General features: G+C 43.7%; 51 protein-coding genes (1 of these 51 cut by a window edge). 47 read left to right on the top strand and 4 right to left on the bottom strand.

Translation table 11 applies throughout. From position 1 onward, the window contains the following. From ribF to recA, 28 genes are all read left to right on the top strand, one after another. A protein-coding gene (gene ribF, locus OKX00_RS13060; protein WP_265407651.1) for a bifunctional riboflavin kinase/FAD synthetase crosses the window boundary here: on the top strand, window positions 1–638 show its 3' portion. The gene continues 301 nt to the left of window position 1, outside the view; only the last 638 of its 939 coding nucleotides appear in the window; its start codon lies off the left edge, out of view; its stop codon occupies window positions 636–638. A gap of 142 nt (window positions 639–780) precedes the next feature. Further along, on the top strand, window positions 781–1,050 hold the full coding sequence (gene rpsO / locus OKX00_RS13055) for a 30S ribosomal protein S15 (protein ID WP_053354452.1): 270 nt from the start codon (window positions 781–783) through the stop codon (window positions 1,048–1,050). Window positions 1,051–1,222: 172 nt separating this feature from the next. Next, window positions 1,223–3,343, top strand: a complete 2,121-nt coding sequence (gene pnp / locus OKX00_RS13050; RefSeq protein ID WP_265407650.1) for a polyribonucleotide nucleotidyltransferase — start codon at window positions 1,223–1,225, stop codon at window positions 3,341–3,343. Window positions 3,344–3,442: 99 nt separating this feature from the next. Further along, window positions 3,443–4,426 (top strand): polysaccharide deacetylase family protein, encoded by a 984-nt coding sequence (locus OKX00_RS13045; protein WP_265407649.1) that lies wholly within the window; start codon window positions 3,443–3,445, stop codon window positions 4,424–4,426. Window positions 4,427–4,512: 86 nt separating this feature from the next. Next, window positions 4,513–5,751 carry a M16 family metallopeptidase gene (locus OKX00_RS13040; RefSeq protein WP_265407648.1) on the top strand — a complete coding sequence of 413 codons (1,239 nt, stop codon included), beginning with the start codon at window positions 4,513–4,515 and terminating at the stop codon, window positions 5,749–5,751. Window positions 5,752–6,039: 288 nt separating this feature from the next. Beyond that, the gene (gene dpaA / locus OKX00_RS13035) at window positions 6,040–6,939 is read left to right on the top strand and encodes a dipicolinic acid synthetase subunit A (protein ID WP_265407647.1); all 900 of its coding nucleotides are present in this window, start codon (window positions 6,040–6,042) and stop codon (window positions 6,937–6,939) included. After that, window positions 6,939–7,526 carry a dipicolinate synthase subunit B gene (dpaB, locus tag OKX00_RS13030; RefSeq protein ID WP_265407646.1) on the top strand — a complete coding sequence of 196 codons (588 nt, stop codon included), beginning with the start codon at window positions 6,939–6,941 and terminating at the stop codon, window positions 7,524–7,526. Before dpaA ends, dpaB begins: the two co-directional genes overlap by 1 nt. A 195-nt stretch (window positions 7,527–7,721) precedes the next feature. After that, on the top strand, window positions 7,722–8,768 hold the full coding sequence (asd, locus tag OKX00_RS13025; protein ID WP_265407645.1) for an aspartate-semialdehyde dehydrogenase: 1,047 nt from the start codon (window positions 7,722–7,724) through the stop codon (window positions 8,766–8,768). Between the two features lie 20 nt (window positions 8,769–8,788). Next, the gene (gene dapG, locus OKX00_RS13020) at window positions 8,789–10,039 is read left to right on the top strand and encodes an aspartate kinase (protein WP_265407644.1); all 1,251 of its coding nucleotides are present in this window, start codon (window positions 8,789–8,791) and stop codon (window positions 10,037–10,039) included. Between the two features lie 47 nt (window positions 10,040–10,086). After that, window positions 10,087–10,959: a 4-hydroxy-tetrahydrodipicolinate synthase gene (dapA, locus tag OKX00_RS13015; protein WP_265407643.1), complete on the top strand. Its 873-nt coding sequence runs from the start codon at window positions 10,087–10,089 to the stop codon at window positions 10,957–10,959. Between the two features lie 222 nt (window positions 10,960–11,181). After that, window positions 11,182–12,855 carry a ribonuclease J gene (locus OKX00_RS13010; RefSeq protein ID WP_062231820.1) on the top strand — a complete coding sequence of 558 codons (1,674 nt, stop codon included), beginning with the start codon at window positions 11,182–11,184 and terminating at the stop codon, window positions 12,853–12,855. Between the two features lie 97 nt (window positions 12,856–12,952). Continuing rightward, window positions 12,953–13,696 (top strand): ClpP family protease, encoded by a 744-nt coding sequence (locus OKX00_RS13005; protein ID WP_265407642.1) that lies wholly within the window; start codon window positions 12,953–12,955, stop codon window positions 13,694–13,696. Continuing rightward, window positions 13,693–13,923, top strand: coding sequence for a YlzJ-like family protein (locus OKX00_RS13000; RefSeq protein ID WP_265407641.1), 231 nt, complete (start codon window positions 13,693–13,695; stop codon window positions 13,921–13,923). Before OKX00_RS13005 ends, OKX00_RS13000 begins: the two co-directional genes overlap by 4 nt. Before the next feature lie 94 nt (window positions 13,924–14,017). After that, window positions 14,018–16,372: an FtsK/SpoIIIE family DNA translocase gene (locus OKX00_RS12995; RefSeq protein WP_265407640.1), complete on the top strand. Its 2,355-nt coding sequence runs from the start codon at window positions 14,018–14,020 to the stop codon at window positions 16,370–16,372. A 213-nt stretch (window positions 16,373–16,585) separates the two neighbouring features. Then, window positions 16,586–17,311 carry a GntR family transcriptional regulator gene (locus OKX00_RS12990; protein ID WP_265407639.1) on the top strand — a complete coding sequence of 242 codons (726 nt, stop codon included), beginning with the start codon at window positions 16,586–16,588 and terminating at the stop codon, window positions 17,309–17,311. A gap of 89 nt (window positions 17,312–17,400) precedes the next feature. Continuing rightward, window positions 17,401–18,471: a BMP family lipoprotein gene (locus tag OKX00_RS12985; protein ID WP_062231830.1), complete on the top strand. Its 1,071-nt coding sequence runs from the start codon at window positions 17,401–17,403 to the stop codon at window positions 18,469–18,471. Between the two features lie 133 nt (window positions 18,472–18,604). Next, entirely contained in the window at window positions 18,605–20,134 is a 1,530-nt protein-coding gene (locus OKX00_RS12980; RefSeq protein WP_265407638.1) for an ABC transporter ATP-binding protein, read from the top strand. Beyond that, on the top strand, window positions 20,131–21,186 hold the full coding sequence (locus OKX00_RS12975; protein WP_053354436.1) for an ABC transporter permease: 1,056 nt from the start codon (window positions 20,131–20,133) through the stop codon (window positions 21,184–21,186). The genes OKX00_RS12980 and OKX00_RS12975 overlap by 4 nt, the downstream gene beginning before the upstream one ends. Then, window positions 21,186–22,148, top strand: coding sequence for an ABC transporter permease (locus OKX00_RS12970; protein ID WP_053354435.1), 963 nt, complete (start codon window positions 21,186–21,188; stop codon window positions 22,146–22,148). The genes OKX00_RS12975 and OKX00_RS12970 overlap by 1 nt, the downstream gene beginning before the upstream one ends. A gap of 128 nt (window positions 22,149–22,276) precedes the next feature. Then, window positions 22,277–23,560: an EF-P 5-aminopentanol modification-associated protein YfmF gene (gene yfmF, locus OKX00_RS12965; RefSeq protein ID WP_053354434.1), complete on the top strand. Its 1,284-nt coding sequence runs from the start codon at window positions 22,277–22,279 to the stop codon at window positions 23,558–23,560. Window position 23,561: 1 nt separating this feature from the next. Further along, window positions 23,562–24,851 (top strand): EF-P 5-aminopentanol modification-associated protein YfmH, encoded by a 1,290-nt coding sequence (gene yfmH / locus OKX00_RS12960; RefSeq protein ID WP_265410537.1) that lies wholly within the window; start codon window positions 23,562–23,564, stop codon window positions 24,849–24,851. A 60-nt stretch (window positions 24,852–24,911) separates the two neighbouring features. Then, window positions 24,912–25,637: an elongation factor P 5-aminopentanone reductase gene (ymfI, locus tag OKX00_RS12955; protein WP_091005505.1), complete on the top strand. Its 726-nt coding sequence runs from the start codon at window positions 24,912–24,914 to the stop codon at window positions 25,635–25,637. A 98-nt stretch (window positions 25,638–25,735) separates the two neighbouring features. Continuing rightward, window positions 25,736–25,993 (top strand): DUF3243 domain-containing protein, encoded by a 258-nt coding sequence (locus OKX00_RS12950; protein ID WP_053354432.1) that lies wholly within the window; start codon window positions 25,736–25,738, stop codon window positions 25,991–25,993. 157 nt (window positions 25,994–26,150) lie between these two features. Continuing rightward, on the top strand, window positions 26,151–26,924 hold the full coding sequence (locus OKX00_RS12945; protein ID WP_053354431.1) for a DUF3388 domain-containing protein: 774 nt from the start codon (window positions 26,151–26,153) through the stop codon (window positions 26,922–26,924). Between the two features lie 25 nt (window positions 26,925–26,949). Continuing rightward, window positions 26,950–27,834: a helix-turn-helix domain-containing protein gene (locus OKX00_RS12940; protein WP_062231838.1), complete on the top strand. Its 885-nt coding sequence runs from the start codon at window positions 26,950–26,952 to the stop codon at window positions 27,832–27,834. A 48-nt stretch (window positions 27,835–27,882) separates the two neighbouring features. Then, a complete protein-coding gene (pgsA, locus tag OKX00_RS12935) occupies window positions 27,883–28,461 on the top strand; it encodes a CDP-diacylglycerol--glycerol-3-phosphate 3-phosphatidyltransferase (RefSeq protein ID WP_053354429.1) in 579 nt (192 codons plus the stop codon). An 84-nt stretch (window positions 28,462–28,545) separates the two neighbouring features. Beyond that, window positions 28,546–29,787 carry a competence/damage-inducible protein A gene (locus tag OKX00_RS12930; protein WP_265407637.1) on the top strand — a complete coding sequence of 414 codons (1,242 nt, stop codon included), beginning with the start codon at window positions 28,546–28,548 and terminating at the stop codon, window positions 29,785–29,787. 124 nt (window positions 29,788–29,911) lie between these two features. Then, the gene (recA, locus tag OKX00_RS12925; protein WP_265407636.1) at window positions 29,912–30,961 is read left to right on the top strand and encodes a recombinase RecA; all 1,050 of its coding nucleotides are present in this window, start codon (window positions 29,912–29,914) and stop codon (window positions 30,959–30,961) included. Window positions 30,962–31,041: 80 nt separating this feature from the next. On the opposite strand, the gene OKX00_RS12920 is transcribed toward recA, so the two are convergent. Continuing rightward, on the bottom strand, window positions 31,042–31,269 hold the full coding sequence (locus tag OKX00_RS12920; RefSeq protein ID WP_265407635.1) for a hypothetical protein: 228 nt from the start codon (window positions 31,267–31,269) through the stop codon (window positions 31,042–31,044). A 410-nt stretch (window positions 31,270–31,679) separates the two neighbouring features. Here OKX00_RS12920 and rny point away from each other — a divergent pair, with 410 nt between their 5' ends. The 5 genes from rny to OKX00_RS12895 all read left to right on the top strand — a co-directional run bounded on the left by rny (window position 31,680) and on the right by OKX00_RS12895 (window position 37,411). Next, window positions 31,680–33,245: a ribonuclease Y gene (rny, locus tag OKX00_RS12915; protein WP_053354426.1), complete on the top strand. Its 1,566-nt coding sequence runs from the start codon at window positions 31,680–31,682 to the stop codon at window positions 33,243–33,245. A gap of 57 nt (window positions 33,246–33,302) precedes the next feature. Then, a complete protein-coding gene (locus OKX00_RS12910; protein ID WP_053354425.1) occupies window positions 33,303–34,097 on the top strand; it encodes a TIGR00282 family metallophosphoesterase in 795 nt (264 codons plus the stop codon). 129 nt (window positions 34,098–34,226) lie between these two features. Continuing rightward, window positions 34,227–34,487, top strand: a complete 261-nt coding sequence (gene spoVS, locus OKX00_RS12905; protein WP_053354424.1) for a stage V sporulation protein SpoVS — start codon at window positions 34,227–34,229, stop codon at window positions 34,485–34,487. 320 nt (window positions 34,488–34,807) lie between these two features. Next, window positions 34,808–36,544, top strand: a complete 1,737-nt coding sequence (locus OKX00_RS12900) for a 2-oxoacid:acceptor oxidoreductase subunit alpha (protein WP_053354423.1) — start codon at window positions 34,808–34,810, stop codon at window positions 36,542–36,544. Continuing rightward, window positions 36,545–37,411 carry a 2-oxoacid:ferredoxin oxidoreductase subunit beta gene (locus OKX00_RS12895; protein WP_265407634.1) on the top strand — a complete coding sequence of 289 codons (867 nt, stop codon included), beginning with the start codon at window positions 36,545–36,547 and terminating at the stop codon, window positions 37,409–37,411. Window positions 37,412–37,441: 30 nt separating this feature from the next. On the opposite strand, the gene OKX00_RS12890 is transcribed toward OKX00_RS12895, so the two are convergent. Next, window positions 37,442–38,635 (bottom strand): MFS transporter, encoded by a 1,194-nt coding sequence (locus tag OKX00_RS12890; protein ID WP_091005517.1) that lies wholly within the window; start codon window positions 38,633–38,635, stop codon window positions 37,442–37,444. A gap of 212 nt (window positions 38,636–38,847) precedes the next feature. Between OKX00_RS12890 and miaB the strand changes: the two genes are divergently transcribed. The 7 genes from miaB (at window position 38,848) to hfq (ending at window position 47,571) form a co-directional block, all read left to right on the top strand. Further along, the gene (miaB, locus tag OKX00_RS12885) at window positions 38,848–40,371 is read left to right on the top strand and encodes a tRNA (N6-isopentenyl adenosine(37)-C2)-methylthiotransferase MiaB (protein ID WP_062231848.1); all 1,524 of its coding nucleotides are present in this window, start codon (window positions 38,848–38,850) and stop codon (window positions 40,369–40,371) included. Beyond that, window positions 40,368–40,799: a YlbF/YmcA family competence regulator gene (locus OKX00_RS12880; RefSeq protein ID WP_053354419.1), complete on the top strand. Its 432-nt coding sequence runs from the start codon at window positions 40,368–40,370 to the stop codon at window positions 40,797–40,799. Before miaB ends, OKX00_RS12880 begins: the two co-directional genes overlap by 4 nt. A gap of 256 nt (window positions 40,800–41,055) precedes the next feature. Then, window positions 41,056–41,628 carry an outer spore coat protein CotE gene (gene cotE, locus OKX00_RS12875; RefSeq protein WP_053354418.1) on the top strand — a complete coding sequence of 191 codons (573 nt, stop codon included), beginning with the start codon at window positions 41,056–41,058 and terminating at the stop codon, window positions 41,626–41,628. A gap of 129 nt (window positions 41,629–41,757) precedes the next feature. Beyond that, window positions 41,758–44,331: a DNA mismatch repair protein MutS gene (gene mutS / locus OKX00_RS12870; protein ID WP_265407633.1), complete on the top strand. Its 2,574-nt coding sequence runs from the start codon at window positions 41,758–41,760 to the stop codon at window positions 44,329–44,331. A 13-nt stretch (window positions 44,332–44,344) separates the two neighbouring features. Beyond that, complete coding sequence (gene mutL, locus OKX00_RS12865; protein WP_265407632.1) at window positions 44,345–46,234, top strand: DNA mismatch repair endonuclease MutL; 1,890 nt, start codon at window positions 44,345–44,347, stop codon at window positions 46,232–46,234. Between the two features lie 129 nt (window positions 46,235–46,363). Next, window positions 46,364–47,326: a tRNA (adenosine(37)-N6)-dimethylallyltransferase MiaA gene (miaA, locus tag OKX00_RS12860; protein WP_265407631.1), complete on the top strand. Its 963-nt coding sequence runs from the start codon at window positions 46,364–46,366 to the stop codon at window positions 47,324–47,326. 17 nt (window positions 47,327–47,343) lie between these two features. After that, window positions 47,344–47,571 (top strand): RNA chaperone Hfq, encoded by a 228-nt coding sequence (gene hfq, locus OKX00_RS12855; protein WP_053354414.1) that lies wholly within the window; start codon window positions 47,344–47,346, stop codon window positions 47,569–47,571. Between the two features lie 42 nt (window positions 47,572–47,613). On the opposite strand, the gene OKX00_RS12850 is transcribed toward hfq, so the two are convergent. Then, window positions 47,614–48,615: a tyrosine-type recombinase/integrase gene (locus tag OKX00_RS12850; protein ID WP_265407630.1), complete on the bottom strand. Its 1,002-nt coding sequence runs from the start codon at window positions 48,613–48,615 to the stop codon at window positions 47,614–47,616. A gap of 136 nt (window positions 48,616–48,751) precedes the next feature. On the opposite strand from OKX00_RS12850, the gene OKX00_RS12845 reads away from it, so the two are divergent. Further along, window positions 48,752–49,327 (top strand): YhcN/YlaJ family sporulation lipoprotein, encoded by a 576-nt coding sequence (locus OKX00_RS12845; protein ID WP_062231858.1) that lies wholly within the window; start codon window positions 48,752–48,754, stop codon window positions 49,325–49,327. A gap of 125 nt (window positions 49,328–49,452) precedes the next feature. On the opposite strand, the gene OKX00_RS12840 is transcribed toward OKX00_RS12845, so the two are convergent. Next, window positions 49,453–50,064, bottom strand: a complete 612-nt coding sequence (locus OKX00_RS12840; RefSeq protein ID WP_265407629.1) for a YitT family protein — start codon at window positions 50,062–50,064, stop codon at window positions 49,453–49,455. Window positions 50,065–50,383: 319 nt separating this feature from the next. On the opposite strand from OKX00_RS12840, the gene spoVK reads away from it, so the two are divergent. From spoVK to OKX00_RS12810, 6 genes are all read left to right on the top strand, one after another. Next, on the top strand, window positions 50,384–51,322 hold the full coding sequence (spoVK, locus tag OKX00_RS12835) for a stage V sporulation protein K (protein WP_062232540.1): 939 nt from the start codon (window positions 50,384–50,386) through the stop codon (window positions 51,320–51,322). A 40-nt stretch (window positions 51,323–51,362) separates the two neighbouring features. Next, window positions 51,363–52,598 (top strand): GTPase HflX, encoded by a 1,236-nt coding sequence (gene hflX / locus OKX00_RS12830; protein ID WP_265407628.1) that lies wholly within the window; start codon window positions 51,363–51,365, stop codon window positions 52,596–52,598. Window positions 52,599–52,610: 12 nt separating this feature from the next. Further along, a complete protein-coding gene (locus OKX00_RS12825; RefSeq protein ID WP_265407627.1) occupies window positions 52,611–53,873 on the top strand; it encodes a methionine gamma-lyase family protein in 1,263 nt (420 codons plus the stop codon). Window positions 53,874–53,999: 126 nt separating this feature from the next. Further along, on the top strand, window positions 54,000–54,392 hold the full coding sequence (locus OKX00_RS12820; RefSeq protein WP_053358269.1) for a MerR family transcriptional regulator: 393 nt from the start codon (window positions 54,000–54,002) through the stop codon (window positions 54,390–54,392). A gap of 45 nt (window positions 54,393–54,437) precedes the next feature. Further along, window positions 54,438–55,772, top strand: coding sequence for a type I glutamate--ammonia ligase (glnA, locus tag OKX00_RS12815; protein WP_265407626.1), 1,335 nt, complete (start codon window positions 54,438–54,440; stop codon window positions 55,770–55,772). A 1,439-nt stretch (window positions 55,773–57,211) separates the two neighbouring features. Beyond that, the gene (locus tag OKX00_RS12810; protein ID WP_265407625.1) at window positions 57,212–57,655 is read left to right on the top strand and encodes a JAB domain-containing protein; all 444 of its coding nucleotides are present in this window, start codon (window positions 57,212–57,214) and stop codon (window positions 57,653–57,655) included. Window positions 57,656–57,671 lie beyond the last annotated feature (16 nt).

Genomic DNA, 57,671 nt, shown 5'->3' with positions numbered 1-57,671 from the left:
AATTTGCTTCACTCGCACCGCTGACGTTCATACAGGAATACTTGATCGGCCTTAATGTCAGCCATGTAGTCGCGGGCTTCGATTATACGTACGGAAAGTTCGGAAAAGGAGATATGGCCAAGATGGCGGAGTATGCCAACGGCCAATTTTCACAGACAGTCATTGGAAAAATGCAGATCAATGGCCAGAAAATAAGTTCGACCTTGATTCGAAACCTTCTAAAGGAAGGTACGGTTGATCAGATCCCTGAATATCTTGGCAGGCCTTATTCCATCACAGGTATGGTAATCCACGGTGAGAGCAGGGGGACTTCCATCGGATTTCCCACTGCGAACATCAGCAGCAGCGCAGATTTCCTCATTCCTGCGAATGGAGTATATATTGTGCAGGTCAAGATCGGAGATACGGTTTTTAACGGAGTGGCGAACATTGGCAAGAAGCCGACTTTCCATGAAGACCGTGAAGCGTCGATTGAAGTTCATCTGTTTGATTTCTCTTCTAACATTTATGGGAAAATGGTTGAAGTTTCATGGCTGTCACGGATCCGTGATGAAAGAAAGTTTGACTCAGTTGACAGTCTTGTAAAGCAAATAGCTGCTGACAAACAGGCTGCCTTGGATTTTTTTTATGAAAAATAGGGTTACTCTTGCAATATCCCTAAAAAAGAGGTAATCTAATATTTGTACTTCATTGTACACTAAAAAAACCGCTGCTTGGCATCGCGATTTCACCGACGCATGCTCGGTTGCCGGGGTTTATATTTCAAAGGAGGTGAACAGGATGGCAATTTCTCAAGAACGTAAAAATGAACTTATTGGCGAGTACAAAACTCATGATCTTGATACAGGATCTCCGGAAGTTCAGATCGCTATCCTTACAGAGCAGATTAACACTCTTAATGACCATTTACGTACCCATAAGAAAGATCACCACTCACGCCGTGGTCTTTTGAAAATGGTAGGTAAGCGCCGTAACTTGCTAACATATCTTCGTAACAAAGATATTACGCGTTATCGTGAGCTTATCAATAAGCTTGGATTACGTCGTTAATCGGAAAAAGCGGGAAAATTTTCCCGCTTTTTTTCTGTAAAAAAACCCATACATAATAGATTGGCTGTATACTGAAAGAAGAAGCCTAGTTTTCCTTTTTAGGAAAGATGTGTTTAGGATATAATATAGACATAAATTATTTGTTTTATTGTCGAGAGGAGTACCAAAAGAAATGGAACAAGAGAAACGTATTTTTTCTATGGACTGGGCAGGCAGAGAACTGTCATTCGAAATTGGAAACCTTGCAAAGCAAGCTAACGGAGCGGTATTCGTACGTTACGGAGATACAGCTGTGCTTTCTACAGCAGTAGCTTCTAAAGAGCCTAAAAATTTAAGCTTTTTCCCGCTGACTGTCAACTACGAAGAACGCCTTTATGCAGTTGGTAAGATTCCTGGAGGGTTTATTAAACGTGAAGGAAGGCCAAGTGAGAAAGCGATTCTAGCCAGCCGCCTCATTGACCGTCCAATCCGTCCGCTGTTTGCCGACGGCTTCAGAAATGAAGTTCAAGTAGTGAGCACGGTAATGAGCGTGGATCAGAATTGTTCTTCTGAAATGGCAGCGATGATCGGATCATCTCTCGCCTTATCTATATCTAATATTCCTTTTGAAGGACCGATTGCAGGTGTGACCATCGGACGAATTGACGGCCAATTTGTTGTGAACCCAACAATCGAAGAAAATGAAAAAAGTGATATCAACTTAATCGTGGCAGGTACGAAAGAAGCCATCAACATGGTTGAAGCAGGAGCGAAAGAAGTTCCTGAGGAAGTGATGCTCGAAGCAATCATGTTCGCACATGAAGAAATTAAAAAGCTGATTGCTTTCCAAGAAAAGATTGTAGAGGAACTTGGGAAAGAAAAGATGGAAATACAGCTTCACCAGGTCGATCAGGAATTGGTTGAAGACGTCCGCAGCTTTATTGCTGCAGATTTAACAGCGGCTGTCAGTGTTTTTGATAAACAGGAAAGACAGACTGCTCTTGATGAATTGAAAAATAGAGTTGTCGCTCATTACGAAGAAACTGACGAGGAAAAAGTAGATGAAGCGAAAGAAGTTCTTCAGCTTCTCATTAAAGGAGAAGTCCGCCGCTTAATTCTCAAGGAAAAAATTCGTCCGGACGGCAGAAAGAGCAACGAGATCCGCCCATTGTCTTCAGATGTCAGCCTTCTGGCACGCACGCACGGATCCGGTTTGTTCACCCGCGGACAAACTCAAGCATTAAGTGTATGTACACTTGGAGCGCTTGGTGATGTTCAGGTGCTTGACGGATTGGGAGTTGAAGAATCAAAACGCTTCATGCACCAATATAACTTCCCTCCATTCAGTGTCGGCGAGACAGGCTTTATGAGGGGCCCAGGTCGAAGAGAAATCGGACATGGAGCACTTGGGGAACGTGCACTTGAGGCTGTCATTCCTTCTGAAGAATCCTTTCCCTATACAATTCGTCTTGTGTCTGAAGTCCTTGAATCCAATGGATCAACTTCACAAGCGAGCATCTGTGCCAGCACCCTGGCGATGATGGATGCAGGTGTTCCGATTAAAGCACCGGTTGCTGGAATCGCTATGGGATTGGTCAGCGACGGAGAAGATGTGACCGTTCTTACTGATATTCAGGGAATGGAAGACCATCTGGGAGATATGGACTTTAAAGTTGCCGGTACGTCAAAAGGTGTAACGGCACTGCAAATGGATATTAAGATCTCTGGTATCAACCGTGAAATTTTGGAACAGGCGTTAACGCAAGCAAAAGATGGCCGTCTGCATATTCTTTCTTCCATGATGGAAACACTGAATCAGCCTAGAAAAGAGCTATCTGCTTACGCACCTAAGATTATTACAATGAAAATCAATCCTGATAAGATCAGAGATGTTATCGGGCCGAGCGGAAAAGTCATTAATAAGATTATTGAAGAAACCGGCGTAAAAATAGATATCGAACAAGATGGTACGGTATTCATTGCTTCTGCTGATCAGACCATGAACGAGAAAGCACAAAAAATTATTGCTGATCTGGTCCGTGAAGTTCAAGTCGGCGAGTACTATGACGGTAAAGTAAAACGAATTGAAAAGTTCGGTGCTTTCGTTGAATTGTTCGCTGGCAAAGATGGACTGGTTCATATTTCAGAACTTGCAGAAGAAAGAATCGGAAAAGTGGAAGACGTTGTGAAATTAGGCGATGTGATCCGCGTCAAGGTTACAGAGATTGATAACCAGGGACGTGTCAACCTTTCCCGAAAAGTCGTTTTAAAAGAACAGAAAAAAGAACAAGAACAAAAGAACAGCGAGCAATAAAAAACCGGTTTAACCGGTTTTTTTTTATGGCTTTCACCGATTTGGCGATGTTCTAACAAGCCATTGCTGGACATACCCTTTTTACAGGAGGGGAGTTCAATGAAAAGAAATCTGCTGCATGTGAGTATGTTCATTCTAATAATTGGAGTAACTGTCGGGACGGTGCAAAACCCGTTTACCTCCACCTATTTAGATAGTATGAAAGCACAGACAACAATGGTGTCTAAAACGCAGGACAACCGTTTATTTGAGCAGCTGCAAAAAAAAGCCGGTGAAGTAAACAAACCGCCGATCAATGCAGCCGTGGACAGAGTGTGGAAGGCTGTACCGGGATACAACGGAGTTGAACTGGATGTCGATGCTTCTTATAAAAAGATGAGAGGTTTAAAAACAATTGATGATAAGAAACTCGTTTTTAAGCAGATTCCTCCAAAAGTAAAACTGAACGATCTGCCGCCATCCCCTATATACAAGGGAAATCCTGAAAAGCCCATGGTGAGCCTGCTGGTCAATGTGGCTTGGGGTAACGAATACTTGCCGAAACTGCTGAAGACGATGAAGGAAGCTCATGTCCATTCTACGTTCTTTCTTGATGGATCCTGGGTGAAGAAAAACCCTAGTCTAGCAAAAATGATCCTGGATGAAGGCCATGAGATCGGAAATCATGCGTATACCCACCCGGATCTGAAGAAAATGACCAATGAACGAATCAGGGATGAGCTCTCGAGCACAAACCGTGTGATAGAGGCAACGCTTGGAAAAAAAAGAATACCGAAGTGGTTTGCTCCGCCTAGCGGAAGCTACAGAGATGATGTCGTGAAGATCGCTGCAGAGCAGAAGATGAAAACCATTCTTTGGACCGTAGACACTGTTGACTGGAGGAACCCGGATCCTGGCAGGATGGCGGAATCTGTAGTCAAAAAAGTGCACCCTGGTGCAATGGTGCTCATGCATCCGACGTCTTCCACGGCAGATGGCCTGAAACGGATAATAGGAGGCATTAAAGCCAAAGGTTATTCGATCGGAACCGTATCAGAACTGATGAATGAACAGCGGATGATAACCAAACCTCCAGTAAAATAACATTGTTGTATGATGGTTATGTTAATGGTATATTGTTCCTATGAGAACGGTTGATCGAGATGGAATACAGCTAGGAGGAAATAAGTTTGATTATTAGACATTCGTGTCCAAACGGTGTGAGAGTCGTCTTGGAAAAGATTCCAACCGTACGTTCCGTTGCCATCGGTGTTTGGATCGGTACCGGATCACGGTTTGAAGTTCCCGAAAACAATGGGGTTTCCCACTTTTTGGAGCATATGTTCTTCAAGGGGACAACAACCCGCAGTGCGAGGGAGATCGCAGAGGCATTTGACAGCATCGGCGGCCAAGTCAATGCGTTTACATCAAAAGAATATACATGTTACTATGCCAAAGTTCTCGATACCCATGCACCCAGGGCTCTTAATGTCCTGTCTGACATGTTCTTCAACTCTACATTCGACGAACAGGAACTTTTAAAAGAGAAAAACGTCGTTCTTGAAGAGATAAAAATGTATGAAGATACTCCGGATGATATCGTGCATGACCTATTAAGCAGAGCGAGCTTTCACCAGCATTCACTAGGGTATCCGATCCTTGGGACAGAGAATACCTTGAATACATTTAATGGTAAAACGCTCCGCGATTATATGGCTGATTACTATACACCGGAAAACGTTGTGGTCTCTGTAGCAGGCAACGTTGACGAAAGTTTTATTAAAGAGGTCGAAAACTTGTTCGGCGGTTATTCCGGCACTCCAGCCGATTCGAACATCCAGGCACCGTTTTTCCATAGTGAAAAGCTGGCAAGAAAAAAAGAAACAGAACAAGCACATCTTTGCCTGGGCTTTCCGGGTCTGTCTTTGAAAGATCCGAATACGTTCTCGCTGATCGTTTTGAACAATATTTTCGGTTCCAGCATGAGCAGCAGGCTGTTCCAGGAAGTCCGTGAGCAGCGAGGCCTCGCTTATTCTGTCTTTTCATACCACTCCGCATACAGGGACAATGGACTGTTTACCATTTATGGAGGAACCGCTCCGGCACAGCTTGATGAGCTGTACAATACAGTCCTGATGATCGTTGATGATCTTAAAGATAAAGGTATAACAGATAAAGAGCTATTGAACTCGAAGGAACAGATCAAAGGAAGCCTCATGCTCAGCCTCGAAAGTACGAACAGCAGAATGAGCAGGAACGGCAAGAATGAACTGATCTTAAACTATCACCGTTCTCTTGATGAAATGGTGCAGCTGATCGATGCTGTTTCAAAAGAAAGCGTGGACACATTGATTCATCGGATCTTCAGCAATGAATGTTCCGCATCGTTAGTCAGCCCGACAGGTGAACCCCCAAAAGGATTGCAATAATAGGCCTGCAGCATATGCTGCAGGTTTTTTTACGTCGTTTTCCAAAGGAATCTCTTAAATTCGGGCTTGTCATTAGGTTGTCTAATCAATCCCAATTTTTATTTCTGAATATACTGTTGAGGTAAATGAGAAGCATGGCGAATGAAGGCTGAATAATAAATGGTTTGAATACTGTTGCATCCGAGTGAGTAGAGTCACCATCTGGGCAATGCGTTCATATGATGGTGTTGCGAACATGAACAAGGATTTCCCCTGTTTTTGCGGAGCAACAGAGAAAGGGGAGGAAGCATGTTAACTGACTTGCAAATTGCCATATTTGGCGGTGATGCCAGACAGCTGGAGGTGATCCGCAAACTGACTGAACAAGGCGCCAACCTTGTACTGGTTGGGTTTGATCAGCTGGATCACGGGTTTACCGGAGCCTCGAAAATGGATATTGGAGAAGTTGATTTTTCCAGACTGGATTGTATCGTACTGCCGGTCAATGGCACAGGTCCAAATGGTGAAATTGATACCATTTTCTCAAATAAAAGTATTGTACTTACTTCCGCACATTTAAAAAAGACCCCGAAGCATTGCCATGTGTATTCAGGTATAACGAATGCTTATCTGAATGGCATTATTGCAGAAAGCGGACGGGGGCATACTCAGCTCTTCGAAAGAGATGATGTAGCCATCTACAACAGTATTCCGACAGTGGAAGGCACGCTTATGATGGTGATTCAGAACACCGACACGACCATTCATAAATCAAATACGGTTGTCTTAGGTTTCGGCAGAGTCGGAATGAGTGTCGCAAGAGCGTTTGCGGCTCTTGGAGCAAAAGTAAAAGTGGGGGCTAGAAAACCGGAACATATAGCAAGGATCAGTGAAATGGGTTTTATACCTTTTCATCTCGATCATTTAAAAAAAGAAGTAATCGACACGGATGTATGCATTAATACGGTACCTTTTCAGATTGTGACGTCAGATATTATCTCAAAAATGCCAACCCATACGCTGATTATAGATCTGGCTTCCAAGCCCGGCGGAACAGATTTTAAATATGCCGAAAAAAGGGGCATAAAAGCCCTCCTTGCTCCTGGATTGCCGGGTATTGTTGCACCTAAGACGGCAGGACAGATTCTTGGAAATGTCCTTTCCCAATTAATGCAGGTAGAAATGGTTAATCGAAAGGGGAAAGCTTGATGAAAGTCAATGGAAAACATATCGGTTTTGGCTTAACTGGTTCTCATTGTACGTATGAGGCGGTTTTTCCTCAGATCAAGAGGCTGATTGACGAAGGGGCGAAGGTAACTCCTTTTGTTACTTATACGGTTCAAAGTACAGACACCCGGTTTGGTGAGGGTGAAGAATGGCTGCAAAAAATAACAGAGCTTACCGGAATCGAACCCGTGAATTCTATTGTTAAAGCAGAGCCCTTCGGTCCGAAAACGCCGCTGGATTGTATGATTATCGCTCCCTTGACCGGCAATTCCATCAGCAAGTTTGCCAATGCGATGACCGATTCTCCGGTCCTGATGGCAGCGAAAGCCACGATGCGCAATCAATCTCCTGTCGTACTCGGCATTTCTACAAATGATGGTCTCGGTTTAAATGGTGTTAATATTATGAAGCTGATGGCGGCTAAGAACATCTATTTTGTACCGTTCGGCCAGGATGACCCTGTGCACAAGCAAAATTCGCTCGTCGCGCATATGGATTACCTCCTAGAAACGGTTGAAACAGCACTAGAGGGAAAACAGCTGCAGCCTGTCCTGCGGACGAATAGCTGAGCAAATCGTTAAAAATAGCTTTCTAATAGCAGGAAGTATGTTAAAATGTGAAATAAAATGTGTATTGTTAAAATGATTCTCTCTTAAAATCAGAATGAGGGAAACCAAGATGTTTCACTTGAAGGAGAAACATTCGTGTTTCTCCTTCTGTCATGACAATGATTATGGATTAAACAAAAAAGGAGATACAGTCAAATGACTCAGAATGGATTTAATGTAGCGGTAGTCGGTGCCACGGGTGCCGTTGGGCAACAAATGCTTAAAACGCTTGAAGAACGAAACTTTCCGATTGCAAAACTATCACTTCTTGCAAGCAGCAGGTCTGCCGGCAAAACAGCAGTGTATAAAGGTAAAGAAGTCATCATTCAAGAAGCGCTCCCGGAAGCCTTTGAAGGAGTTGACATCGCTCTGTTTTCAGCAGGCGGCTCTATATCTAAAGCATTGGCTCCTGAAGCAGTGAAACGCGGAGCCGTTGTCATCGACAATACCAGTGCATACCGGATGGATGAGAATGTTCCATTGGTCGTACCGGAAGTCAATGAAGAAGATATTCGCAATCATAATGGTATCATTGCCAATCCAAACTGCTCGACCATCCAGATGGTTGTTGCTTTAAAGCCGCTTCATGAGAAGTATGGCTTGAACAAAGTCATCGTATCTACTTATCAGGCAGTTTCTGGAGCAGGTGCAAAAGCGATTGAAGAATTAAAGTCGCAATCACAGGATATCCTGGACGGTAAAGAGTTCACTCCAGAAATTCTGCCGTGTGCCAGTGATGAAAAGCACTATCAGATTGCGTTTAATGCTGTGCCGCAGATTGATAAGTTTCAGGAAAATGGCTATACCTTTGAAGAAATGAAAATGATCAATGAAACGAAAAAAATTATGCATATGCCTCAACTAGAAGTGGCTGCCACTTGTGTCAGGCTCCCGGTTGAGACGGGCCACTCTGAATCGGTTTATGTTGAATTAGGGGAAAACGTATCATCACTCGAAGAGATCAAGGATCTGATGGCTTCCTCAGAAGGCATAACGCTGCAAGACGATCCTCAAAATCAAATCTATCCTATGCCTGCTCATTGTGTAGGCAAAAATGACGTTTTTGTCGGAAGAATCAGAAGAGACTTAGACCGCAATAACGCATTCCATCTGTGGATTGTTTCCGACAACCTCTTAAAAGGAGCAGCCTGGAACTCAGTGCAGATTGCAGAAAGCCTTATTAAGCTTGAATTGCTGAACTAATCAAAGAAGGTGCTAACTTCATGAAGATAATCATACAAAAATTTGGCGGCACATCCTTAAAAGACAATACCGGCAGGGAACTTGCGGCCGAACATGTCAAAAGGGCAGTTGCTGACGGATATAAGGTCGTCTGTGTCGTATCGGCGATGGGGCGTTCAGGTGATCCGTATGCTACGGATACACTTCTAAGCCTGATAGGGGCTACTGGTCACCAAGTGGAAAGCAGAGAGTATGATCTGCTTCTTTCTTGTGGAGAAATCATCTCTTCTGTTGTATTTTCCAACCTTTTAAAAACAAAAGAAATCTACTCTGCTGCCTTGACAGGATCACAGGCGGGCTTCAGGACAAATGATGAACATAAGAATGCAAGGATTACAGATATGCAATGTGACAGGCTGCGGTCCATGCTTGATTCACATGATGCTGTCGTTGTGGCTGGATTTCAAGGAGAATCTGCCTCAGGTGATGTAACAACGCTCGGACGAGGAGGCAGTGATACATCCGCATCCGCGCTTGGTGCTGCACTCGGAGCTGAATATATTGATATTTTTACTGATGTTGAAGGAGTAATGACAGCTGATCCTCGGATTGTAAAAGAAGCTGTGCCTCTTTCTGTTGTCACGTACAATGAAATTTGCAACATGGCCTATCAGGGAGCAAAAGTCATCCATCCTCGCGCGGTGGAGATCGCTATGCAGGCAAAGGTTCCATTACGGATCCGCTCGACGTATTCGGATCTTCCGGGTACCCTGGTCACCTCAGCTATATCAAAAGGAGCAGAAGGACGGGATGTTCAGGATCATGTGATCACCGGGATCGCGCATGTTCCCGGTGTTACGCAAATCAAAGTATTAGCTAAAGACTCACAATATGACCACCATACAAAGGTCTTTAAAGCGATGGCCAAAGAACAAATTTCAGTAGACTTTTTCAATATCAGCCCTAAAGGTGTAGTGTATACTGTAATGGAAAATATGGCTGAACATGCGGAGAAAGTCCTGAACGATCTCGGTTATTCCCCGGAGATCACAAGGAGCTGCGCTAAAGTTTCTGCAGTAGGGGCGGGGATGTCAGGGGTTCCCGGCGTCACGGCTAAAATCGTAGAAGCGCTGGTAGATGAAAACATTCAGATCCTGCAGTCAGCCGACTCGCATACAACCATTTGGGTGCTCGTCAGACAGGATGATATGGTTAAGGCGGTAAATGCTTTGCATAGAGCATTTGAATTAGATAAAATCCATTCCAAGGGATTAAACTCTCCAAATCATTAAAAAAAAGATACTTAGTGGACATTGCAAGATTTAAGGAGCTGATCGAGATGCATTTTGGAAATATTAGTACAGCCATGGTTACCCCGTTCGACAGTAAAGGAAATATTGATTTCGGCAAAACGACAAAGCTGGTCAATTATTTAATTCAGAACGGAACAGAAAGCCTCGTTGTGGCAGGTACAACAGGGGAGTCACCGACATTATCAACTGAAGAAAAGATCGCCTTGTTCAGGCACGTTGTAAAAGTTGTTGATAAAAGAGTACCTGTCATTGCAGGTACAGGAAGCAATAATACAAAAGCGTCCATCGATCTGACAAAAAAGGCAGAAAAAGCCGGAGTCGATGCCATTATGATCGTGGCACCTTATTATAATAAACCGAGCCAGGATGGCATCATCGCCCATTTTAAAGCCATTGCAGCAGAAACCAGCCTCCCGATTTTGGTTTATAATGTTCCAGGCCGTACGGTCGTTAGTATTTCAGCTGATACTGTAATTGAGCTTTCAAAGATTCCAAACGTTGTTGCCATAAAAGATGCTGGCGGCGACTTGGGTGAGATGAGCCGGATCATTGAAGAAACATCTGAAGAATTCCTGCTTTACAGCGGCGATGACGGAATCACACTGCCTGTGCTTTCCATTGGAGGGGCAGGAATCATTTCTGTCGCTTCCCATGTGATCGGAAACGAAATGCAGGAAATGATTTCGGCTTTTAAAGAAGGCAATGTGCAGCAAGCGGCAAAGCTTCATAGAAAGCTTCTCCCGATAATGGATGAGATGTTCAAAGCGCCAAGCCCTGCTCCTGTTAAAACAGCTCTTCAGCTAAAGGGCCTCGATGTCGGAAGCGTCCGTCTTCCTTTATTGCCATTGAACCAGGAGCAGCGGGAATCGTTATCCCGTATCATGCATTCCTCATTGTAAGCAAGCGGCAGAGTGCCGCTTGTTTTTTTTTGTCTTTTTGTTGATTTTCAATCACATAGGGAGTTCCAGCGTATTTCACGCCGTACATAAGTGAAACATCGACTGATAAAAATATAAGCCTTGCCTTCTTTATCTTGTATTCGCTTTCGAACATAAGCTATAATGAATTCAAGTGACGTGAACGGAGAATACATAAACACATCAACTAGGAGGATTATTACATTGACAACGAAACAACAAAATAGCGAAAAGATTAAAGTTTTTGCCCTGGGCGGTATTGGCGAAATAGGCAAAAACATGTATGTGGTCGAAGCGGGTGAAGATATCTTTGTCCTGGATGCAGGATTAATGTTTCCTCAGGAGGAGATGCTTGGCATCGACATCGTGATCCCTGATATTACCTATCTTGTCCAGAATAAGGACAGGGTGAAGGGGATTTTTCTGACCCATGCACACGAAGACCACATCGGCGGCCTTCCTTTTATTTTAAAGCAGCTTCCTGTTCCTGTTTACGGAACGAAGCTTACCCTTGGGCTTGTAGAAGCAAAGCTGAAAGAAGCTGGACTTCATAAGAGCACTCAAACCCACTTAGTAAGTTCAGAATCCGTCCTTGACTTTGGAGAGTATAAAGTTACTTTCTTTGGCACGAACCACAGTATTCCTGATTCCGTCGGCATTGCCGTTCACACGCCGCAGGGAGTCATCGTGAATACTGGAGACTTTAAAATTGACCAGTCTCCGATTGATGGAAAGCATACGGATTTTGGCAAAATCGCTGAACTGAGCAGCAAAGGTGTATTATGTATGCTTTCAGACAGCACAAATGCGGAAAGGCCTGGAATGACCGGCTCTGAAAAATCGGTCGGTTATGAGATCGATAATGTGTTTTCCGAAGCGAAAGGCCGAATCATCATTGCTTCCTTTGCATCCAATGTCCACCGGATCCAGCAGATCTTTACTGCAGCTGCCAAAACCAACAAGAAAATTGTGATTACCGGAAGAAGCATGGTAAAGGTTGTTGATATCGCTTCTGATCTAGGGTATCTGAACATCGAGAAAGACAGTGTCATTTCTATTGATCAGATGAATAACTATGCGGAAGACCGTATTGTTATTTTAACAACGGGCAGTCAAGGAGAACAGATGGCAGCTTTGTCGCGCATGGCGCATAAAGCCCATAAACAGATTGCGATCCGCCATACAGATACTGTGGTGATTGCAGCCACTCCGATTCCGGGCAACGAGCGCTCTGTAGCGCGAATTGTAGACTTATTGATGCGTACGGGCGCCGATGTGATTTTCGGGCAGCGCAAAGTTCACGTTTCCGGACATGGCAGTCAGGAAGAATTAAAATTGATGCTTAGCTTGATGAAGCCGAAATATTTCATCCCTGTACATGGTGAATATAAAATGCAAAAAGCGCATCAAAATCTTGCCCTTCAAGTTGGCGTTGAAGCTGAAAATATTTTTATCCTTGAAAAAGGGGAAGTAGTTGAATTTGCGGATGGTCTTGCTAAACGCACAGGAAAAGTTCCTGCTGGGAATGTTCTTGTAGATGGTCTTGGTGTAGGAGATATCGGAAACATTGTGCTCCGTGACCGCAAGCTTTTGTCTCAGGACGGAATATTGGTTGTTGTCGTTACGATCAGCAGGGCATCCAATCAGATCATCTCAGGTCCTGAAATCATTTCCCGCGGATTCGTATACGTTCGCGAGAGTGAGGAACTGCTTAAGGAAGCCAATAAACTCGTTACAGAAGTGCTCGATAAATGCATGCAGGAGAAAGTGAAGGACTGGTCCTCATTAAAATCAAACATGCGCGACTCACTGAGTCATTATTTATTTGATAAAACACGCCGTCGGCCGATGATTATGCCGATTATTATGGAAATCTGATGCCTGCAGTCTGCAGGCATTTTTTTATGCAGAATGAAAATAACCCCAGCGTTCATACTAAAAGAAAATGCTGAACAAGCATAAGGGGGTTATTCGTATGAATCAGGAACAAGAACCAAAACAGCCGTCATTGCCCAACAACAATCCGGATCAGAACAGTCTCGTAAATAAACTGCAGTCACTCGGACAAACAAACGTTCCGCAGATGGAAGGCTCTAGTATCCACTGCCTTACGATTGTTGGCCAGATAGAAGGACATGTTCAGCTTCCGCCGAACAACAAAACAACAAAGTATGAGCATCTGATCCCTCAATTGGTTGCGATCGAGCAAAACCCGAAGATTGAAGGGCTGCTGATCATCTTAAATACGGTGGGAGGGGACGTTGAAGCAGGTCTTGCCATCTCTGAAATGATCGCCTCGCTTTCCAAGCCTTCCGTTTCACTCGTTCTTGGAGGCGGGCATTCGATTGGAGTGCCGATTGCTGTTTCAGCAAATTATTCCTTCATCGCAAAAACCGCAACGATGACAATTCATCCTGTCAGGCTTACCGGGCTGGTTATCGGGGTGCCTCAAACGTTTGAATATCTCGATAAGATGCAGGAAAGGGTCATCAATTTCGTTACCTCACATTCAGAAATAACCGAAGAAAAATTTAAAGAACTCATGTTTTCCAAAGGAAACCTAACCAGGGATATCGGGACGAATGTGATTGGAAAAGATGCTGTCAATGATGGACTAATCAATGAAGTCGGCGGTGTCGGCCAGGCGATCGCGAAGCTGAACGAACTGATGGAGCAGCACCGAGAAAAACCGGATGAAGGACTTGAGGTGATCCAATGACCTGGTATACACTCATGCCCCATGAACTTATGTTTCCTGAAGGACAGGAAGGGCAATCAGCTGAAAAAAGCGTTCAATCCACCATGCTTTTTAACGATATCCCGGTCCTTGTGGAGCAGATCTCCCCAATGGAATATAAAGTGGTACGGGTGATCAGCACTGATCCTTCCCATTTTATGAATGCCGACTGCTGCCCGGGCCAAATTCTAAGAGCAGGCCATTTCTAAAGCGATAGTAAACAGGCCAGGTCCTGTGATATAATAAAGAACAAAAGCAGCCCTCAAGCGGCTGCTTTACTTGGTTTAGTTAAGAGGTGAAAGAATGGCGAAAAGAAATAAAAAAGCTTCAAAAAAAACGTCAGCTTGGAAAGAACAATTAAGCTATGAACTTGCCGGCCTTCTTTTGCTTGCTTTAACGATGCTTGCATTGGCCCGAATGGGAAAAGTAGGACTGGCTTTTGTACAGTTTCTCAGATTCTTCAGCGGCGAATGGTACGGCGTGCTTCTCGTCGGAACGCTGGCCGTGTCAATCTATTTAATCTGGAAACGCAAGACTCCGCCGGTTTGGGGAAAAAGGCTTGCGGGATTTTATTTGTTCTACATATCGATGCTCATTCTTAGCCATCTGAAATTATTTTCTCTGCTTTCAAAACAGGGGAGATGGGCAGATACATCTGTCATCAGGAATACTTGGGAGATCTATTGGTCACAGCTTTCAGGGAACACGCCAGAGGCAGATCTCGGAGGCGGGATGATCGGATCAGTCGGTTTTGCAATGTTTCACTTTTTGTTCGGAGTACAGGGATCTGGCGTCATTCTTGTTTTTGTTATGATTATTTCACTGATTCTCATCACAGGAAAATCACTGTCAGGTGTCATTTCAAAAATCGTAGAGGCAGCCGGCAACTTTTTTTCTCATACATACGAATCTCTGCAGACTAAAACACAAGAATTAAAAAACAGCCAGAGGAAAAGCGAAAAACGAACATCTAAAAAAGAAGCGCCTTCAGTGGATGAGCAGCAAGGAGAACATAAGCCTGCAGACGAAGATTATGAGCCGATCATTGAGGATTTTACCAGGAACTTGGACCGGGACGAGAGTTCTGCCGTACAGCTGAAATTTGGCTCAAAAGGATTTCATGAAGAGAAAAATGAGAAGACAGAAAAAGAACAAGAAGATTCTTTACCGGCAGGATTGCAAGCAAGCTTTGAACAGACAGAAGAAGAACATAATGAAAACTATGCACTTCCTTCCATGGACCTCTTAGATCGGCCCGCTGCTACTGGCCAGCATAAAGAAAGGCAGTATGCAGCAAGTAAAAGCAATGCTAAAAAACTTGAGAAGACATTTGAGAGCTTCGGGGTAAAAGCAAGAGTGCTGAAAGTCCATCTTGGTCCTGCTGTTACGAAGTATGAAGTATATCCTGATGTGGGCGTAAAAGTCAGCAAAATCGTCAACTTGGCGGACGATATCGCCCTAGCCCTTGCTGCTAAAGACATTAGGATTGAGGCACCGATACCTGGAAAGTCAGCTGTCGGTATCGAGGTTCCCAACCAAGAAGTAGCTACAGTTACTTTAAGAGAAGTACTTGAATCCAGCCAGTATCAGAAACAAACCTCCAGACTGGCGATTGGTCTCGGGCGTGATATCTCGGGCGAGCCGATTTTCGCAGAGCTTTCGAGAATGCCCCATCTTCTTGTTGCAGGAGCAACAGGAAGCGGGAAAAGCGTATGTATCAACGGAATTATAACAAGCATCTTAATGCGGGCGAAGCCTCATGAAGTCAAGATGATGATGATCGATCCAAAGATGGTAGAACTGAACGTGTACAATGGCGTCCCTCACTTGCTGGCACCTGTTGTTACAGAGCCGAAAAAAGCTGCACAAGCTTTAAAAAGGGTCGTAAGTGAGATGGAACGGCGTTATGAACTGTTCTCCCATAGCGGTACGAGAAACATAGAAGGGTACAACGACAGTATTAAAAGACAGAACAATGAGAGCGGGGCAAAACAGCCTTCCTTGCCTTATATCGTAGTCATTGTGGATGAGCTGGCAGATTTGATGATGGTTGCTTCAGGAGATGTCGAGGATGCGATCATCCGCCTTGCCCAGATGGCTCGTGCTGCAGGAATCCACCTGATCATTGCTACGCAGAGACCTTCTGTTGATGTTATCACAGGGATCATTAAAGCGAATATTCCTTCACGCATCGCTTTCAGTGTCTCTTCTCAGACTGATTCTAGAACGATATTGGATATGGGCGGCGCTGAAAAGCTGCTGGGCCGAGGCGACATGCTCTTCCTGCCTTCAGGTGCATCCAAACCGACCAGGATTCAGGGAGCTTTTCTTTCGGATCAAGAAGTAGAAAAGATTGTGGAGTTTGTAATATCACAGCAAAAAGCGCAATACCAAAAAGAGATGATTCCAACTGAAGAAGCACAAGTTACCATGGAAATGGAGGATGATCTGTTTCCTGAAGCCGTAAAGCTAGTTGTCGACATGCAGACAGCATCCGTTTCCATGCTGCAGCGGCGCTTTCGTATCGGGTACTCTCGTGCCGCCCGGCTGGTGGATGCGATGGAGGCCAAAGGTGTCATCGGGCCTTATGAGGGCAGCAAGCCGAGAGAGGTTCTGCTTACCTCGCTTCCCGAACAGAATCAAGCATCAAGCTCTTAACAGAACCCCTTTTAAGGGTTCTGTTTTTTTATCTTATTTATCTGAATAATGCGTTTATTCTCGGTTTTAAAAAATTCTCTAAAAATAGTATTTATTTCTACAGATAAAAATGATATATTTATGTCGATTATTTTAAATATTTGTCAAATAAACATTACACTGAAAAACAGTAAATTGTTATTGGTTTTGGTTGTCATAGAGGTGAATAACAACGTGTCCATTAAGACGGATCATCGTCTGCTGTATTTAAAAGTTATTGAGAAACTGAAAGCCGACATTGAGAACGGCACTTACGAAGAAGGCGAGAAACTCCCGTCAGAATTTGAGCTTTCTAAACAGCTGGGCATCAGCAGAGCTACATTAAGGGAAGCGCTCCGCATTCTTGAAGACGAAAATGTTCTGATCAGAAAACATGGAGTGGGAACCTTCGTCAGAACCAGAGCACTCTTTTCCTCTGGTATTGAAGAACTCTTCAGTGTGACAGACATGATTGAGCGAGCAGGCAAAAAGGCTTCCACCGTCTTCGTCTCCTCCGTCGTCATTCCTGCAGCTGATGACTTGAAGAATAAGTTTAATCTTGCAGAAGACGAAGAAATCAATGTTGTTGAAAGGGTAAGAACGGCTGATTCTGAACCTGTCGTATATTGCATCGACCATATACCCGCAGTTTATATGCCATCTGAATCACAGCATAAGTACCTCTCCATGCTTGAAATGCTTGAAAAAGAAGCCGGCAAGCGTGTAATGTATGCGATAACAAACATTGAACCCCTGGGCTTCCATGAGCGGATTTCGGAGATCCTGGAATGTCCTGAGGAAGCGGCTCTTCTCGTTTTAAAACAGATGCACTATGATCAGAATGATGAGCCTGTTCTTTTTTCCTGTAATTACTTTAGAGCTGATAAATTTAACTTTACAGTCGTAAGAAAGCGCTTATAGCTGTCTATCATTTTTAGGGGGTGATGTGCAACACCGTTGTTCAATGTGTTACAAGTGTTATTCGCATAAAAAAATAGGGGGAAAAAGAATTGAAAAAGAGAACTGGAGTTTTATTAAGTCTAGCTTTAGCAGCCGGCACATTGCTTTCTGCCTGTGGTAAGGATGAAGGCGAAAAGTCAACTGGCGGCGGCAAAAAAGATGCATTTAAAGTGGCGATGGTAACAGACACTGGCGGTGTTGACGATAAGTCCTTTAACCAATCTGCTTGGGAAGGGCTTCAAAAGTTCGGTAAAGATAACGATCTTAAAAAAGGTACAGACTTCAAATATCTTCAATCATCCTCTGCAAGTGATTACGCTCCCAACCTGAATTCATTAGTTAGGGAAAAATTTGATCTTGTTTACGGAATCGGATTCTTGATGGCACAGGATATCCAAAAAGTGGCAAAGCAGCAGCCGAACGGACACCTTGCACTTGTTGATATGGTTGTTCCTGAAAAGAACGTTGCGAGCATCACTTTTAAAGAGAACGAAGGTTCATTCCTTGTCGGCCTAATTGCTGGAATGCAGACAAAAACGAACAAAGTCGGTTTTGTCGGCGGCGTGGACAGTGAATTAATCAAAAAGTTTGAAAACGGATTTAAAGCCGGAGTAAAGACGGCTAATCCAAAAGCAGAAATCTTTGTTCAATACGCTGGTGACTTTAACAAAGCTGAAAAAGGCCAAGCGATCGCTAACACGTTCTACGGAAAAGGCGCAGACATTATCTACCATGCAGCTGGCGGAACAGGTAAAGGTGTATTTACCGAAGCGAAGAACCGAGCTAAGAATGGTGAAAAAGTTTGGGTTATCGGTGTTGACCGCGATCAGCACGAAGAAGGTATGCCTGAGGATGTAACATTGACTTCAATGGTCAAGCGTGTAGACAAAGCTGTTGAACAAGTTTCAAAGGATACGATGGATGGAAAATTCCCTGGCGGAAAAGTAGTTGAATTCGGTCTTAATGAAGACGGTGTAGGAATTGCTCCTCACAAAGACAATGTAACGAAAGAAGCATTGGCAAAAGTTGATGAGTACAAAAAGAAAATCCAGGACGGAAGCCTTATGGTTCCTAAAACGGATAAAGAGTTCAAAAAGTTTGAAGCAGATATGAAAAAATAAATGGTAAAAAGTAAAGGCTGGTATTCGTTTACTGGCCTTTATTTACGCAGTGAAAGGTTAGACTTCTGACTCCCTCTGCAGGATGAAGAAACAAGATTGAAAGGTTTATAGTTTGTCATAAGGGGTGAACACAATGGAGTATGTCATTGAAATGAGGAACATCCGCAAGGAATTCCCTGGCATCGTTGCCAATGACAATGTCACATTGCAAGTAAGGAAAGGCGAGATTCATGCTCTTCTCGGTGAGAATGGTGCGGGAAAATCAACGCTCATGAATATTCTCTTCGGATTGTATCAGCCGGAAGAGGGAGAGATCCACGTTAAAGGCCAGAAGATTTCGATCTCTGATCCAAACGTTGCTAACCGTCTTGGAATCGGAATGGTGCATCAGCATTTTATGCTGGTTGAAAACTTCACCGTAACAGAAAATATTATTCTTGGCAGAGAGATAACAACAGCGGGCAGAGTGGATTTGAAAAAAGCAGCGAAAGAAGTAAAAGCCTTATCTGACCGTTATGGCTTGCGAGTAGATCCAAATGCGAAAATAGAGGATATTTCCGTCGGAATGCAGCAGCGTGTGGAAATTTTGAAAACGCTCTATCGCGGAGCTGAAATTTTAATCTTTGATGAGCCGACAGCTGTATTAACTCCTCAGGAGATTCATGAACTTATGGAGATCATGAAAAAGCTAGTGGCAGAAGGAAAATCAATTATACTGATCACCCATAAGCTGAAGGAGATCATGGAAGCTTGTGACCGCTGTACGGTTATTCGCCGAGGCCGGGGAATCGGCACGGTCGACGTTGTTGAAACCAACCCCGATAAACTGGCGGCGATGATGGTCGGGCGCGAGGTAAATTTCAAGGTTGATAAAGAAGATGCTGTGCCAAAAGGGCCTGTACTGCAGATCAATGACCTGGTCGTTGAAGATTCAAGAAAAGTGCCGGTCGTTGACGGGCTGACCCTTGAGATCAAAGCAGGAGAAATCCTCGGCATCGCCGGAGTGGACGGAAACGGACAGACTGAACTTCTCGAAGCGATCACCGGTTTAAGGAAAGCAACCAGCGGCACCATCCAGCTTAACGGCAAGGACATTACGAACCTTAAGCCGAGAAAGGTAACGGAATCCGGAGTGGGGCATATCCCTCAGGACCGACACAAACACGGCCTGGTCCTTGATTTTTCGATCGGTACGAATATGGTGCTTCAAACGTATTACCAACAGCCGTTTTCCAAACATAAAATTCTTCAATTTCCCGCAATTTTTGATAAGGCCAATAATCTTATTAAAGAATTTGATGTGAGAACACCGAGTGAACATACGCTGGCACGTGCATTATCAGGAGGCAACCAGCAGAAAGCGATCATTGCAAGGGAAGTGGACAGAAGTCCCGATTTCCTTATTGCAGCACAGCCTACACGCGGTCTTGATGTTGGTGCAATTGAGTTTATTCATTCCAAACTTATTCAGGAACGTGATAAAGGAAAGGCAGTCCTTCTTCTCTCGTTTGAACTGGATGAAGTAATGAATGTAAGCGACCGCATCGCGGTTATATATGAAGGGAAAATTGTTGCAGTCGTAGATCCAAAACAAGCGACTGAACAGGAACTTGGACTGCTCATGGCGGGCGGCAAGAAACAAAAAGCAGGTGATTTGCAATGAATGTAATTAAAGGCCGTTTATTCCATATTCTTGTCCCGGCCATATCCGTGCTATTGGGACTTTTGATCGGCGGTATCATCATGCTGGTCTCTGATTATGATCCCATCAAAGCCTACTCTGCTTTAATTGAGGGCATTTTCGGAAATGGATACAATATGGGTGAAACGATCCGTGCGGCTTCACCGCTCATTCTTTCGGGATTAGCCGTGGCTTTTGCGTTTCGCACGGGACTTTTTAACATTGGTGTGGAAGGGCAGCTGCTTGTCGGCTGGCTAGCATCGGTCTATGTCGGGATCAACTTTGATCTCCCTAAGATCATCCACCTGCCGCTAGCGGTTATCGCAGGTGCTCTAGCTGGAGCAATCTGGGGAGTGCTTCCAGGTATTCTGAAAGCGCGTTTTAAAGTTCACGAAGTTATTACTACCATCATGATGAACTACATCGCGCTATATGTAACAAATGCCATTATTCGTGCCTATATGCTGGCACCTGGAGAGAGGACGAAGGATATTAAAGAATCAGCATCCCTGGCTTCTCCTTGGCTTCAGCAGCTGACTGATTTTTCTCGTCTTCATTACGGAATTGTTGTAGCAATTATTGGTGCACTTATTATGTGGTTTGTATTATGGAAAACAACAACCGGCTATGAATTAAGAGCAGTCGGCTTCAATCAGCATGCTTCACAGTATGCGGGAATAAGCGTATCGAAAAATATTATCTTAGCCATGGCTATATCAGGTGCCTTTGCGGGTGCTGCGGGAACGATGGAAGGCCTTGGAACCTATCAATATATGACGATCAATAACGCGTTTACAGGGGTAGGATTCGATGGAATCGCCGTTTCCTTGCTCGGAGCCAATGGATCGGTAGGGATCATTGTCGCCGCCCTTTTGTTTGGCGGACTGAAAATCGGTGCTCTTACTATGCAGTCTACAGCAGGAGTTCCCACTGAACTCATTGGAATCGTCATCGCATTGATCATTTTCTTTGTGGCGTCCAGTTACCTTATCCGCTGGCTGACCAACCGATTTACTAAAGGGGGTAAACTTTAATGGACTTCTTCGATATCCTTGCCCTTATTGTGCCTGCTGCGATCGTTTCAGCAGCTCCCCTTATCCTTACTGCTTTGGGCGGAGTTTTCAGTGAACGTTCTGGTGTTGTTAATATTGGACTTGAAGGACTTATGATGTTCGGCGCCTTTTTAGGGGCGATCTTTACCCACTATGGTGAACAATGGGGGTTAGGCGCTGCTTCTCCATGGATGAGTTTTGCAGTAGCTATCGTTGGGGGTGCACTCTTTGCTGTTCCACATGCAGTGGCAAGCATTTCGCTGAAAGCCGATCAAGTCGTCAGCGGTGTTGCTCTTAACTTCCTTGCAGCGGGACTGTCCATCTTTTTGACGAAGAAACTTTTTGATGCAGGCCAGACTCCTGATATTCAGGAACGGATCGGCAAAGGAGATATCCCGGTGCTGTCCAAGATTCCGGTTATCGGAGACCTGTTCTTCTCCAATGCATACTCAACTTCTTTTGTAGCGATTTTCCTGGCTTTTGTGGTATGGTACATCATCTACAAAACGCCGTTCGGCCTTCGTCTTCGTTCTGTCGGTGAACATCCGATGGCTGCTGATACGATGGGGATCAATGTTAATAAAACCCGTTATATTTCTGTTATCATCGGGGGTGCGTTCGCTGGTCTAGGCGGAGCCATCTATGTGGCTTCCATCGCTGGAAACTTCACACAGTCAACGATCTCAGGACAAGGCTTCATGGCTCTTGCTGCGATGATTTTTGGAAAATGGCATCCGCTTGGAGCGATGGGAGCGGCCTTGTTCTTCGGGCTTGCTCAAAGCTTAAGCATCACAGGGGAACAGATCCCTCTTCTCAAGGATATTCCTGATGTTTATCTGCTGATCGCGCCTTATGTGCTTACGATTCTTGCACTAGCAGGGTTTGTTGGCCGTGCAGATGCTCCCAAAGCATCCGGACAGCCTTACGAAAAAGGAAAACGATAATAGACAGGACCTGCTTCAGTTATTGAAGCAGGTTTTTTTGTTTAAAGCAGGAAAAGTCATGATTACTATGGAATGTGGGTACACTAGAAAGTATGATCAACAACCTATTTAAAAAGGGAGGAAGCGAAATGACACTCGTAGACCATCATGTGGCTGACTTGCCCGGAATTACCTTACATACAGTCGAAACCACTAAATATAAGACCACTTCGTTAATTCTTCAGCTGAAAAGTCCGATCGTGGAGGAGGAAGTTACCAAACGTGCCCTGCTTCCCTATGTTTTGCAGAGCGGGACAGAGAGATTTCCCAGCAGTAAAGAGCTCCGTGAAGCGCTGGACAGCCTTTATGGAGCAACCCTGGGGGCGGATCTCTCTAAAAAAGGAGAATATCAGGTTATCACCCTGAGAATTGATGTAGCGAATGAAAAATTTCTATCGGATAATACACCTTTGCTAGACAAGGCGTTTGAACTGCTCTCCGATGTACTGCTCAAGCCGGCAAAACAGGGGAATGCCTTTTTATCCGATATCGTCCAGAAAGAAAAACGGTCGTTAAAGCAGCAGATTGAATCCATATACGATGATAAGATGAGGTATGCCAACAAGCGCCTGATCGAGGAGATGTTCGAAGACGAGCCTTATCGTTTCAATGTATACGGAAGCGAAAAGGAAGTCGATTCCATCACTCCTGAGATTTTATATGATTATTATAAGAAAGTCATCCAGGAAGACGAGGTCCATTTGTATGTCGTGGGAGATGTTTCCAAAGAAATTCTCAAGGATTTTACGGCAAAGCATTTTGTGTTTCCAAATGCTAAAGCAGAGCCGAAACGAGTAGCTTCCTCAGGAAAACGAAGAGTGGATGAAGTGAAAGAGATATTTGAAGAGCAGGAAGTGCAGCAAGGAAAGCTCCATATGGGATACCGCACCTACATTACGTACTGCGATCCCGAATATCTTCCTCTTCAAGTATTCAATGGCGTCTTCGGCGGTTTTTCGCATTCCAAACTGTTCATGAACGTCCGTGAGAAAGAGAGTCTGGCCTATTATGCCGCTTCTCGTTTTGAGAGTCATAAAGGGATTATTTTTGTTATGTCAGGGATTGAAACCAATAATTATGAAAAAACAGTAAAAATCATTAATGAACAGCTAAAAGAAATTCAAAACGGCAACATTTCAGACGGTGAACTGGAGCAGACGAAAGCGATGATCCGAAACCAAATCCTTGAGACGGTGGATGATTCTACAGGTTTGGTGGAGGTACTCTATCACGAAGTAGTCTCCCGGCATAAACGGAGTATTGAGGAATGGCTCGAAGGCATCGAGAATGTTACGAAAGAACAAGTGATCGGTGTTTCAAAAAAGATTGAACTTGATACGATCTATTTCTTAAGAGGGAGGGGCGATGAATAATATGGAACAAATTCATTTTAAGCAGCTCAAAGAGACCCTAAACTGCAAGACCCTTGAAAACGGACTGAAAGTATTCATTTTAGAAAAAAAGGATTTTAATAAAACCTATGCAACGTTTACGACTAATTATGGATCCGTGGATAATCATTTTGTTCCGCTTGGAAAGAACGAACCAGTCAAGGTGCCGGATGGAATCGCCCATTTCCTGGAGCATAAGCTTTTTGAAAAAGAGCACGGTGACGTTTTTCAGGATTTCAGTAAACAGGGAGCATCGGCCAATGCTTTTACTACCTTTAAACGGACCGCTTATTTGTTTTCAACGACCGGTGATGTTGAAAAGAACCTGACGACGTTGATCGATTTCGTTCAGGCACCCTATTTTACCGAAAAGACGGTGGAGAAAGAAAAAGGAATCATTGGACAGGAGATCAGAATGTACGATGACAACCCGGACTGGCGCGTGTATTTCGGTTTGATCGCCAGCATGTATCAAAACCATCCGGTGTCCATCGACATTGCTGGAACGGTTGAATCGATTGCCAAAATTACAAAAGATGATCTGTATGAATGCTATGAGACCTTCTACCATCCGAGCAACATGCTCCTCTTTATTGTAGGGCCGGTTGATGCAGAAAAGATCATGGATCTTGTCGAGAAGAACCAGGCCGGCAAGGACTATAAAGACAAGCCGCCGATCGAGCGCTTCTTTGATGAGGAACCAGCTCAGCCCGCCAAAAGAAAAGAAGTATTGAACATGCCGGTTCAAACACCGAAGTGCTATATGGGATATAAAGAGAAACGTCCCGAAAGGCAAGGGAAAGAATTGCTTCTCCGGGAACTCTCCGTCAATTTGCTGCTGGAGATGATGTTTGGAAAGAGCACCAAAAATTACGAGAAGCTTTATAATGATGGGCTGATTGACCCTTCTTTTTCTTTTGACTATACAGAAGAGCAAGGCTACGGTTTCTCCATGATCGGAGGCGATACATCTGATCCTGATGCTTTCGCAGATACCATTTCGCGTATGGTAGAGGATTTCAAGAAAACGGATATCAACCAAGAGGACCTGGAGAGAGCAAGAAAAAAGAAAATCGGTTCTTTTTTAAGAGCGCTGAACTCGCCCGAGTTTATCGCGAATCAATTCACCAGGTATGAATTTAACGGAATGAATCTTTTTGACGTGATCCCGACGTTTGAAGATTTAACGGCTGCACACCTTGAAAAAGCGCTGAGTGACCATTTTCAGGATAGTCAGCTGACCATTTGCCAGGTTAAGAAAAAACAGTCATAATGAAGAAAAAAAAACATCCCTGCTCATAAGCAGGGATGTTTTTAAGCGGGTGAAAATAATATGTCAGGCTGGGTTTTAGTGACAGGGGCAAGCGGCGGGATCGGTTCGAGCATCTGCCGGGCGCTTGCGAAAAATGGCTTCAACCTTATTCTCCATTACCATCTGAGCAGCCGGCAAGCAAGAGATCTCCAGCAAGAGGTAACTGCTTACGGTGTTGAAACCTTATTGGTGCAGGCAGACTTATCAGATCCTGCCGGAACTGATAAATTGCTGTCATCACTCTTTATGCCGGTTGATGCTGTTATACATAATAGTGCTGGTGCTTATTACGGACTGCTGACAGATATGGACAGCGAGACGGTGCAGAAAATGGTACAGCTGAATTTGACAAGTCCGATCTTGATCACGAAACATCTTCTGCCAGCTATGATGAAGAGAGGAAAAGGAAACATCATCGTCATCTCATCTGTGTGGGGATCAGTAGGGGCTTCGTGTGAGGTCGTTTATTCTGCCGTAAAAGGCGGCCTGAATACATTCGTCAAAGCATTAGCCAAAGAGGCAGCCCCCAACAGAATCAGGGTGAACGGCATCGCTCCCGGCGCGGTCGAGACACGGATGATGGAGGATTTTACTGAGGAAGAATTGAACTCGCTGAAAGACCAGATTCCAGAAGGCCGGCTAGGCCGGACGGAAGAAATGGCGGAAATCGTTATGTTCCTTTTGTCAGACCGCTCATCTTATATCAATGGGCATATTATTTCTGCAACAGGCGGCTGGCATAATTAATCGCAGGAAAGCGCAGAGGAAAATGTCAAATCCCATGCATAATTCATGTTCCTTCTAGAAATATTATAGTATGTACCATATTTTAAGGAGGAAATTAAATGTCAGTATTAGATAATTTTGGACAGTGGAAGAATTTTCTCTCTGACCGTCTTGAACATGCAGAAGGCCAGGGAATGGACCAATCAACCGTTTCCAATTTAGCAACTGAAATCGGAGGATATCTTGCTTCTCATGTAGATCCTAAGAATTCCGAAGAAAAAGTGCTTGCTGACCTTTGGAAGGTTGCCAGCGACGATGAAAAACACGCGATTGCCAATATGATGGTTAAATTAGTCCAGAATGACAACGCACAGTAAATATTAGGATGTTAAGGATTTTTCTTAACAGGGATGTTAAGGATTTTTCTTAACATCCCTTTATTTTTTCTTTCATAATAAATTGAAATCAGATATTATTAATTAATGAAGCGGGAAATTAATGATAAGCAACAGAAAAAGGAAGGAGAGATGAAGAATGGGCGATCAGGATTGGTATTTGGAATACGAGATAAATAAAAACCGCCCCGGACTTCTTGGTGATATTTCATCTCTTCTCGGGATGCTTGGAATAAATATCGTGACGATCAATGGAGTAGACAATGAGAGAAGAGGATTGCTGTTAATTGTCGACAAACAAGAGAAGGTAGACCGCCTTCGCTCCATTTTACAATCGATGGATAATATTACAGTCACGAAATTCCGTAAACCCAAATTACGAGATATTCTCGCCGTCCGGCATGGACGTTACATACAACGGGACGCAGACGATAAAAAAACATTCAGATTTGTAAGAGACGAACTTGGGCTTCTCGTTGACTTTTTAGCCGAACTGTATAAAGTAGAGGGCCATAAACTGATTGGCATCCGGGGTATGCCAAGGGTCGGAAAGACTGAATCGATCGTAGCATCGAGTGTTTGCGCGAGCAAAAAATGGGTATTTATATCTTCTACGCTGCTCAAGCAAACCATTCGGACACAGCTTGCGGATGATGAATACAGCACAGATAATGTTTATATTATTGACGGCATCGTGTCATCGAGGCGTTCAAATGAAAGGCACTGGCAGCTGGTCAGGGAAATCATGCGTCTTCCATCTGCGAAGGTCATCGAGCATCCAGATGTTTTTGTTCAGCAGACCGAATACAGCATTGACGATTTTGATTATATTATCGAGCTTAGAAACGATCCGAATGAAGAAATTACATATGAAGTAATAGAGACAGATGTAGGATTTTCCGCATTTGAATAACTTCAATTAGTGGATGGTGGTAAATTTGACTGAATTAGGAAATTATTTAAGAGAAAAAAGGGAAGAAAAAGGTCTTTCTCTTGAACAGCTTCAAACCGAAACAAAAATACAAAAACGTTATCTGCAGGCGATTGAAGAAGGACGATACGAGATTCTACCAGGTTCTTTCTATGCCAGAGCGTTTATAAAAAATTACAGCGAAACAGTAGGACTCAATTTTGAAGAAGTCTTTACCCAATTTGAAAACGAAATTCCAAAAGCCGAAAAAGAACCGACAGAATTTGTTCCCCGATCAGAACGGAATAAGCAGACCCTGGATGCAAAGGACTCTGTATTATCAAGCTGGCTGCCTAAAGTACTGATTTTTGCTTTCGTTCTGGCACTTCTGATCGGCGTTTGGGCCTACCTTGCCAACAGAGGGAATGACGGCGCTGATTCAAAGGACTCAAATAAACCTGCCAGTGTTCAGCTTGATAAGAGCAAGAAGGCTGAGAATACAAACAAGGCCAAAGATAAAAAACCGGAGAAGCCCGCGAATAGTGATTCACCAAAGAAACCGGCAGAACCGAAGAAAAAAGAATTTACTCTGACCAAGCAGGCTACACAGGGAATTACCACTACATATGAGCTAAGCCAGGCGGATGACTTTAAAATCGCCTTTAAGATGGACGGGCCGGTATATCTCGAAGTGAAAACAGGCAGCAAGACATTGGCTGGCAAGATGTTTAAAAAAGGTGATACAGCCAGCTATGACTTATCAGGTGAGAAAGATGTTGAACTTAATATTGGTGCCGCCAATTTTGCAAAAATGACGATCAATGAAAAACCGTTCTCATATCCGATTCCGCCTGTTAAGAGGGGAATTCACCAAAGGATCGTCATTAAAAACACGGCTTCCGGCAAACAATAACCTACGTAGAGCGCCGTGTAATGATTGTCAAAATTGGAGGAAATAAAAATGAACTTGCCTAATAAAATTACAATTTCAAGGATCTTACTTATTCCTGTATTCATGATCGTTCTTCTTGCCCCTTTTGATTGGGGAAAGGTAACATGGCTGGATGTTGATATTCCAGTCACCCATTTGGCTGCCGCCCTGATTTTCATCATTGCATCCTGTACAGACTGGGTAGACGGATATTATGCGAGAAAGCTCAACCTTGTTACAAACTTTGGGAAGTTTTTAGACCCTCTTGCGGATAAACTGCTGGTTACCGCTGCGTTTGTTGCCCTTGTTGAAGTAGGCTATGCACCGGCATGGATGGTCATCATTATCCTGAGCAGGGAGTTCGCGGTGACTGGCATACGCCTTGTAGCAGCAGCTGAAGGTGCAGTAATTGCAGCAAGCCAGATGGGCAAGCTGAAAACATGGATCCAGATCATTGCCATTTCTGCATTGCTGCTGCACAACATACCATTTGAATGGATCGGTATCCCATTCGCTCAGATCAGCCTGTGGGCAGCTACACTCATCACTCTATATTCAGGATGGGAATATTTTATTCAAAACAAAGAAGTTATGCTAAAATCAAAATAACAGCAGGAACAGGAGAGAAGATCTCCTGTTTTTTTTATCAGAAAAATCTTCGTTTAAAAACGTACAATACGGGGGAATACGCAAATGAATGCAGAAATCATTGCCGTTGGAAGCGAGCTCTTGTTGGGACAGATTGCAAACACAAATGCTAAATTTATCTCTGCTGAATTGGCAGACTTAGGGATCAATGTTTTCTATCATTCCGTCGTGGGCGATAATCCGAAACGGCTGGAATCTGTCATAAAAACAGCACAGAGCCGTTCAAATCTTCTCATCTTTACCGGAGGTCTCGGACCGACGAAAGATGATCTCACTAAAGAAACCATCGCCACTGTTCTGGTAAAGAACCTGGTCTATGACCAAGAAGCGATGGATCATATTGAAATGTACTACAAAAGAACAGGCAGGGTCATGTCTGAGAACAATAGAAAGCAGGCACTTGTTCTTGAAGGTTCTGAGATTTTGCCGAACAAACACGGCATGGCTCCGGGAATGGCGCTGCATGAAGACGGACTGTCCTATATTCTTCTCCCGGGCCCTCCCAAAGAAATGCAGCCGATGTTCAGCAGCTTTGCGGTTCCTTATCTTTCAGGAAGACTGCCTGGAAAAGAGCCGATCGTCTCACGGGTTCTTCGTTTCTTCGGGATTGGAGAATCACTGCTTGAAGCGACACTTCAGGACATTATCGATCAGCAGAGTAATCCGACTGTGGCGCCTCTCGCCGGAAACCATGAAGTTACCCTTAGGCTCTCGGCAAAATTTCTGGACAACAAGATTGCCCAAGAGCAGCTGGACGTGCTGGAAGGAAAAATCCGTGAGCGGGTAGGAGAGTTCCTATACGGATACGGAGATGATTCCTTGCAAAAAGCAGCCACAGAACAGCTGAAAGATAAAAAGCTGACCGTTTCTTCTGCCGAGAGTCTGACAGGCGGATGGTTTGGAAAGCAGATAACCGACATGCCGGGCAGTTCGGAAATATTCAAAGGCTCAGTTGTTTGTTATACGAATGAGATAAAAGAGCAGCTGCTCGGTGTTTCTCATGAGCTGCTTGTGTCCGAGGGAGCGGTCAGCGAGAACTGCGCGAAACAGATGGCGGAAAAGGTAAGAAACCTGACCGGATCGGATATCGGCATCAGTTTTACCGGGGTTGCAGGACCGGGACCAAGTGAAAACAAAGAAGCCGGCACGGTCTTTATCGGACTGGCGGATGAAACAGGCACCGAGGTGTACCCGCTGGCATTATCCGGTTCGAGGACCGCTGTCAGAGAGAGGTCTGTGATGTACGGATTGTTTTACTTATTATCAAAGGTCAAAAAAGGACAATAAAAAAATCGAATAAATGTTCGCAAAAAGATTGGCAAACGGTGAAAAAAGAAGTAAAATAAAGCTATAGGAAATGACATCACAATGTACTTACATGTGCAATGATATAAATTTGAGGAGTGATTACATGAGCGACCGCAAAGCGGCATTGGAAATGGCCTTGCGCCAGATTGAAAAACAATTCGGAAAAGGATCCATCATGAAACTTGGCGAGCAGGCTGAACAGAGAGTTTCCACCATCTCCAGCGGATCTCTTGCGCTTGATATCTCACTTGGCGTAGGCGGATATCCAAGAGGGCGGATCATCGAAGTATACGGACCTGAATCATCCGGTAAGACAACAGTTGCTCTGCATGCGATTGCAGAAGTGCAGAGAAACGGCGGACAAGCTGCGTTCATTGATGCAGAACATGCGCTTGATCCTGTCTATGCCCAAAAGCTCGGCGTAAACATTGATGAGCTTCTTTTATCTCAGCCGGATACTGGCGAACAGGCTCTTGAGATCGCGGAAGCCCTTGTCCGAAGCGGAGCAGTGGATATTCTGATCATTGACTCGGTTGCGGCTTTGGTCCCTAAAGCAGAGATCGAAGGAGAAATGGGAGATTCCCACGTAGGTCTTCAGGCAAGACTGATGTCTCAGGCATTAAGAAAACTTTCCGGAGCGATCAGCAAATCAAAAACCATCGCGGTATTCATTAACCAGATCCGTGAAAAAGTCGGCGTGATGTTCGGGAACCCGGAAACTACACCTGGGGGCCGTGCATTAAAGTTCTATTCTTCTGTCCGTTTGGAAGTACGCCGTGCTGAAACATTGAAACAGGGCACGGATATGGTAGGGAACAAAACAAGAATTAAAGTGGTTAAGAATAAAGTGGCTCCTCCATTCAAGACGGCGGAAGTAGACATCATGTACGGTGAAGGGATTTCAAGAGAAGGTGAAATCCTTGATATCGGTTCCGATATTGACGTCGTTCAAAAAAGCGGTGCCTGGTATTCCTTTGAAGGAGACCGCCTTGGCCAGGGAAGAGAGAATTCCAAACAATTCCTGAAAGAGAACAAGGAAGTAGCAGAAGAGATCATTACACAGATCAGAAGCTACTATCGCCTCGGTGAAGAAGCCAACACTCCAGAACCTGCAACAAAGGAAGAAGCAGAGGAGTTTGAATTATCCGAATAGCACTTTTGGGGGCTGTCCAGAAAGTCGAAAATTGACCTTCAGGCAGCCCCTTTTTGGCTTGAAAAATCTTCAATGAAAAGTTAATTGAAGTGGAAGATGCGAGACTCCTCGAAAATGAATTTCACATTTTCTTCGTGCGATATAACGCTGCCGCAGCCTTCCTTGTCCTGCGGGACTAGCGTGACAGGTGAGACTCCCGCCGGTGCTTGCACCAAAAAGTAGGCGTTCACGCCGGTAAAGCTCACCGCACGCCCCGCGAAAGTAGGAGCTCGCGCCGGTAAAAGCGAGCAGCCTGGAACGGAAATCAACAGCTTACAGACTTCTTGGACAGCCCCTTTTTTAGAAGGATAGGAAAGTATTAGTTTTAAAGGGATTTGTGGGATAAATAGATTGTGTAATATCTGCAAAAAAGCTGCGGTTCACGCTTGGCGGCCGCGGCCGGACAGGGGCACTGCCCTATCTGCTCATGGTCCGATAATTTCCTTTGATTGGATATAAATAAAACTTGCCAATTTTGAAAGGAAGATTTATCATAGATAATTTGACATCTCTTGACATAACGTGCTGTCCTTTATAAAATGGAGATATACTTTGATTTCATTTGAAATTAAAAGATATAACCTGAAATGAGAATGGCATGACTTGTGCACAACACTTTGTTACACGAATGATGCTTATGACCCAGTAAAAAAAGTAGATAGCAAGAGGAGGTGGAAACATGGAAAACATTATTGTCTTCATCTCCAGTTTGCTTGTCTCAGCAGGTGTCGGTGCAGTTGTCGGATATCTTGTTAGGAAAAAAATTGCCGAAGCAAAAATTTCAAGCGCGGAAAATGCTGCTGCTCAGATCGTTGAAGAAGCAAAGCGAGATGGGGAAGCGAGCAAGAAGGAAGCCCTGCTTGAAGCAAAGGATGAAATCCATAAGCTAAGAACAGAAGCAGAGCGCGACATTCGTGAACGCAGAAATGAGCTTCAGAGACAAGAACAACGATTGGTACAAAAAGAAGAGATTCTTGACCGGAAAAGTGAGACTCTTGATAAAAAAGAGGAATCATTGGAGAAACGTGAGGAGTCTCTCACCAAAAAACAACGACAAATTGAAGAGATTGAAAGCAAAGTGGAGGAGCTGCTCAGAGAGCAGCAAAGAGAACTGGAACGTATATCCGGCTTTACGCGTGAAGAAGCCAAGCTGATCATCATGGGCGAGGTAGAAAACGAAGTTTCTCATGAAATGGCTATGATGGTGAAGGATATGGAAAATCGCGCTAAAGAAGAAGCGGATAAAAAAGCAAAAGAGATTCTTTCTCTTGCTATCCAGCGATGCGCGGCTGACCACGTTGCTGAAACGACAGTTTCTGTCGTGAACTTGCCAAATGATGAGATGAAGGGCCGAATTATCGGGCGTGAAGGACGAAATATCCGTACGCTGGAAACGCTAACAGGCATTGATTTGATTATTGATGATACGCCTGAAGCCGTCATTCTTTCTGGTTTTGACCCAATCCGCAGGGAGATTGCCCGTATGGCGCTTGACAAGCTCGTTCAAGATGGCAGAATTCATCCTGCCAGAATCGAAGAGATGGTTGAAAAATCTCGCCGTGAAGTGGATGAGTATATCAGAGAAGTAGGTGAGCAGACTACTTTTGAAGTAGGAGTTCATGGACTTCATCCTGATTTGATTAAGATCTTAGGGCGTTTGAAGTACCGTACAAGCTACGGCCAAAATGTATTGAAACATTCAATGGAAGTAGCGTACCTCGCCGGTTTGATGGCAGCAGAAATTGGAGAAGATGTTCATTTGGCCCGCCGTGCTGGTTTGCTTCATGACATTGGGAAAGCGATTGATCATGAAGTAGAAGGCAGCCACGTCGATATCGGTGTGGAATTGGCAACCAAGTATAAGGAACATCCAGTAGTTATCAATTCAATTGCTTCCCATCACGGAGATACTGAACCTACTTCAATTATCGCTACTCTTGTTGCAGCCGCTGATGCATTGTCAGCAGCAAGACCTGGAGCTAGACGTGAAACGTTGGAAACATATATCAGACGTCTGGAAAAACTCGAAGAGATTTCCGAGTCGTTTGACGGCGTGGAAAAATCATTTGCGATCCAGGCCGGAAGAGAAATCAGAATCATGGTTAAACCAGATTTAGTCGATGATTTGGCTTCTTACCGTTTAGCACGGGATATTACGAAAAAAATTGAAAATGAACTGGATTATCCAGGACATATTAAAGTAACAGTCATTCGGGAAACAAGGGCTGTTGAGTACGCAAAATAAAGTGGTGTATACCACTTTATTTTGTTTTTATACAGAATGCAGTAAAAGGAGTTCTTCATGAAGATTTTATTTGTAGGAGACGTCGTTGGATCTCCAGGCAGAAAGATGATCGACACGTATTTGCCTAAATTAAAACGAAAATATCAGCCGCTTATAACGATTGTGAACGGTGAAAACGCTGCCCATGGCAGGGGGATTACCGGAAAGATCGTAAAGGGGATTTTTGAAGCGGGGGCACAGGCCATCACGCTCGGAAATCACGCGTGGGACAATAGAGAGATTTTTGAGATTATCGATACTACTCCCCAATTGGTTAGGCCAGCCAATTTTCCTGTTGGGACACCAGGCAACGGATCAGCTCTCATAAAGATGAACCAGCTTGAAATCGGCATCATTAATTTACAAGGACGTACATTTCTCCCTCCTCTCGACTGCCCTTTTGAAAAGGCTGAACAACTGGTTGAAGAGTTGCGGAAGCGGACGCCGATTATCTTTGTCGATTTTCATGCAGAAGCAACAAGTGAAAAGCAAGCGATGGGCTGGTTCCTCGACGGCAAAGTAACAGCGGTCGTTGGCACGCATACCCATGTCCAGACTGCGGATCAGCGAATTCTTCCACAAGGAACCGCTTACTTGACAGATGTAGGGATGACCGGCCCGTATGACGGGATATTAGGGATGGATCGGGAAGCTGTTTTGAAAAAGTTTCTTACCAGTTTACCGGTAAGGTTTGAAGTTTCTTCCGGAAGGGAACAGTTAAGTGGCGTCTTAATAGAGTGTGATCCTGCAACTGGAAAAGCGAAAACGATCAAGACCATTTTGATTAACGACGACCACCCGTTTTTTGAATAAGAGTACTTTTGGTTTAACAATTTACGCTTGCCAGCATATTGTTGTAAACTTTTCCATACTGCAGGAATACGGGCTCTTACCAATGAATATAGTAGAATTGGTATCATATCTCTAAGGAGGTACAAATTAATGGAAATATTAAAAGTTTCAGCAAAATCCAACCCTAATTCTGTAGCTGGTGCACTCGCCGGAGTTCTTCGTGAAAGAGGAGGAGCTGAAATTCAAGCAATTGGGGCCGGTGCATTAAACCAAGCCGTTAAGGCAGTAGCAATCGCACGAGGATTTGTAGCGCCTAGCGGAGTTGACCTCATTTGTATTCCTGCGTTTACCGATATTTTGATTGATGGAGAAGAAAGAACTGGGATTAAGCTGATTGTCGAGCCACGTTAACTAAAAAAAGTAAGCTGCCTGTTTGCCTGTTTGCGCAAACAGGTTTTTTTGAGTGCATAAATGTGGGTGAGAGCATACTAAAATTCACTGACGCCACCTATTAATTTTTCAATGAATACTTGCTTTTTTGTGAAGTTAGGTCTAGAATTGTAAACGTTTAGTACATATTTTTTAACAACCATCTTTATACCCATCTTAGTGATCAGCGCGCTTATTTTCTTTCGGAAAATAGCGTATTTTTATACATGGAGACTTATGTTTTCTCCAGAAAACGCAATTGGTGAGTATATAGAATGATAAGCATAGAAGGGGTGGAGTTCATGATTGATCAACTTTCCTGGAAAGTTGGCGGACAGCAAGGGGAAGGGATAGACAGTACCGGAGAAATTTTTGCAATGGCCTTAAATCGTCTTGGATACTATCTCTACAGTTATCGGCACTTTTCTTCACGTATTAAAGGCGGACATACGAACAACAAGATTCGTGTCAGCACGAAACAAACAAGGTCGATCTCGGATGATCTTGATATTTTAATCGCGTTTGACCAGGAGACCATTGATGTAAATATTCATGAGATGCGGGACGGAGGAGTCGTCATCGGCGACGCGAAGTTTAATCCAGTTGTTCCGGAAGGCTCAAAAGTAAGGCTCTTTTCAGTCCCGTTCACGGAAATAGCGAATGAGCTTGGCACTTCCTTGATGAAGAATATGGTGGCCATCGGCGCTACGAGTGCAGTGCTCGATCTGCCGGCTGAATCGTACATAGATGTGGTTGAGGAAATCTTTTCAAGAAAAGGCGCTAAAGTCGTAGAAAAGAATATGGATGCAATCCGCAAAGGCGCTGAGTTCTTTAATGAAGCAGCAGGCGGTCCGCTCGAGGGGTTCCAGCTGAATAAAGCTGACGGAAAAAAACGTATGTTTATGATCGGCAATGATGCCATCGCTCTTGGATTTGTAGCTGGCGGTGTCCGCTTCATGGCGGCTTATCCGATCACTCCGGCCTCTGAGATTATGGAATACCTCATTAAAAAACTTCCTCAGTTTGGCGGAACCGTTATCCAGACTGAAGATGAGATCGCAGCTTGTACAATGGCCATCGGCGCTAACTATGCTGGTGTACGTACTGTGACTTCTTCTGCGGGTCCTGGTTTATCCCTCATGATGGAATCCATCGGCCTTGCAGGAATGACAGAAACACCGCTCGTCGTCGTTGATACACAGCGCGGCGGTCCAAGTACAGGGCTTCCGACCAAACAGGAACAGTCGGATTTAATGGCGATGATCTACGGTACACATGGTGAGATTCCAAAGGTCGTCATGGCGCCAAGCACAGCTGAAGAAGCTTTCTATGATGCTGTAGAAGCATTGAATATTGCAGAAGAGTACCAATGCCCGGTTATTTTACTGACTGATCTTCAGCTTTCTCTAGGCAAGCAATCCGTAGAACCGCTTGATTTCAGCAAAGTTGAAATCCGCCGCGGCACCCTGGATTTGAATGCAGAGCTTCCTGAAGAAGAAGGCGGCTATTATAAACGCTATGAACTGACGGATTCCGGAGTATCTCCTCGTGTCATTCCGGGCATGAAAAACGGCATTCATCACGTGACAGGCGTCGAGCATGACGAAACGGGCAAGCCGTCAGAAGTTGCTGCAAACCGCTTGAAGCAGATGGATAAGCGTCTCCGAAAACTGAAGAACCTGAAATTCAACACGCCGGTCGTAAAATATACCCCGAATGAAGAGGCTGATCTTCTGCTTGTCGGGTTCAACTCCACAAGAGGCGTGATTGAGGAGGTTATTCCTCGTCTGGAAGCGGAAGGAATCAAAGTAAACCATGCACATCTACGTTTGATTCATCCATTCCCGGTTGAAGAGATGAAGACATTAATTGATTCAGCGAAAAAGGTAGCGGTCATTGAGAATAATGCCACTGGACAGCTGGCCAATATCCTGAAAATGAACCTGGGTTCTCATCACAAGATTGAGAGCATCTTAAAATATGACGGTAATCCATTTCTTCCTTCTGAAATTTTCAATAAATGCAAGGAGCTGGTTTAAATGGCGACGTTTAAAGACTTCAGAAATTCAGTAAAACCGAACTGGTGCCCTGGCTGCGGCGACTTTTCCGTGCAAGCATCCATACAGCGGGCGGCAGCAAACGTCGGGCTTGAACCGAGCGACCTGGCAGTGATCTCGGGGATCGGCTGTTCCGGGCGTATCTCCGGTTATATTAAATCCTATGGCTTCCATGGCATTCACGGCCGTGTTCTTCCAATCGCCCAAGGCGTGAAAATGGCCAACCGTGATCTTACAGTTATTGCCTCTGGAGGAGACGGTGATGGATTCGCTATCGGAATGGGCCATACCGTTCATGCGATCCGAAGAAATATTGACGTAACCTATATTGTAATGGACAACCAAATCTACGGATTAACGAAGGGGCAGACTTCTCCCCGCTCTGCTGAAGGGTTTAAAACGAAAAGTACGCCGGAAGGTTCTGTAGAGTCCGCTATCGGAGTGATGGAACTTGCTCTTACAGCAGGTGCAACGTTCGTTGCGCAAAGCTTTTCAAGCGACCTGAAAGAACTGACTGCGATCATACAAAAAGGGATTGAACATAAAGGCTTCTCATTGATCAATGTGTTCTCTCCCTGTGTAACCTATAATAAGGTAAACACATATGACTGGTTCAAAGAACACCTAACAAGCCTTGATACGATCGAAGGCTATGATCCTTCCAATCGGATGATGGCGATGCAGACTTTGATGGAAAACGACGGACTCGTCAAAGGCATCATCTATCAGAATACAGTAAAACCTTCCTATCAGGACCTTGCCCACGGATACAGCAAGGATCCATTATCCAAAGCGGACCTGAAGATGGATGAAGAGAAATTTAACGGCTTACTTGCCGAATTTATGTAATAAAAAAAAAGGCATCCTGAACATTCATGTTCAGGATGCCTTTTTATGATTGCGCAGCGCAAGTTCAAGTTTTTTGTTTCTGACAATGGAGACCATATTGATGAGCAGGAAAATCATCGTGATATAAAAGATATCTTTAATGTTATAGGCCGCAGCTACAAAGGTTCCCAGCAATGGGCCGAACAGGTTCCCGAGAAAACGGGCAGAAGAGCTAATTCCAAAAGCGGTAGCCTGCAGGTTTGGAGGTGCCAGTTTTTTTACGAGAACATTCAGTGAAGGTATCATTCCTCCGATAAATAGGCCTAATAAAAATCTGCCTGCTAACAGGACCTTTACATCGGTAGCCAGAACTTGAGGCAGAAAAGCAAATGCAGCCATGATCAAAGAGAAGATGAGAACTTTCCGCTGTCCATAGCGGTCGCCGATTCTTCCAAGGATCGGTGACCCGATCAGGTTAGCAATACCCGTTACGGCACTGATCAGCCCTACGACTAAAGTCAAATGGCTGCCATGGTAAATGGTCCTGGTGTAAAGGGTGATGATCGGCTGGATACTCATCATTGCCAGCTGGGTGATGGCAGCCGCGATAAATACAGGAAACAGGGGTTTAAGTGCTCCCCATTCGTTTTTCTTTTTGATGCTTCTTTCCTTATTAACAGCTACATCTTCTTTAATAAAGAACATGACGACCATGCCTGCGATCAAAATAAGTCCTCCTGTGACAAAAAAGACACCTTCAAACCCAAAGATCTCAGACAGGAAGCCTCCGATTAGAGGACCGATCAGTGTGCCGACAATCTGGCCGGTCTGCAGTGTGCCGAGGGACCTTCCTGCATCTTTGTCTGGTGTGACGGAAGCCTGGAGGGAGATGGACATGGAGATAAAACCGGAGAACAGACCATTGATCAGACGCAATACGAGAAGCTGTTCCGGCCCTGTCACAAGCCCCATTAACGCTGTGACAGTTCCCATTCCTATAGCAGAACGGATGAGCATGACCTTTCGTCCATATCGGTCAGCAAGTGAGCCCCATAGCGGCTGAAATAAAAAAGAAGTGATAAACTGAGCAGAAAAAATCCAACCTGTCCAATGTTCAACACTTTGAATATTTGAAACTCCAAGTTTTTCAATATATAGTGGCAAAAAGGGGATGATCAAGCTCATTCCTGCGGCGATCAGAAAATTGGCCGGCCAAAGAATCCAAAGTGATCGTTTCCAATACATTGCAGCATCATCTCTTTCATATACGGTTTCTGCCTTTTATTTTACTCCTATCATTTAATAAAGTGAAATTTAAGTATTGTTAATTATTAAGTGTTATAGATATTTTGAAGGGACACCAATCATTCCTTTTACAATCGAAGTCTGTTATAATATTGAAGTTATCAGAGAAAAACACCTCTAGAGTTTCGCTGTTTGCAAGGGAGGAAATTGCAATGAACCAACAAGGATCGAATCCTGTGAAAGATAAAAATAAAACCTCTAAGGATTACGCCAGCTATTTTCAAACTACGTACCAGCCGCCTTCCTTAAAGGACGCTAAAAAACGCGGAAAAGAAGAAATTAAGATTGTAAAAGATTTTGTAATTGATGATGATTTACGAAGAATTGGAAATGGCAAGAAATTTTATATCAGGACCTATGGCTGCCAGATGAATGAGCATGATACGGAAATCATGGCCGGAATTCTCGGAGACATGGGCTATGAAGCTACGACAGAAGTGATGGATGCCGATCTAATCCTGCTTAATACATGTGCCATCCGAGAGAACGCCGAGAATAAGGTTTTCGGTGAACTGGGACATCTCAAGCCGCTGAAAGTGGACAAACCTGATCTATTGATCGGGGTCTGCGGCTGCATGTCCCAAGAGGAATCTGTTGTCAATAAATTGTTGAAAACCTATAATCAGGTGGATATGATATTCGGTACCCATAACATCCACAGACTTCCGCAGATCGTGAAAGAAGCTTATCTTTCAAAAGAACGAGTCGTTGAAGTATGGTCCAAAGAGGGAGATATCGTTGAGAATCTTCCGCGTGTACGAAAAGGCAACATTCAGGGATGGGTCAACATCATGTACGGCTGTGACAAGTTCTGTACGTACTGTATCGTTCCTTATACGCGAGGGAAGGAAAGAAGCCGCCGTCCGGAAGATATCATTGAAGAAGTAAGGCACCTTGCCCGCAACGGCTATCAGGAAGTAACTCTCTTGGGACAAAACGTTAACGCTTACGGAAAAGACTTTGAAGATATTAAATTCGGTCTCGGTGACCTGATGGATGAGATCCGTAAGATTGACATTCCGAGGATCCGCTTTACGACAAGTCATCCGCGGGATTTTGATGATCATCTGATTGAAGTACTAGCGAAGGGCGGAAACTTGGTCGAACATATCCACCTTCCTGTCCAGCACGGCAACAGTGACATTTTAAAGCTTATGGCGAGAAAGTATACGCGTGATCACTATCTTGAGCTCGTTGGAAAAATTAAGAAGGCCATTCCAAATGCCGCTTTAACGACAGATATCATCGTTGGTTTCCCGAACGAGACAGAAGAGCAGTTTGAGGAAACGCTGTCTCTCGTAAAAGAAGTCGAGTACGATGCTGCCTATACCTTTATTTATTCACCGCGGGAAGGAACACCAGCCGCCAAGATGGCTGATAATGTGCCTTTAGAAACGAAAAAAGAAAGACTGCAGCGTTTGAATTCAATCTTAAACGATATTTCGCTGAGCAAGAACCAAGCTTACCTCGACACGGTCGTTGACGTGCTCGTTGAAGGGGAAAGCAAGAAGAATCCAGATGTATTATCAGGGCATACCACAACGAATAAAGTGGTGAACTTTAAAGGGCCGAAACATCTCATCGGAAAGATTGTAAAGGTTCATATTAAAGATGCGAAAACGTGGACGTTAAGCGGGGATCTACTAGAAGAAAAGGCGGGAGTGTTAGAGGGATGACTTATACAAAAAGTGATATTTTAGACAAAGCAAAAGAGCTGGCAGAAATGATTGCACAAACAGAGGAAGTTGATTTTTTCAAAAAGGCGGAGCAGCAGATCAACGAAAACGGCACCGTTTCCTTCTTGATCGCACAGATTAAAAAGCTGCAGAAAGAAGCGGTCAACCTTCAGCATTACGGCAAGCAGGAAGCCCACAAAGAAGTCGAAGAAACGATTGATAACCTGATGAAGGAAATGGACAGTATTCCGGTAGTCCTGGAGTTCAAACAATCTCAGGCTGATGTGAACGATATTTTGCAGATGGTTTCCCATACGATTTCTAATACAGTCACCGATGAGATCATCGAGTCTACAGGCGGAGACCTTTTAAAAGGAACAACAGGCTCTGCGGACGGATGTTCAACCGGAAGCTGCGGCTGTCATTAATAGGAAAGATCAGGAGAATCTAACATTCTTCTGATCTTTTTTTGTATGAAAACCAACAGTATAAAAGAAAGTAATACAGTTAACCGTCTTTGTAATTTCACGTACCGTATTTTAATAATAAAAATTTTTAAAAATAGGTCACCATCTGGGCATCTTACATAAACTGTATTAACGGAATCATAAAAAGTTTTTTAGCACACTAGTCATTTGCCCTGCATAGGATGAAATGAAGATTGGAAGAGGAGGGATTAAGTCTATGTCAAACATAGATCAAGATCTGAATTACAGAGAGATAATTTGCAAAGCAGTATGCGGCAAGGGGCGGAAATTCTCTCAGTCAACACATACGATCACTCCAAGCCATAGACCTACGAGTATCCTTGGAAGCTGGATCATCAATCATTCATATAAAGCTTCCAGACAAAGTGATGACACGGTTGAAGTGGAAGGCCATTATGATATTAACGTCTGGTATTCATACAACAATAACACAAAGACCGAAGTTGTTACGGAAACAGTAGGGTATAAGGATTCGATCGTACTTAGTACAAGAGATGAGCATGCGACGGGAAAAGATCTTGAAATATCTGCCAGATGCATTCAGGCTCCAAACACTTTAGAAGCAACAATCTCTCCAAATGGCAGCCGCATGGTCATTCAATGTGAACGTGAATTCACCTGTGACGTAATCGGGGAGACCAAAGTTTGTGTATATGTGAACCCTGACGGTGCGCTTGATGATTGGGAAGAAAAAGACTGGGACTACGGACTGGATGATCAAGATGTTGAGGATATTGACCAATTCTTCATGGGTGAGCTGGATGAATAACGAAACAAGGAAGAAGATATCTTCTTCCTTGCTTTTTTATGTTGAGGGGGGGTTGTTTTCTTGAATCCAAATCTGCATCCTATGCTATAATGAACTATTGAAAAAAGAACTTAGAAGTTAGGTGAAAGCATGGCACAATACACACCCATGATCCAGCAATATTTGAAAATAAAATCGGCTCACCGTAACGCTTTTTTATTTTTCAGGCTCGGTGATTTTTATGAAATGTTTTTTGAGGATGCGACAAGAGCATCCCAGCTGCTTGAAATTACACTGACGAGCAGGGAAGGTGGAACTTCTGAACGCATACCGATGTGCGGGGTACCTCACCATTCCGCTGCCAATTATATTAAACAGCTCGTTGAGTCCGGCCACAAGGTGGCAATCTGCGAACAGGTAGAAGACCCTAAATCCGCAAAAGGGGTCGTGAAGCGGGAAGTCATCCAGATCATTACTCCAGGAACCGTGATGGACCATAACCTGCTTAAAGAAACCGAGAATAATTTTATTGCAGCCGTTTCATATAACGATGAAGAATACAGCATCGTACTGAACGATCTTTCTACCGGGGAATTAAAAGGATACGTTTATAAAGGTGATACATCTATGCTCATACAGGAGCTTCAGGCCATGCATGCAAGAGAAGTCATCATGTCGTCTGAACTTTATGAACAGATTGCTGAAATTGTTCGAATGAGATATCAGATCGTCAGTTCCATTCAGGACCAGAGTGAGGTGCCAGATCCTTTTCAGCATTTAGTCCAAGAAAACGAAAGAAAGCTGCTGAAGCAAGCATGCGGACGTCTCTTTCATTATTTGCTCCATACACAAAAACGATCATTGGAGCATCTGCAGCCTTTAAGCATCCAGCATATTAACGAATTCATGAAGCTCGACAGCTTTTCCAAGCGGAATCTGGAGCTTGTTGAAACAAACCGTTCAAAAGGAAAAAAAGGATCACTTCTATGGCTCCTCGACCGGACAGTGACTGGTATGGGAAGCAGAAGACTGAAACAATGGATTGAGCAGCCTCTTCTCGTCCCTGCGCTGATTGAACAGCGGCTGAATGTTGTGGAAGAGCTGATCAAGGAATTTTTTGTGCGCGAGGAACTGCGTGACAAATTAAAAAGGGTGTATGATCTGGAAAGGCTGGCGGGTAAAGTTTCGTTTGGCAATATTACAGCCCGTGACCTCATCCAATTAAAACAGACACTGGGAAGCGTACCGGGCATCAAACAGACCCTTTCTCAGTTATCCAACCCGTACAGCAGAGATCTGGCAGACAAGATGGACAGCCATGAAGAACTGTATCACTATCTTGAGAGCTCTCTGCATGACGATCCTCCTCTTTCTATAAAAGAAGGCGGACTGATCAAGGATGGGTATCATGACGAACTTGATACATACCGGGATGCCAGTGTGAACGGTAAAGCATGGATCGCGTCGCTTGAACAAAGAGAAAGAAGCGAGACCGGCATAAAATCGTTAAAGATCGGTTATAACCGGATTTTTGGCTATTATATTGAAGTTACCCGCTCGAACCTTTCTCTGATCCCCAAGGGACGATATGAAAGAAAGCAGACACTGGCTAACGCCGAACGGTTTGTAACCCCTGAACTTAAAGAAAAAGAAAGGCTGATCCTAGAGGCTGAGGAAAAAATGGTCTCGCTCGAATACGAGCTGTTTTTGCAGGTAAGGGAGCATGTGAAGAGCTATATTCAATCGCTGCAGCAACTGGCTAAGCAGCTCAGCGAGATCGACGTACTTCAGGCATTTGCTGTGGTCAGTGAGGAACAAAGATATGTGAAGCCTGTCATCTCTTCTGATAACCGCGTGGCTATTGCTAACGGCCGTCATCCCGTCGTGGAAAAGGTGATGGATGCCCAGGAGTATGTTCCAAATGATATCTATTTGAATAATGAGCGGTCGATGCTTCTGATCACAGGTCCGAACATGGCCGGTAAGAGCACATACATGCGGCAGCTTGCACTCACTTCTGTCATGATGCAGATTGGATGTTTCGTGCCGGCAGATGATGCAGAACTTCCGCTTTTTGATCAGATCTTTACCCGAATTGGAGCCGCGGATGACCTTGTCGGCGGGCAGAGTACATTTATGGTTGAGATGCTCGAAACAAGGTATGCCTTAAATAAAGCAACGGACCAAAGTCTGATTTTGCTCGATGAAATCGGGAGGGGAACATCTACTTATGACGGAATGGCGCTCGCTCAGTCCATCGTAGAGTTTATTCATAACTATATCGGAGCAAAGACGCTCTTTTCGACGCATTATCATGAGTTAACGGTCCTGGAGACGCAGCTCAGCTCGTTGAAAAATGTTTATGTATCAGCGATTGAAGAACAAGGAAGGCTTGTGTTTCTTCATAAGGTGATCGACGGACAAGCTGACAAGAGCTTTGGGATACATGTTGCACAGCTTGCAGAGCTTCCTTCAGCAGTAATCGAGAGGGCTAAGTTCATTTTAGAGGAATTTGAATCGGACGAGCGTTCTCCAAAAAAGGCAGCGATCGAGGCTGATACCCAGCTGAGTCTATTTATAGAAGAAAACGCTGCAGACAACATATCAAAAAGGAAACATGAAAAATCGGAGGTGGAAGAGTTTCTGAAATCGATGAACCTCTTGGAAATGACACCACTGGATGCAATGAACGCTCTGTTTCATCTGCAAAAAAAAGTGAAATAAAGGAGACGATCAAGTGGGAAAGATAATCCAACTGGACGATCACCTATCCAATAAAATCGCTGCCGGCGAGGTAGTAGAACGGCCGGCCTCTGTGGTCAAGGAACTTGTTGAGAATTCCATCGATGCTCATTCCAGCCGAATCGAGATCGAGCTTGAAGAGGGGGGCCTGTCTTTAATTCGGATCATTGATAATGGAGACGGGATCGAACCTGATGATTGTCAATTGGCATTCAGCCGGCATGCAACGAGTAAAATAAAAGAAGAGCAGGATCTGTTTCAAATCCGAACAATGGGTTTTCGGGGGGAGGCGCTCCCCTCGATCGCTTCGGTTTCCCAGATGGAAATGAAAACAGGGACAGGCTCTGGCCCGGGTACTGCTCTGACGATCATGAACGGGCAGATCCAAGCCGTATCTTCAACAAATTCCAGAAAAGGCACCGATATCACAGTTCGCCACCTGTTTTACAATACACCTGCAAGATTGAAGCACATGAAGACGATCAACACCGAGCTCGGCAATATAACTGACGTTATCAACCGGCTGGCACTGGGCCATCCTGAAATCTCTTTCCGGCTCAGGCATAATGGACGGGATCTATTAAACACAAACGGAAGCGGAAACGTGCTCAATGTCATTGCTGCTGTATATGGAATGAGTGTGGCCAGGAATATGGTTCCTGTAACTGCCAGGTCCCTCGATTATGAAATTGAAGGATACATCTCAAAACCTGAGATTACGAGAGCATCAAGAAATTACGTTTCATTGTTCATGAACGGAAGATATATCAAGAATTACGCGGTCCAGCGTGCTGTTCAGCAGGCGTTCCACACGCTTCTTCCCATCGGCAGATACCCGCTTGTCGTCCTGTCGATCACGATGGATCCGTCTATCATCGATGTCAATGTCCATCCATCAAAACTAGAAGCAAGGCTGAGCAAGGAGCCGGAACTCAACTCTTTAGTGGAAGAAGAAGTAAGGTACGTGCTGCGGAAGCTGAGGCTAATTCCCGAACCTTCGTCTTCAGCTGCTGTAAGGAAACTGGAGAAAGACCGTTCAGAACAAAGTACCTTCACGTTTGATCATGGAACGCAGCCATCTCAGCGTACTGAGAAGAAAGCTGTGATGGATGATCATAAGAAGATAATGCCTCCAACTGAAAAAATCTCTGCTGATCCTATGTTTACTGAGAGGATTTTAGAGGAGGAATCAGAGCTTCCAGATCAAATAAAAGAGGACCAGCATTTTATGGAGGATGAGCCGTTTTCTCTGAATCCGGAGCTTTCTCCTGAAAATAAGGAACTCACGGAAGAGGATCCCAGCAAAATTCCTGTGATGTATCCGATTGGCCAGATGCATGGCACATATATCATCGCTCAAAATGAAGAGGGCATGTATTTGATCGATCAGCATGCAGCACAGGAACGAATTAAATACGAATTCTTCAGAGAAAAGGTAGGACAGGTAGCTTCAGAGCTTCAGGAGCTGTTTGTTCCTATTACATTCCAGTTTACAAATAAGGAAGCCTTAATCATTAATGAAAATCTTGAAGTACTGGAAAAGGTAGGGGTCTTTCTCGAGCCGTTCGGCCAAACAACGTATATCGTGAAAGCACATCCTCAATGGTTTCCAACAGGGCATGAGAAAGAAAGCATCGAAGAAATCATAGAACAGGTATTGGCAGAAAAGCAGGCTGATATCAAAAAGTTAAGAGAAAAAGCCGCCATTATGATGTCGTGCAAAGGATCGATTAAAGCTAACCATCATTTGCGCAGCGATGAGATCTTCATGCTGCTTGAAACACTTAGAAAAAGCGAAGATCCTTACACCTGCCCCCATGGCCGGCCGATCATCGTCCATTTTTCAACGTATGAGATGGAAAAGATGTTTAAAAGAGTTATGTGATCGTAAAAACGGTGTCCTTTTAGAAGGCCGCCGTTTTTTATTCCTTCCCTTTTTGGATTTTTCCTCATGTTCGCGTTATGATAAAGATATCAATTGAAAAATAAAACAAACGGTATGATAGGAGTTTTTATGAAAGAAAGATTATTCGTGATTGTCGGTCCGACGGCTGTCGGCAAAACGAAAACAGGTATCGGACTCGCCAAAGCGTTTGATGGTGAGATCATCAGCGGTGATTCCATGCAGATCTATCGCAGTATGGACATAGGCACAGCAAAAATCTCAAAAGAGGAAATGGAAGGAATTCCTCATCATCTGATTGATATTAAAGATCCTTGTGATTCATTTTCAGCAGCTGAGTTTCAGGAGCTGGCCAGAACAAGCATTACTGATATTAACAAAAGAGGAAAAGTACCGATTATCGTTGGCGGTACCGGATTATATATCCGTTCGGTCACACATCAGTATGAATTCTCATCGGCTCCCGGGGATGAAGGCTACCGCAGGAAACTGGAGGAGCTTGCAAGGGAGAAAGGCGAGGTGCATGTTCATGCTCTCCTCGAAAAGAACGACCCTAAAAGTGCAGAAAAAATTCACTCTAATAATATAAGAAGAGTGATCCGGGCTCTTGAAATCTATCATTGCACTGGCAAGACGATGTCTGATACGCTCGCAGAACAGCAAACACACGAGGAATCACCTTACGAACTTGTTTTGATTGGATTATCGATGGATCGTGAACTTCTGTATGAGCGGATCAATCAGAGGGTGGATGAGATGGTAGCATCAGGATTGGTGGAAGAGGCCCATCGGTTATATTCAGAGGGAGTGCGTGATTGCCAATCCGTCCAAGCCATCGGGTATAAAGAAATTTACGAGTATCTTGAGGGAAGGCTGACGTTGGATGAAGCGGTCGAACTTCTTAAGCGGAACTCCAGGCGATATGCCAAGCGGCAGTATACCTGGTTCAGAAATCAGATGGACATCGAATGGTTTGATATGTCCTCACAAAACTTTTATGATAATTTTAAAGAAATCAGATTATTTGTAGAAGGAAAATTAAAGAACCTGTCGAATGATTATTCTAATGGCTAATGAGGAGGACTGTATACATGAAGCAAGCGATCAATATCCAGGATCAGTATTTAAACCAATTACGACGTGAAAACATTTATGTGACTGTATATTTACTGAATGGCTTTCAACTAAAAGGACTGGTGAAAGGGTTCGATAATTTTACGGTCATCCTGGAATCAGATGGGAAACAGCACTTAATATACAAGCATGCCATCTCAACTTTTACGCCTCATCGTCCAGTCGAGCTGCCGGCTGAAAATTAATACATAGGTTTGTTGGGAAGTAAAAGAAAAACCTTGCTGGGTTCACTCAGCAAGGTTTTTCTCTTTTGTCTTCGAAACGGATTGCAGATATTTATAATAACGTTCGAGGCTTAAAGAGGACTTGAACCCAAATTTTTCTTTGATCTGTTCGGGTTCTTTCTCCGTTTGAAGTTCACGAAGGATGCAAGTTCGTCTCATGTGCTGTGCGGAGATGCCTTTTCGCAACCCAGACCTTTTGACTTCGAGACGGATCATTTTTTGCACAGCGATCTCAGTCAGCGGTTTGGGTGAATTGGTCTTGTAGACCCAGCGGTAGGTTCCACGCTGGTAATCAAAGGCGGCAAAGAACGAATCATTGGAATACCAGGCAGGACGAACCGCAGCAGGGATCGTTTCGTAATAAGAATAAAGAAACGCTTGATCCTCTCGTTCTATCTTTATTTTTCGGGGGAGGCTCGTTTCAGAAGGTACTTGTATGATTCCCTTTGTAAAATTGATGTGTCTCATCTTCAAGGATGTCAATTCAAGTAATGTCAGGCCATAACGAGAAAGAAGAATGACGATGGAAAGGTTGCGGCTGATCAGAAGATGCCGGTATTTTTGTTGGTTCTCCGTCAGTCCTTCATACGATTTAATGACCTCAAAGAGTTTGTCCAATTCCTCGGAAGAAATAAAGTCATCATCTGTAAATTCAGTTTCCTCCCCAATCCCAAGATCCACTCCGTTTACCGGATTGTAGGCAAGTTTGCCTATCGAAATCTGAAACTGTACAAGCTGTTTTAACACCGTCAATACCCGGCGCAATGTTCGAAGCGAATAATTTCTTTCATGTATCAAAAAGTCAAAATAGGACTGATAGTCTTCTGTTCGCAGAGATTGGAATACAGAAAAGCTGTCCTCCTCTTTAACGACTCTCATCCACGCTAAAAAGTCGTTCAGATCGTAAAAATAGCGCCTGATGGTACTTTCCTGTCTGCCTTTCTTCTCCAAGGTCTCTAAATACACTGCCGAATAGCTGGGCAAGGAATCGATTAGCGGGAACATGGGTTACCTCCGTTTGGCGCTTTTGTTTAATTATACCAACTTCCACGTAGTGAAGCACTTTTAAATCCAAATGAATATTTGGACCGTTAAGTTTGAACACTAACCTTATCGATGATAAAAAGAGAGGGTTATTTCCATGAAACGATATGTACTGGCTGCAGCGGCTGTACTTTGGATATCCGGCTGTTCACAGAACGAACTGGATCTCGATAAAGATAAGAGCTATAAAGCTCCTACGAAAGTCAACATGAAGAACTTGCCCAACTCCCAGAATGATGCCCCGAACGTAAATGAAAAAAATTATGAATCAAAAAATGCGAAAGAAATTTCGGATTTGGCAGAGACAGTACCTGGGGTCAAAAATGCAGATGTAATTGTGAGCGGGATTTATACGTTGGTAGGCATCACACCGGATCATCACCTTACAAAGGGAAAAAGTGATCATCTGAGGTTGAGGGTTTATCAGACCATTAAAGGAAATGAACATGGAAAGAACGCAGCGATCACGACCGCCCCTTCCTTGATCAGGGAAATGAGGGCGATTCAAAGAAAGATCGACGCAGGTGACAATCTTAATACGGATGATGTTTATAATAAATTAGGAATACTGATTGGTAAAATTACACCAGTTTCAAATCAGGCGAAACGGAATTATCAGAAAGACCTCGACCGGACGAAGCAAAATAATATGGGCAGGCAGATCTACGAATAGATTATTTCCCGGATAAGCGCAGGAACTGACAAAAAACCGCTTGATTATTGGATATCTGCAGATCGTTCGAAAACCCAGAACCTAAAAAAACCACCCATTATCGAATGAGTGGTTTTTTGCGTTATTTATGCCTGAGCTTCGAGCGTCAGATCGTTTTCATCATTATTTTTCGTTACTTGCGGTTTGAACTTGCCGGCAAGGTAACTTGCGATCGTGATTGTAACGATGGAGTAGAGTGCATGTACAAAGCCGACCATTAAGGTTGCAGAAATAACAATAATAAAGTCGGTCAGAAATAATGTTTTCCCGCGGTTGATTGAAAGATGCTGATCCATATAGACAGCCAAAATGTGAATGCCGCCAAGTGATGCACCATTGTTTAACACGAGCACGACTCCTGTTCCGATAATCAGTCCTGATGCAATCGCAATGAGAAGAGGATGCATTCCAGGCGAGGGAGCAATCTTAAGAAATTCATTGATCAATGAAATCAGCGAGATACAGAGAAGTGTATACACCGAAAAGGAAATCCCCAGCCTTTTTACAGATAAAATAAAGAAAGGGAAATTGATCACGAAAAACCAGACACCCCATGAAATACCGGTCGAGAAGGTCAGCAGGGTGGAAATCCCTGCTGTTCCACCAAATGTCAGGTGGGAAACGGTAAGAAGTTTAGTTCCAAGAGCAGTTAAGAACAGCCCCATAAGAACTAAAAGGGCTTTTTTCAAAAAATACATATTCATCGTTCCTTTTTTATGCAGCTATTTTCAAGAATAAGGCAGCACAAAAAAATAGTCAATACATAATTTTGATTAAATATACATTTAATATTCTGAAAATATGATTTATTAGACGATTTAGATAACTTAATTTGAATAAATATTCATATAGATTAATGAAGATTAATATTTCAACCCTGGAGTAAGCCCGTATAATTGAAACTTTCGAGAATACATTAGAATGAGGGCTAAACGATAGGCATTTGTCACCATAAATAATGTCATGAGTATAATAATTCTAGACAGCTAAAGAGAGGTGAATCTCTTGCATGATTCCATGACATTTAAAAAGAAGACGCAAATTAATATTATTCTGAACCAAAATAATGAAAGAGATCGTGTTGAAGAAGAAGCGAGTCCTTCTGCGAAAGAAAGACAGCTTGAAAAGCACCTTCCATTAAAGAAGATGGAGCAGGAAATGTCATCGCTCGTTGGAATGGAAGAGTTAAAAGGCTTTATTAAAGAAATTTATGCCTGGCTTTATGTGAATAAATGCAGAGCGGAACAAGGACTGAAAGTGGAAAAACAAGTGCTTCATATGATGTTTAAAGGAAATCCAGGCACCGGGAAAACGACGGTTGCACGTATGCTCGGAAACCTTTTTCATGAGATGAATGTTTTGTCAAAAGGACATCTGATTGAAGTAGAGCGAGCGGATCTTGTGGGGGAATATATCGGCCACACTGCGCAAAAAACACGAGAGCTCCTAAAGAAAGCTATGGGGGGCATCCTTTTTATTGATGAAGCCTATTCACTGGCACGCGGCGGAGAAAAAGATTTTGGGAAAGAAGCCATTGATACGCTTGTAAAAGCAATGGAGGATCAGCAGCATGATTTTATTCTTATCCTTGCGGGGTATTCGGGGGAAATGGACCGTTTTCTTAAATTGAATCCAGGTCTGCCGTCAAGATTTCCCATTATGGTTTCCTTTCCCGACTATTCCGTCGATGAACTTATGGAAATCTCAAGAAAGATGGTAGCTGAGCGGCAATATATCATGGCGAAAGATTCAGAATGGAAGCTCCGGCAGCATCTTCAGCGGGTATGTGCAGCTGGAGAGAAATCCTTCAGCAACGGCAGATATATCCGGAATATCATTGAAAAAGCCGTCAGGAAACAATCAGTTCGTTTACTTAGAGAAGAGAGGACAGATAAGAAGGCATTGATGAGTCTGATCGCTGATGACCTTCATCTGGAAGAAAAACATGGAATTTGATATGATAGCTATATAATGAATAGGAAAGCAGGTAGGTTATTTGGAAGAAATCAAGCATTCTCATCTAGAGAAAGCCATCCTCGTTGGCTGCCAGTTACCAGGGCAAACCGACGAGCGATTTTTTTATTCAATGGAAGAGCTGGAATCGTTGACAAAAACGGCTCAGGGACAAGCTATCGTTTCTGTTACCCAGAAGCGGGAACGGTATGATTCTGCTACATTTATAGGCAAAGGTAAAATTGAAGAGATACTGGCGCTCGAAGAGGAACTGGAGCCGGATCTGATTATTTTTAATGACGAACTGACACCTGCTCAGAACAGAAATCTCTCCCGTTTTTTTGACGCAAGGATCATTGACCGAACTCAGCTCATCCTTGATATTTTTGCAACACGCGCACGGTCAAGAGAAGGAAAACTTCAGGTTGAACTTGCACAGCTGCAATATATTCTTCCTAGGCTGGCGGGTATCGGGGTTTCTTTGTCACGACTTGGTGCAGGTATTGGTACAAGAGGCCCAGGGGAAACCAAACTTGAAAAAGACAGAAGGCACATCCGGTCCAGGATCACTGAGATCAAACGCCAGCTCGAAGATATCGTCAGCCATCGTGGACGGTACAGAGAAAGAAGAAAAGAAAATCAGGCGATCCAGGCAGCGCTGGTCGGCTATACGAATGCAGGCAAGTCTACCATTTTCAATGGGCTAACCTCTGCAGACAGCTATGAAGAAAATTTACTGTTTGCCACATTGGATCCGCTGACAAGAAAAATGAGGCTGCCAGCAGGTCTCCAGGTGCTTGTGACAGATACGGTCGGTTTTATACAGGACCTTCCCACATCCCTGATTGCCGCATTTCGATCAACGCTTGAAGAGGTAAAGGAAGCAGACGTTCTCATCCATGTCATTGACGGCTCAAGCGAAGACCGTGATCAGCATGAATCCACAGTGCTTTCCATTTTGAAGGATCTTGACGCTGCCTCCATCCCGATGATTACAGTCTACAATAAAAAAGATCAGTTTAAAGAAGGTTTCATACCCACAACAGCTTCCTTCTCCATCTCGGCTTTTCAACAAGAGGATCTGCTTCTTTTAAAAGATGTGATTGAAACCGAAGTGAAGAAGCAGCTGGAATACTATCATATTTTTGTTCCGGCAGCAGAAGGAAGAAAGCTGTCGATGCTGAAAAACAGCACCATCCTGCTGGAACAGGTTTTCATTGAAGATACACAAAGCTACGAATGCAGAGGCTATGCCCTGCCGTCCATGAAATTACAATAAAAGGAGCACCTTATGTTTTCACAGTTTCAAAACGGAGATCGACTACAAAAATTAGCACAAGAGACGGAGAAAAAGATCCGGTCCCAGCATGACAGCATTCAACAGAGAGCTGAATTTAATCAGTTAAAAGTATTAAAAAGCTTTCGTGATCATCAGGTAAGTGATTTTCATTTTACTCCGTCAACAGGGTATGGCTATGATGATGCCGGCCGCGATACCCTCGAAAAGGTGTATGCTCAAGTGTTTGGCGCGGAAGCAGCCCTCGTAAGGCCGCAGATCATTTCAGGAACACATGCCATTTCTCTTTCATTGTTCGGTGTGCTTCTTCCTGGTGACGAGCTGCTGTACATCACAGGAAAACCATACGATACACTTGAAGAAATCGTAGGGATACGCGGGAAAGGGACAGGGTCGCTTAAAGAGTATGGCATTACCTATTCCCATACAGACCTTTCCCCAGCGGGAAGGCCTGATTTCAACACCATCTCAAAGGCCATCCACAGCAAAACGAAAATGATCGGCATTCAGCGCTCAAAAGGTTACGCAGACAGGCCGTCATTTACTATAGAAGAAATCGGTGAAATGATTTCCTATGTGAAGGAGATCAAACCAGATGTCATCGTGTTTGTTGATAATTGCTATGGTGAATTTGTAGAAGAAAAAGAACCATGCGAAGTCGGGGCTGATCTGATCGCAGGTTCACTCATTAAAAACCCTGGAGGCGGACTCGCCAAAACAGGCGGGTATATCGCCGGCAAGAAAGAACTCGTCGAAAGGTGTTCCTATCGTTTAACTTCGCCTGGCATCGGTGCAGAAGCAGGTGCTTCCCTTTACAGTCTTCTCGAAATGTACCAAGGATTCTTTTTAGCACCTCACGTTACAGCACAGGCCTTAAAAGGTGCGGTATTTACAGCTGCTTTTCTTGAAAGCCTGGGAATGTCAACCATTCCATCATGGGATGCAAAACGGACAGACCTGATCCAATCCGTCAAATTAGAAGATAAAAAACGGATGATCGCTTTTTGCCAGGCGATTCAGCTTGTTTCTCCTGTGAATGCCCATGCTGTTCCTTATCCGGCATACATGCCGGGCTATGAGGATGATGTCATCATGGCAGCTGGTACATTTATACAGGGAGCAAGCATTGAACTGACTGCTGACGGACCGATCCGTCCGCCATATATTGCTTTTGTGCAGGGCGGACTGACATACGAACATGTCAAGATTGCTATACTAACCGCTGCAGACCATTTGATACAGGAGAATTTAATCTAATTTTAAAGGTAAAAATAACCGGTAGACGAATGCCGGATGTTTTTTATGTTATTTTTTCTGACATAAGGTTGACATGTGAGGTTTTGTAACATAAGATAAAAGTAGTTGGAAGGAGGGCTTATGATGATGAATGATGATACGAGAAGGAATCAACCATTATTTCCGATCAGTATTGTTATGAAACTGACTGAATTATCTGCCCGGCAAATTCGATATTACGAAGAACATGAATTGATTCATCCGGCCCGTACCGACGGAAACCGGAGAATGTTTTCTTTCAACGATGTGGATATACTGCTGGAGATCAAAACTCTGATCGAACAGGGAGTTAACCTGGCTGGCATCAAACGAGTTTTTGAACTCAACCGACAAGCCGTTAACATACTGAAAGATGAGGTTAAGAACGAGCAAATGTCTGAAGCAGCACTGCATCGCCGTTTAAAACGGGAGCTTATGCATGCAGGGCGTCTTGGCAAAACTTCATTGATCCAAGGGGAATTATCCCGCTTTTTCCACTAATCTTAAAAAAGAATGCTGTATTCAATTACTAAGGAGGAGTAACAAGTGGCTAAATTTACTAAAGAAAACATCATGCAAATCGCTAAAGATGAAAACGTACGTTTCATTCGCCTTCAGTTTACCGATCTATTAGGTGTCATTAAAAACGTTGAAATTCCTGTAGGACAATTGGAAAAAGCATTAGACAATAAGATGATGTTTGACGGTTCTTCCATTGAAGGATTTGTTCGTATCGAAGAATCAGATATGCTTTTATATCCTGATCTAGATACATGGGTTGTTTTCCCTTGGACATCTGAAAAAGGGAAAGTAGCACGTATGATCTGTGACATCTACAATCCAGATGGCACTCCATTTTCCGGAGACCCTCGCGGAATCCTTAAAAAAGTATTAAAAGAAATGGAAGACCTTGGTTTCACTGACTTTAACATTGGGCCAGAACCGGAATTTTTCCTCTTTAAAAACGATGAAAAGGGCGAGCCTACACTTGAGCTAAACGATAAAGGCGGATATTTTGACCTTGCGCCGACTGACCTTGGTGAAAACTGCCGCCGTGACATCGTTCTAGAGCTAGAAGACATGGGCTTTGAAATCGAAGCTTCCCACCATGAAGTAGCTCCAGGACAACATGAAATCGACTTTAAATATGCAGATGCGATCACTACTTGTGATAACATCCAGACGTTTAAACTCGTTGTTAAAACCATTGCACGCAAACACGGCCTTCATGCGACGTTTATGGCAAAACCGCTATTCGGCGTGAACGGTTCCGGTATGCATGCGAACATGTCCTTGTTTAAGGATGGAGACAATTCGTTCTTTAATCCGTCCAATGAAACAGGACTAAGTGAAACAGCCATGCAGTTCCTGGCAGGGATTTTAAAGCACGCACAAGATTTTACAGCGATCACAAACCCAACAGTTAACTCATATAAGCGGTTAGTTCCTGGATATGAAGCTCCTTGTTATGTAGCGTGGTCTATGCAAAACCGCAGCCCGCTTATCCGAATTCCGGCTTCCCGCGGACTAAGCACACGTGTAGAAGTCCGTAGTGTAGACCCTACAGCAAACCCATACCTTGCGATGGCCGTATTGCTGGCTTCTGGTCTTGACGGAATAAAAAACAAGCTGCAAACTCCAGAACCGGTTGACCGCAACATCTATGTGATGGATAAAGAAGAGCGCGAAGCAGAAGGAATTAAAGATCTTCCTGCTACATTAAAAGAAGCAGTTGACCGCTTAAAGAAAAGCGAAGTGCTGATTAAAGCTCTTGGCGAACATGCGGCTGAGCACTTTGTTGAAGCGAAAGAAATCGAATGGGATATGTTCCGCACACAAGTTCACCCTTGGGAACGCGAACAATACATGTCCATGTATTAAGATTCAAACCCCTTGACACTATAGGTGTCAAGGGGTTTTTGCTTTTTGGTCATATAGGTTAATTTCATTTTCAATTGATGCAGGGAAGATCGGCGCGTTTCAAAATTCGGTCAAAGGCGTTGAATAAAGTTGATTTTGGCATAATATCCCCATCATTCCTACACAATACTAAATTAAGATCATGATGGTACATTTCATTCAGGGCAATTTTATTTTGATTTTGATACTTCATGTGAAAGTAAAAGTCATTTACTAAGCTATTTCCGATTGTAATGGTTCGTTTTGAACTATAAGTCTTAGGATCACCAAATAATTCTGAAGGGTTTTCCGCTTTAAAATCAAGTGTTTAATTGATGGAAATTAATCCATCTTTTAAGTCAACATCGGACCACTTAATAGCAGCGGCTTCCCTTTTTCGTAATCCAGTTTCAATAAGCACTTTAAAAAATAGCCAATATATAATCATATTTATAAGCTTCTTGCAGAAAACGAGAGATGTCTTGCGACTCAATAAATCGCAAAGAGACATCTTTTTTCTTACCTTTAATCGTTACACATACACATGGATTTTTTTTAAGCTTTCCTAATGTTACAGCTTTTTCAAGGGCATTATTCATGGTCGTGTGGATTATTTGACTTCGCTTGCTAATGGCCAAAAAGAACGTTCAGCCATTATGGTGGAAGTTTTCTTGCAGAAAGAGGGAAGTAAGTGGCTGGTGAATCGATTCCGACAAGTGAATGCTGAACCAATATAGTTGATTATTGCTGTTTGACTTTTAAATTTGTAGAAGTTATTAAAATATAAATGAAAGGTGTTTCTTCATACATGAGGAAACACCTTTGTTATGCTGTTAGGTTAAGGTTAGTGTAAAAGATAACTAACGTTCTATACAACAATCGGTTTAGTTGTTTAATTAGCAATAATCTTTGAGAAACACACCTGAAAACAATTTTAATGCAAAAATAAGTTGTATTTTCCGACATATTTTTGAAGCCTACCTATTTTGGTGGGCTTTCCTGAATAAATACTAATAGTTTTATTTATCTTTATATATACTTGCGAATAATAGGAGGGCCAGTGCTACAACAGTTATGGAAAGAATAGTTGTCATATCCATACCCCCTCATAATCCTCAATCAGATATTGAGATCAATCTATCACTTAAGCGTAATTTTTTACAGGTTGTCCGATTTTAAAGGAGAATTACAGGATAAATCCTGTATTCTATTTTATGCACGAGAATCGAAAAGGTTTGCTTAAATGATACGTGATTACAAAAATCGGAAAAAATTGATATTAAACAATAGGGGAGCTCTAGCTCTCCGCAAACTTTGTGAACTTTTTACAGATCCAAAAACTTCACAAACTTCTAGTCCCTTGACAACTCTTTTCGCAAAGATTCTTGCGCCTTCAAACAAAGAAGGGAGCTGTTAAAGCTATGGAAAAACTTTATGAAATTCTTCAAATTAAGCAAGTTGTTGCAGAGGTGAGAGAAGGAGAGATTCATATTGTCCGTTCACCCATCGATGGAGCAAAAATTGCTGCAGCGTTGATTGGAGAAGATGATAGAGAAGTGTTTCTCGTAATGTGTCTAAACACTAAGAATCGTGTGGTTGCTGTTCACCGTTGTCATGTAGGAGCATTAAATTCAAGCATCGTGCATCCAAGAGAGGTTTTCAAGGCAGCCATCTTGAATAACTCAGCGTCGATCATCGTGTCTCACCAGCATCCCAGTGGCGATCTTTCACCGTCTAGAGAGGATATCGCTGTATCCGAACGCTTGGCACAAGCAAGTAAGACATTGGGTATTGAAGTTCTGGATCATTTAATTGTAAATGCTCAAGCAAATTATACAAGTCTTAAGGAAAAGGGCTATATGTAAAAACAGGAGGAAGGGA

It is taken from the genome of Fictibacillus sp. KU28468, from assembly GCF_026153615.1.
In the GTDB taxonomy this organism is placed as follows: domain Bacteria; phylum Bacillota; class Bacilli; order Bacillales; family Fictibacillaceae; genus Fictibacillus_C; species Fictibacillus_C marinisediminis.
The sequence above is the reverse complement of the archived record's forward strand: the minus strand, read 5'-3'. Positions and strand labels throughout refer to the sequence as shown.

Excerpts from the sequence above, each read along its gene's own strand:
- rpsO (WP_053354452.1), top strand. The coding sequence starts at position 781 with ATGGCAATTTCTCAAGAACGTAAAAATGAACTTATTGGCGAGTACAAA.
- pnp (WP_265407650.1), top strand. The coding sequence starts at position 1,223 with ATGGAACAAGAGAAACGTATTTTTTCTATGGACTGGGCAGGCAGAGAA.
- OKX00_RS13045 (WP_265407649.1), top strand. The coding sequence starts at position 3,443 with ATGAAAAGAAATCTGCTGCATGTGAGTATGTTCATTCTAATAATTGGA.
- dpaA (WP_265407647.1), top strand. The coding sequence starts at position 6,040 with ATGTTAACTGACTTGCAAATTGCCATATTTGGCGGTGATGCCAGACAG.
- dpaB (WP_265407646.1), top strand. The coding sequence starts at position 6,939 with ATGAAAGTCAATGGAAAACATATCGGTTTTGGCTTAACTGGTTCTCAT.
- asd (WP_265407645.1), top strand. The coding sequence starts at position 7,722 with ATGACTCAGAATGGATTTAATGTAGCGGTAGTCGGTGCCACGGGTGCC.
- dapG (WP_265407644.1), top strand. The coding sequence starts at position 8,789 with ATGAAGATAATCATACAAAAATTTGGCGGCACATCCTTAAAAGACAAT.
- dapA (WP_265407643.1), top strand. The coding sequence starts at position 10,087 with ATGCATTTTGGAAATATTAGTACAGCCATGGTTACCCCGTTCGACAGT.
- OKX00_RS13005 (WP_265407642.1), top strand. The coding sequence starts at position 12,953 with ATGAATCAGGAACAAGAACCAAAACAGCCGTCATTGCCCAACAACAAT.
- OKX00_RS13000 (WP_265407641.1), top strand. The coding sequence starts at position 13,693 with ATGACCTGGTATACACTCATGCCCCATGAACTTATGTTTCCTGAAGGA.
- OKX00_RS12995 (WP_265407640.1), top strand. The coding sequence starts at position 14,018 with ATGGCGAAAAGAAATAAAAAAGCTTCAAAAAAAACGTCAGCTTGGAAA.
- OKX00_RS12980 (WP_265407638.1), top strand. The coding sequence starts at position 18,605 with ATGGAGTATGTCATTGAAATGAGGAACATCCGCAAGGAATTCCCTGGC.
- OKX00_RS12975 (WP_053354436.1), top strand. The coding sequence starts at position 20,131 with ATGAATGTAATTAAAGGCCGTTTATTCCATATTCTTGTCCCGGCCATA.
- OKX00_RS12970 (WP_053354435.1), top strand. The coding sequence starts at position 21,186 with ATGGACTTCTTCGATATCCTTGCCCTTATTGTGCCTGCTGCGATCGTT.
- yfmF (WP_053354434.1), top strand. The coding sequence starts at position 22,277 with ATGACACTCGTAGACCATCATGTGGCTGACTTGCCCGGAATTACCTTA.
- yfmH (WP_265410537.1), top strand. The coding sequence starts at position 23,562 with ATGGAACAAATTCATTTTAAGCAGCTCAAAGAGACCCTAAACTGCAAG.
- ymfI (WP_091005505.1), top strand. The coding sequence starts at position 24,912 with ATGTCAGGCTGGGTTTTAGTGACAGGGGCAAGCGGCGGGATCGGTTCG.
- OKX00_RS12950 (WP_053354432.1), top strand. The coding sequence starts at position 25,736 with ATGTCAGTATTAGATAATTTTGGACAGTGGAAGAATTTTCTCTCTGAC.
- OKX00_RS12945 (WP_053354431.1), top strand. The coding sequence starts at position 26,151 with ATGGGCGATCAGGATTGGTATTTGGAATACGAGATAAATAAAAACCGC.
- pgsA (WP_053354429.1), top strand. The coding sequence starts at position 27,883 with ATGAACTTGCCTAATAAAATTACAATTTCAAGGATCTTACTTATTCCT.
- OKX00_RS12930 (WP_265407637.1), top strand. The coding sequence starts at position 28,546 with ATGAATGCAGAAATCATTGCCGTTGGAAGCGAGCTCTTGTTGGGACAG.
- recA (WP_265407636.1), top strand. The coding sequence starts at position 29,912 with ATGAGCGACCGCAAAGCGGCATTGGAAATGGCCTTGCGCCAGATTGAA.
- rny (WP_053354426.1), top strand. The coding sequence starts at position 31,680 with ATGGAAAACATTATTGTCTTCATCTCCAGTTTGCTTGTCTCAGCAGGT.
- OKX00_RS12910 (WP_053354425.1), top strand. The coding sequence starts at position 33,303 with ATGAAGATTTTATTTGTAGGAGACGTCGTTGGATCTCCAGGCAGAAAG.
- spoVS (WP_053354424.1), top strand. The coding sequence starts at position 34,227 with ATGGAAATATTAAAAGTTTCAGCAAAATCCAACCCTAATTCTGTAGCT.
- OKX00_RS12900 (WP_053354423.1), top strand. The coding sequence starts at position 34,808 with ATGATTGATCAACTTTCCTGGAAAGTTGGCGGACAGCAAGGGGAAGGG.
- OKX00_RS12895 (WP_265407634.1), top strand. The coding sequence starts at position 36,545 with ATGGCGACGTTTAAAGACTTCAGAAATTCAGTAAAACCGAACTGGTGC.
- OKX00_RS12890 (WP_091005517.1), bottom strand. The coding sequence starts at position 38,635 with ATGTATTGGAAACGATCACTTTGGATTCTTTGGCCGGCCAATTTTCTG.
- miaB (WP_062231848.1), top strand. The coding sequence starts at position 38,848 with ATGAACCAACAAGGATCGAATCCTGTGAAAGATAAAAATAAAACCTCT.
- OKX00_RS12880 (WP_053354419.1), top strand. The coding sequence starts at position 40,368 with ATGACTTATACAAAAAGTGATATTTTAGACAAAGCAAAAGAGCTGGCA.
- cotE (WP_053354418.1), top strand. The coding sequence starts at position 41,056 with ATGTCAAACATAGATCAAGATCTGAATTACAGAGAGATAATTTGCAAA.
- mutS (WP_265407633.1), top strand. The coding sequence starts at position 41,758 with ATGGCACAATACACACCCATGATCCAGCAATATTTGAAAATAAAATCG.
- miaA (WP_265407631.1), top strand. The coding sequence starts at position 46,364 with ATGAAAGAAAGATTATTCGTGATTGTCGGTCCGACGGCTGTCGGCAAA.
- hfq (WP_053354414.1), top strand. The coding sequence starts at position 47,344 with ATGAAGCAAGCGATCAATATCCAGGATCAGTATTTAAACCAATTACGA.
- OKX00_RS12850 (WP_265407630.1), bottom strand. The coding sequence starts at position 48,615 with ATGTTCCCGCTAATCGATTCCTTGCCCAGCTATTCGGCAGTGTATTTA.
- OKX00_RS12845 (WP_062231858.1), top strand. The coding sequence starts at position 48,752 with ATGAAACGATATGTACTGGCTGCAGCGGCTGTACTTTGGATATCCGGC.
- OKX00_RS12840 (WP_265407629.1), bottom strand. The coding sequence starts at position 50,064 with ATGTATTTTTTGAAAAAAGCCCTTTTAGTTCTTATGGGGCTGTTCTTA.
- spoVK (WP_062232540.1), top strand. The coding sequence starts at position 50,384 with ATGACATTTAAAAAGAAGACGCAAATTAATATTATTCTGAACCAAAAT.
- OKX00_RS12825 (WP_265407627.1), top strand. The coding sequence starts at position 52,611 with ATGTTTTCACAGTTTCAAAACGGAGATCGACTACAAAAATTAGCACAA.
- OKX00_RS12820 (WP_053358269.1), top strand. The coding sequence starts at position 54,000 with ATGAATGATGATACGAGAAGGAATCAACCATTATTTCCGATCAGTATT.
- OKX00_RS12810 (WP_265407625.1), top strand. The coding sequence starts at position 57,212 with ATGGAAAAACTTTATGAAATTCTTCAAATTAAGCAAGTTGTTGCAGAG.